The sequence below is a fragment of the Verrucosispora sp. WMMD1129 genome, from assembly GCF_029581255.1.
In the GTDB taxonomy this organism is placed as follows: domain Bacteria; phylum Actinomycetota; class Actinomycetes; order Mycobacteriales; family Micromonosporaceae; genus Micromonospora; species Micromonospora sediminimaris.
In genome coordinates, this window is record NZ_CP120741.1 from 2119650 (window position 1) to 2175217 (window position 55568).

General features: G+C 72.0%; 56 protein-coding genes (2 of these 56 cut by a window edge). 24 read left to right on the plus strand and 32 right to left on the minus strand.

All coding sequences use genetic code 11. The features are described 5' to 3' along the window. The 4 genes from O7624_RS09660 to O7624_RS09675 all read right to left on the minus strand — a co-directional run. A protein-coding gene (locus O7624_RS09660; protein ID WP_282240591.1) for a glycoside hydrolase family 2 protein crosses the window boundary here: on the minus strand, positions 1 to 15 show its 5' portion. 2412 nt of this gene lie to the left of the window's left edge; only the first 15 of its 2427 coding nucleotides appear in the window; the start codon lies at positions 13 to 15; its stop codon lies beyond the left edge, outside the window. A 53-nt stretch (positions 16 to 68) separates the two neighbouring features. After that, the gene (locus O7624_RS09665; protein WP_232511055.1) at positions 69 to 914 is read right to left on the minus strand and encodes a carbohydrate ABC transporter permease; all 846 of its coding nucleotides are present in this window, start codon (positions 912 to 914) and stop codon (positions 69 to 71) included. Positions 915 to 1032: 118 nt separating this feature from the next. Next, the gene (locus O7624_RS09670; RefSeq protein WP_282239741.1) at positions 1033 to 2025 is read right to left on the minus strand and encodes a sugar ABC transporter permease; all 993 of its coding nucleotides are present in this window, start codon (positions 2023 to 2025) and stop codon (positions 1033 to 1035) included. An 85-nt stretch (positions 2026 to 2110) separates the two neighbouring features. Further along, positions 2111 to 3388 (minus strand): ABC transporter substrate-binding protein, encoded by a 1278-nt coding sequence (locus O7624_RS09675; protein ID WP_282239742.1) that lies wholly within the window; start codon positions 3386 to 3388, stop codon positions 2111 to 2113. A 382-nt stretch (positions 3389 to 3770) separates the two neighbouring features. Here O7624_RS09675 and O7624_RS09680 point away from each other — a divergent pair, with 382 nt between their 5' ends. Further along, positions 3771 to 4793, plus strand: coding sequence for a LacI family DNA-binding transcriptional regulator (locus tag O7624_RS09680; RefSeq protein ID WP_093401782.1), 1023 nt, complete (start codon positions 3771 to 3773; stop codon positions 4791 to 4793). 19 nt (positions 4794 to 4812) lie between these two features. Here the strand turns inward: O7624_RS09680 and O7624_RS09685 are convergent, their stop codons facing one another. Continuing rightward, the gene (locus tag O7624_RS09685; RefSeq protein ID WP_282239743.1) at positions 4813 to 7068 is read right to left on the minus strand and encodes a bifunctional diguanylate cyclase/phosphodiesterase; all 2256 of its coding nucleotides are present in this window, start codon (positions 7066 to 7068) and stop codon (positions 4813 to 4815) included. Positions 7069 to 7300: 232 nt separating this feature from the next. On the opposite strand from O7624_RS09685, the gene O7624_RS09690 reads away from it, so the two are divergent. Then, on the plus strand, positions 7301 to 7678 hold the full coding sequence (locus O7624_RS09690) for a PH domain-containing protein (RefSeq protein ID WP_210938819.1): 378 nt from the start codon (positions 7301 to 7303) through the stop codon (positions 7676 to 7678). Here O7624_RS09690 and O7624_RS09695 read toward each other — a convergent pair. After that, complete coding sequence (locus tag O7624_RS09695) at positions 7672 to 8598, minus strand: 2-hydroxyacid dehydrogenase (protein WP_282239744.1); 927 nt, start codon at positions 8596 to 8598, stop codon at positions 7672 to 7674. The genes O7624_RS09690 and O7624_RS09695 overlap by 7 nt on opposite strands. Positions 8599 to 8688: 90 nt before the next feature. On the opposite strand from O7624_RS09695, the gene O7624_RS09700 reads away from it, so the two are divergent. Then, positions 8689 to 9861: a PQQ-dependent sugar dehydrogenase gene (locus O7624_RS09700; RefSeq protein WP_282240593.1), complete on the plus strand. Its 1173-nt coding sequence runs from the start codon at positions 8689 to 8691 to the stop codon at positions 9859 to 9861. A 66-nt stretch (positions 9862 to 9927) separates the two neighbouring features. Next, entirely contained in the window at positions 9928 to 11550 is a 1623-nt protein-coding gene (locus tag O7624_RS09705; protein ID WP_282239745.1) for a metallophosphoesterase, read from the plus strand. Between the two features lie 152 nt (positions 11551 to 11702). Here O7624_RS09705 and O7624_RS09710 read toward each other — a convergent pair whose 3' ends face one another. From O7624_RS09710 to O7624_RS09770, 13 genes are all read right to left on the minus strand, one after another. Further along, positions 11703 to 14060, minus strand: coding sequence for a pyruvate dehydrogenase (locus tag O7624_RS09710; RefSeq protein ID WP_282239746.1), 2358 nt, complete (start codon positions 14058 to 14060; stop codon positions 11703 to 11705). Positions 14061 to 14174: 114 nt separating this feature from the next. After that, on the minus strand, positions 14175 to 15674 hold the full coding sequence (gene gatB, locus O7624_RS09715; protein ID WP_282239747.1) for an Asp-tRNA(Asn)/Glu-tRNA(Gln) amidotransferase subunit GatB: 1500 nt from the start codon (positions 15672 to 15674) through the stop codon (positions 14175 to 14177). 13 nt (positions 15675 to 15687) lie between these two features. Further along, the gene (gene gatA / locus O7624_RS09720) at positions 15688 to 17163 is read right to left on the minus strand and encodes an Asp-tRNA(Asn)/Glu-tRNA(Gln) amidotransferase subunit GatA (protein ID WP_282239748.1); all 1476 of its coding nucleotides are present in this window, start codon (positions 17161 to 17163) and stop codon (positions 15688 to 15690) included. Further along, a complete protein-coding gene (gene gatC, locus O7624_RS09725) occupies positions 17160 to 17465 on the minus strand; it encodes an Asp-tRNA(Asn)/Glu-tRNA(Gln) amidotransferase subunit GatC (protein ID WP_088995614.1) in 306 nt (101 codons plus the stop codon). Before gatC ends, gatA begins: the two co-directional genes overlap by 4 nt. 170 nt (positions 17466 to 17635) lie before the next feature. After that, complete coding sequence (locus O7624_RS09730) at positions 17636 to 20125, minus strand: EAL domain-containing protein (protein ID WP_282239749.1); 2490 nt, start codon at positions 20123 to 20125, stop codon at positions 17636 to 17638. Between the two features lie 145 nt (positions 20126 to 20270). Beyond that, complete coding sequence (gene ligA / locus O7624_RS09735) at positions 20271 to 22403, minus strand: NAD-dependent DNA ligase LigA (protein ID WP_093401790.1); 2133 nt, start codon at positions 22401 to 22403, stop codon at positions 20271 to 20273. Between the two features lie 42 nt (positions 22404 to 22445). Next, positions 22446 to 23471 carry an ADP-ribosylglycohydrolase family protein gene (locus O7624_RS09740; RefSeq protein WP_282239750.1) on the minus strand — a complete coding sequence of 342 codons (1026 nt, stop codon included), beginning with the start codon at positions 23469 to 23471 and terminating at the stop codon, positions 22446 to 22448. Between the two features lie 103 nt (positions 23472 to 23574). Beyond that, positions 23575 to 23943 carry a VOC family protein gene (locus O7624_RS09745; protein WP_282239751.1) on the minus strand — a complete coding sequence of 123 codons (369 nt, stop codon included), beginning with the start codon at positions 23941 to 23943 and terminating at the stop codon, positions 23575 to 23577. Positions 23944 to 23979: 36 nt separating this feature from the next. Continuing rightward, positions 23980 to 24978 carry a methionine synthase gene (locus O7624_RS09750; protein ID WP_282239752.1) on the minus strand — a complete coding sequence of 333 codons (999 nt, stop codon included), beginning with the start codon at positions 24976 to 24978 and terminating at the stop codon, positions 23980 to 23982. A gap of 158 nt (positions 24979 to 25136) precedes the next feature. Further along, on the minus strand, positions 25137 to 26210 hold the full coding sequence (mnmA, locus tag O7624_RS09755) for a tRNA 2-thiouridine(34) synthase MnmA (protein ID WP_282239753.1): 1074 nt from the start codon (positions 26208 to 26210) through the stop codon (positions 25137 to 25139). Positions 26211 to 26259: 49 nt separating this feature from the next. Continuing rightward, positions 26260 to 27435: a cysteine desulfurase family protein gene (locus tag O7624_RS09760; RefSeq protein WP_282239754.1), complete on the minus strand. Its 1176-nt coding sequence runs from the start codon at positions 27433 to 27435 to the stop codon at positions 26260 to 26262. A 60-nt stretch (positions 27436 to 27495) separates the two neighbouring features. Beyond that, positions 27496 to 28146, minus strand: coding sequence for a class F sortase (locus tag O7624_RS09765; protein WP_282239755.1), 651 nt, complete (start codon positions 28144 to 28146; stop codon positions 27496 to 27498). Continuing rightward, positions 28143 to 28973 (minus strand): DUF4397 domain-containing protein, encoded by an 831-nt coding sequence (locus tag O7624_RS09770; protein ID WP_093401795.1) that lies wholly within the window; start codon positions 28971 to 28973, stop codon positions 28143 to 28145. Before O7624_RS09770 ends, O7624_RS09765 begins: the two co-directional genes overlap by 4 nt. A 230-nt stretch (positions 28974 to 29203) precedes the next feature. Here O7624_RS09770 and O7624_RS09775 point away from each other — a divergent pair, with 230 nt between their 5' ends. Together O7624_RS09775 and O7624_RS09780 are read left to right on the plus strand one after the other, a co-directional pair. After that, entirely contained in the window at positions 29204 to 29806 is a 603-nt protein-coding gene (locus tag O7624_RS09775; protein WP_093401796.1) for an RNA polymerase sigma factor, read from the plus strand. Beyond that, the gene (locus O7624_RS09780) at positions 29760 to 30515 is read left to right on the plus strand and encodes an anti-sigma factor (RefSeq protein WP_282239756.1); all 756 of its coding nucleotides are present in this window, start codon (positions 29760 to 29762) and stop codon (positions 30513 to 30515) included. The genes O7624_RS09775 and O7624_RS09780 overlap by 47 nt, the downstream gene beginning before the upstream one ends. Positions 30516 to 30620: 105 nt before the next feature. Here O7624_RS09780 and O7624_RS09785 read toward each other — a convergent pair whose 3' ends face one another. From O7624_RS09785 to O7624_RS09800, 4 genes are all read right to left on the minus strand, one after another. Next, positions 30621 to 31580 carry an electron transfer flavoprotein subunit alpha/FixB family protein gene (locus O7624_RS09785; protein WP_093401798.1) on the minus strand — a complete coding sequence of 320 codons (960 nt, stop codon included), beginning with the start codon at positions 31578 to 31580 and terminating at the stop codon, positions 30621 to 30623. Between the two features lie 12 nt (positions 31581 to 31592). Further along, on the minus strand, positions 31593 to 32372 hold the full coding sequence (locus tag O7624_RS09790) for an electron transfer flavoprotein subunit beta/FixA family protein (protein ID WP_282239757.1): 780 nt from the start codon (positions 32370 to 32372) through the stop codon (positions 31593 to 31595). A 124-nt stretch (positions 32373 to 32496) separates the two neighbouring features. Next, a complete protein-coding gene (locus O7624_RS09795) occupies positions 32497 to 32913 on the minus strand; it encodes a hypothetical protein (RefSeq protein ID WP_093401800.1) in 417 nt (138 codons plus the stop codon). 2 nt (positions 32914 to 32915) lie between these two features. Continuing rightward, entirely contained in the window at positions 32916 to 33713 is a 798-nt protein-coding gene (locus tag O7624_RS09800; RefSeq protein WP_282239758.1) for a GNAT family N-acetyltransferase, read from the minus strand. A gap of 41 nt (positions 33714 to 33754) precedes the next feature. Here O7624_RS09800 and O7624_RS09805 point away from each other — a divergent pair, with 41 nt between their 5' ends. From O7624_RS09805 to O7624_RS09815, 3 genes are read left to right on the plus strand one after another with little or no spacing between them, the layout of a single operon-like run. After that, positions 33755 to 34144, plus strand: a complete 390-nt coding sequence (locus O7624_RS09805; protein ID WP_093401802.1) for a DUF202 domain-containing protein — start codon at positions 33755 to 33757, stop codon at positions 34142 to 34144. After that, positions 34141 to 34443, plus strand: coding sequence for a DUF202 domain-containing protein (locus O7624_RS09810; RefSeq protein ID WP_093401803.1), 303 nt, complete (start codon positions 34141 to 34143; stop codon positions 34441 to 34443). Before O7624_RS09805 ends, O7624_RS09810 begins: the two co-directional genes overlap by 4 nt. A gap of 30 nt (positions 34444 to 34473) precedes the next feature. Beyond that, positions 34474 to 34887, plus strand: a complete 414-nt coding sequence (locus O7624_RS09815) for a PLD nuclease N-terminal domain-containing protein (RefSeq protein ID WP_282239759.1) — start codon at positions 34474 to 34476, stop codon at positions 34885 to 34887. A gap of 24 nt (positions 34888 to 34911) precedes the next feature. On the opposite strand, the gene O7624_RS09820 is transcribed toward O7624_RS09815, so the two are convergent. Together O7624_RS09820 and O7624_RS09825 are read right to left on the minus strand one after the other, a co-directional pair. Beyond that, complete coding sequence (locus O7624_RS09820; RefSeq protein WP_282239760.1) at positions 34912 to 36534, minus strand: acetolactate synthase; 1623 nt, start codon at positions 36532 to 36534, stop codon at positions 34912 to 34914. A gap of 77 nt (positions 36535 to 36611) precedes the next feature. Continuing rightward, entirely contained in the window at positions 36612 to 37385 is a 774-nt protein-coding gene (locus O7624_RS09825) for an enoyl-CoA hydratase-related protein (protein ID WP_282239761.1), read from the minus strand. 100 nt (positions 37386 to 37485) lie between these two features. On the opposite strand from O7624_RS09825, the gene O7624_RS09830 reads away from it, so the two are divergent. The 3 genes from O7624_RS09830 to O7624_RS09840 are packed head-to-tail and all read left to right on the plus strand — an operon-like array spanning position 37486 to position 39302. Then, positions 37486 to 38055 carry a DUF6232 family protein gene (locus O7624_RS09830; protein WP_282239762.1) on the plus strand — a complete coding sequence of 190 codons (570 nt, stop codon included), beginning with the start codon at positions 37486 to 37488 and terminating at the stop codon, positions 38053 to 38055. Between the two features lie 48 nt (positions 38056 to 38103). Continuing rightward, positions 38104 to 38583, plus strand: a complete 480-nt coding sequence (locus O7624_RS09835; RefSeq protein WP_282240594.1) for a DUF6232 family protein — start codon at positions 38104 to 38106, stop codon at positions 38581 to 38583. A gap of 47 nt (positions 38584 to 38630) precedes the next feature. Then, complete coding sequence (locus O7624_RS09840) at positions 38631 to 39302, plus strand: hypothetical protein (protein WP_282239763.1); 672 nt, start codon at positions 38631 to 38633, stop codon at positions 39300 to 39302. 23 nt (positions 39303 to 39325) lie between these two features. Here the strand turns inward: O7624_RS09840 and O7624_RS09845 are convergent, their stop codons facing one another. After that, positions 39326 to 39784, minus strand: a complete 459-nt coding sequence (locus O7624_RS09845) for a rhodanese-like domain-containing protein (protein ID WP_282239764.1) — start codon at positions 39782 to 39784, stop codon at positions 39326 to 39328. Positions 39785 to 39856: 72 nt separating this feature from the next. Between O7624_RS09845 and O7624_RS09850 the strand changes: the two genes are divergently transcribed. Further along, positions 39857 to 40867, plus strand: coding sequence for a helix-turn-helix domain-containing protein (locus O7624_RS09850; RefSeq protein ID WP_282239765.1), 1011 nt, complete (start codon positions 39857 to 39859; stop codon positions 40865 to 40867). Positions 40868 to 40872: 5 nt separating this feature from the next. Here O7624_RS09850 and O7624_RS09855 read toward each other — a convergent pair whose 3' ends face one another. Next, complete coding sequence (locus O7624_RS09855) at positions 40873 to 41772, minus strand: ribokinase (RefSeq protein WP_282239766.1); 900 nt, start codon at positions 41770 to 41772, stop codon at positions 40873 to 40875. Positions 41773 to 41802: 30 nt separating this feature from the next. After that, on the minus strand, positions 41803 to 42645 hold the full coding sequence (locus O7624_RS09860) for an ABC transporter ATP-binding protein (RefSeq protein WP_210941245.1): 843 nt from the start codon (positions 42643 to 42645) through the stop codon (positions 41803 to 41805). Positions 42646 to 42747: 102 nt separating this feature from the next. Here O7624_RS09860 and O7624_RS09865 point away from each other — a divergent pair, with 102 nt between their 5' ends. Both O7624_RS09865 and O7624_RS09870 read left to right on the plus strand, forming a co-directional pair. Continuing rightward, positions 42748 to 43761 carry an ATP-binding cassette domain-containing protein gene (locus O7624_RS09865; protein WP_282239767.1) on the plus strand — a complete coding sequence of 338 codons (1014 nt, stop codon included), beginning with the start codon at positions 42748 to 42750 and terminating at the stop codon, positions 43759 to 43761. After that, the gene (locus O7624_RS09870) at positions 43758 to 44771 is read left to right on the plus strand and encodes an ABC transporter permease subunit (protein WP_282239768.1); all 1014 of its coding nucleotides are present in this window, start codon (positions 43758 to 43760) and stop codon (positions 44769 to 44771) included. The genes O7624_RS09865 and O7624_RS09870 overlap by 4 nt, the downstream gene beginning before the upstream one ends. Before the next feature lie 12 nt (positions 44772 to 44783). Here the strand turns inward: O7624_RS09870 and O7624_RS09875 are convergent, their stop codons facing one another. Further along, positions 44784 to 45956, minus strand: coding sequence for an ROK family transcriptional regulator (locus O7624_RS09875; protein ID WP_282239769.1), 1173 nt, complete (start codon positions 45954 to 45956; stop codon positions 44784 to 44786). A 163-nt stretch (positions 45957 to 46119) separates the two neighbouring features. On the opposite strand from O7624_RS09875, the gene O7624_RS09880 reads away from it, so the two are divergent. The 4 genes from O7624_RS09880 (at position 46120) to O7624_RS09895 (ending at position 49311) form a co-directional block, all read left to right on the plus strand. Beyond that, a complete protein-coding gene (locus O7624_RS09880) occupies positions 46120 to 47571 on the plus strand; it encodes a glycoside hydrolase family 3 N-terminal domain-containing protein (protein WP_093401815.1) in 1452 nt (483 codons plus the stop codon). An 84-nt stretch (positions 47572 to 47655) separates the two neighbouring features. Beyond that, on the plus strand, positions 47656 to 48159 hold the full coding sequence (locus O7624_RS09885; RefSeq protein WP_282239770.1) for a hypothetical protein: 504 nt from the start codon (positions 47656 to 47658) through the stop codon (positions 48157 to 48159). Then, positions 48156 to 48650 carry a DCC1-like thiol-disulfide oxidoreductase family protein gene (locus O7624_RS09890; RefSeq protein WP_282239771.1) on the plus strand — a complete coding sequence of 165 codons (495 nt, stop codon included), beginning with the start codon at positions 48156 to 48158 and terminating at the stop codon, positions 48648 to 48650. Before O7624_RS09885 ends, O7624_RS09890 begins: the two co-directional genes overlap by 4 nt. Continuing rightward, a complete protein-coding gene (locus O7624_RS09895) occupies positions 48613 to 49311 on the plus strand; it encodes a TetR family transcriptional regulator (RefSeq protein ID WP_282239772.1) in 699 nt (232 codons plus the stop codon). Before O7624_RS09890 ends, O7624_RS09895 begins: the two co-directional genes overlap by 38 nt. Before the next feature lie 195 nt (positions 49312 to 49506). Here O7624_RS09895 and O7624_RS09900 read toward each other — a convergent pair whose 3' ends face one another. After that, a complete protein-coding gene (locus tag O7624_RS09900) occupies positions 49507 to 50166 on the minus strand; it encodes a GNAT family N-acetyltransferase (RefSeq protein ID WP_282240595.1) in 660 nt (219 codons plus the stop codon). A gap of 155 nt (positions 50167 to 50321) precedes the next feature. Here O7624_RS09900 and O7624_RS09905 point away from each other — a divergent pair, with 155 nt between their 5' ends. Beyond that, positions 50322 to 50510 carry a hypothetical protein gene (locus O7624_RS09905; RefSeq protein WP_093401819.1) on the plus strand — a complete coding sequence of 63 codons (189 nt, stop codon included), beginning with the start codon at positions 50322 to 50324 and terminating at the stop codon, positions 50508 to 50510. 100 nt (positions 50511 to 50610) lie between these two features. Then, complete coding sequence (locus tag O7624_RS09910; RefSeq protein WP_282239773.1) at positions 50611 to 51129, plus strand: hypothetical protein; 519 nt, start codon at positions 50611 to 50613, stop codon at positions 51127 to 51129. 4 nt (positions 51130 to 51133) lie between these two features. On the opposite strand, the gene O7624_RS09915 is transcribed toward O7624_RS09910, so the two are convergent. Further along, the gene (locus tag O7624_RS09915) at positions 51134 to 51847 is read right to left on the minus strand and encodes a Clp protease N-terminal domain-containing protein (RefSeq protein ID WP_282239774.1); all 714 of its coding nucleotides are present in this window, start codon (positions 51845 to 51847) and stop codon (positions 51134 to 51136) included. Positions 51848 to 52037: 190 nt separating this feature from the next. Here O7624_RS09915 and O7624_RS09920 point away from each other — a divergent pair, with 190 nt between their 5' ends. Beyond that, positions 52038 to 53285 carry a family 16 glycosylhydrolase gene (locus O7624_RS09920; protein ID WP_282239775.1) on the plus strand — a complete coding sequence of 416 codons (1248 nt, stop codon included), beginning with the start codon at positions 52038 to 52040 and terminating at the stop codon, positions 53283 to 53285. 158 nt (positions 53286 to 53443) lie between these two features. After that, entirely contained in the window at positions 53444 to 54187 is a 744-nt protein-coding gene (locus O7624_RS09925) for a hypothetical protein (RefSeq protein ID WP_282239776.1), read from the plus strand. Between the two features lie 41 nt (positions 54188 to 54228). Here O7624_RS09925 and O7624_RS09930 read toward each other — a convergent pair whose 3' ends face one another. Next, on the minus strand, positions 54229 to 54828 hold the full coding sequence (locus tag O7624_RS09930) for a TetR/AcrR family transcriptional regulator (RefSeq protein WP_204026652.1): 600 nt from the start codon (positions 54826 to 54828) through the stop codon (positions 54229 to 54231). A gap of 78 nt (positions 54829 to 54906) precedes the next feature. On the opposite strand from O7624_RS09930, the gene O7624_RS09935 reads away from it, so the two are divergent. After that, positions 54907 to 55568, plus strand: partial view of an alpha/beta fold hydrolase gene (locus O7624_RS09935; RefSeq protein ID WP_282239777.1) — the 5' portion only. 265 nt of this gene lie beyond the right edge of the window; the window shows 662 of its 927 coding nt (coding positions 1–662); it begins with the start codon at positions 54907 to 54909; the stop codon falls past the right edge of the window.

Here is a 55568-nt window from a genome sequence, read left to right on the forward strand (position 1 = left end):
GGGTACCGCCCGCATGGTCCACCCGTCGTGCAGTGTCTGCCGGATCGGACCGGTCCCCCGCGCGTCGCTCAAGACTTCACCGCGCCTTCCATGATTCCCCGAACGATCTGCCGACCGCCGATGACGAGCATGATCAACAATGGGATGGTGGCCACGAACGCGCCGGCCAGCACCCGGCGGTAGATGACGTAGTTGCCGCTGGCCAGGTCGGAGATGGCCACCATTGAGGTGGGATAGTCGGTGCCGTTGAGGGTGATCAGTGGCCACTGGAAGTCGTTCCAGGTGGCCACGAAGGTGAGCAGGCCGAGCACCGCAAGCGCCGGCCGCACCGCCGGCAACACGATGTTCCAGTAGACCCGCATGGTGGTGGCGCCGTCCACCCGGGCCGACTCGACCAGTTCGTCCGGCACCGTGTTGACGATGAACTGTCGCATGTAGAACACCCCGAAGGCGGTGACCAGGCCGGGCACTATCACCGCCAGCAGGGTGCCGTTCCAGCCCAGCTTGCCCATCACGATGTAGAGCGCGACCACGCCGAGTTGGTTGGGCACGGTCAGGGTGAGGATCACGAACAGCATCAGCGGCCTGCTGCCCCGGAACCGCAGCTTGGCGAAGGCGAATCCGGCCAACGAGCAGAAGAACAGCACCGACGCGGTGACCACGGTCGAGACGATCACACTGTTCACCAGGGAGGCGGCGAAGTAGACATCCTGGAGGGAGAAGACCTCGTCCAGGTTGACCAGGAACTGGTCGCCCGGGACCACCACCGGCGGCAGTTGGGAGGTCGCCTCGTCGGTGCTGGTGGAGATGACGAACATCCAGTACAGCGGGAACGCCGCGAACAGCGTGCTCAGGGCCAGGAGCAGGTAGGTCCAGAAGCCGGCCGGGGTGTCCTGCGGCGCCCGGCCCAGCAGCGCGGCCCGCTTTCGTCCGCCGCGCGTCGCCGACGGTGTCGGCCGGGGTCGCTCCAGAAGGCTCACCGCGCCACCTCGCTTCGCTCGCTCAACGCGCTGAGCCGATCGATTCGCTCGCTCATTTGCGTCCCCCCGAGATGCGGTTGGTCAGCAGGGTGTTCAGGGCCGCGACCACGAGGATGATCAAGAACAGTGCCCAGGACATCGCGGCGGCGTACCCGAGGTTGAGGTCCTTCCAGCCGACCTTGTAGATCAGCTGCGCCACGGTCTGCCACTCGCCGCCGGCACCGCCGGTGGCGGCCTGCGCGTTGAGGTCGAACAGCATCGGCTCGGTGAACAGTTGCAGCCCGCCGATGGTGGACAGCACCACGGTGAAGATGACCACCGGCCGGATCATCGGCACGGTGATCCGCCAGAGCTGCCGCCACGGGCCGGCGCCGTCGAGCGCCGACGCCTCGTACACGTCGCGTGGAATGGACTGCATCGCCGCCAGGTAGAGCAGGGCGTTGTAGCCGATCCACTTCCAGTTGACCATCGTGGCGATGGCGATCCAGGAGTGGAGTTTGTCGGCCCGCCAGTCGATCGGGTTCTCGGTGCCGATCCCGATCAGGCCCAGTGCCCAGTTCGCCATGCCGAGGTCGCGGGAGAAGAAGACGTTGAAGACAAGCGTCGAGGCGGTGATCGGGGTGATGTAGGGCAGCAGCGCGCCGACCCGCCACCAGGTCTGGGCCCGGAGCCGGCGGTTGAGCAGCGCCGCGATGATCAGCGCGAGCAGCAGTTGCGGCACTGTGGAGAGCAGAAAGATGCCGAAGGTGTTGTAGAGGGCGTTGCCGAAGTCGCCGTCGGTGAACAGCCGGCTGAAGTTCGCGAAGCCGGCCCAGCCGGTCAGCTCCGGGTCGTCCAGGCGCCAGTGGCGTAACGCCACCACACCGTTGAAGATCATCGGGAAGAGCCCGAAGACGAAGAAGAGCAGGAAGAACGGCGCGATCATCAGGTACGGCACGTACCGCATGTCGAAGCGGTGCAGCCGGTCACGCCAGGTCATCGACCGGCCGGGGGACGGCCGGGGGCGGCGGGTGGCCGGTTCGGGGGCGGCGCGCGTGGTGGGCATGGGCGCTCCAGGGGCGACGGGGGGACTTCAGACCGGAATCGAGGTGGGCGCGGGCGCCCACGCGCCCGCGCCAGTCTCGATGGCGTTACCTGCTGGCCTTCTCGGCTTCCTTGATCGCCTCGGCCCAGGCGGCGTCCGACGTGAGCGTGCCGTTCTGCACCCGGTTGATGACGTTCTCCACGGCGACCCGGGTGGGGCCGTTCTTCTTGCCCAGGTACTGCGGGGTCAGGCCCTCGGCCATCTTCGGGAAGATCTGGCCGACCGGCGCGGAGTTGAAGAACTCGTTCTTGAAGTCGGCGATCGCGGGGTCGGCGTAGAGCGCCGGCTGCGAGGGCAGGTTCCCGACCGTCTTGAAGACCTCGATCTGCTGCGCCGGCTGGATCAGCCACTCCAGGAACTTGTACGCCTCGTCGACGTTCCTGCCCTGCTTGGGAATGGTGAGGAAGGAACCGCCCCAGTTGCCGCCACCACCAGGCACAGCGGCGATGTCCCACTTGCCCTTGGTGCCGGGGGCGGTGTTCTGGATGTGCCCGAGCATCCACGCTGGGCAGGCCAGCACCGCGAACGACCCGCTGGTGAAGCCCTTGTCCCAGTCGGCCTGGAAGCTTGTGAGGTTGGCCGACAGGCCGGCGTCGGCGGCCCGGACCGCGTAGTCGAACGCGACCCTGGGACCGCCCTCCATCCGCAGTTGCTCGTTCTCGTCGTAGAAACCGACAGGCTGCTGACCGAGGATCGGGTTGAACAGGTTCGTCGCGTTGTCGACGAACTTTTTCTTGGTCTTGGCGGTGTACTGCTGGCCGATGGTGAGGAACGCGTCCCAGGTGGGCCAGAGCGCGGAGACCTGGTCCCGCTCGGTGGGCAGGCCGGCAGCCTCGAACAGGTCGGTGCGGTAGCACATGGCCAGGCCGCCGACGTCGGTGCCGAGGCCGATCTGGGTACGGCCGTCGGCCGACAGGGACTGCTTCCACTTCCACGGCAGGTAGCTGGTCTCGTACTTGCCGGCACCGGAGTCGAGCAGGTTGACGAACTTGTCGGCCTGGCTGCGGAACTGGACCATGAAGCCCTCGTCGATGGCCGCGATGTCGGGTGCGCCCGAGCCGGCGATCAACTTCTTCTGCAGGTCCTCGTGCTGGGCGTTGTACTCGCCGGAGTTGAGGGCGATCTTGACGTTCTGGTTCTCCGCCTCGTACTTCGCCTTCAGGTCCTGGAGCCCGAAGTCGCCCCAGAAATTGATCGTCAGCGCCACCGCGCCGCCGCTGTCGCCACCGCCCTGGGTGCTGCGTCCGCTGCACGCGACGACCAGGGAGCCGACCGTCAGACCTACGGCTGCGACCCGCAGCCACCGAGGCGTAGACCGTCTCATGACCCATCCTCCGAGACCATTGGACACGTTCCAGAGATCGAGGAACGTTGACTGAACCGGATAAGTGACGTCACCGTACGGGGGTGGTCTCGGCGTGTCAACGACGGGTTAACACCGAGCCCAACCCGAAACCTCGTGCCCGTTCGGTTGCGCAGGATCGCCTTCTGGCAGGCGGTTTCACGCATCCGGGCAACGGATTCCCGAACGCGACGAGGGGAACCGGCCAGCCGATCCCGTAGACTGAACCGCACAAGTTCGCCTGCCTGCCGGTGTCGAGCCGCCCCGTACCGCCCTAGAGGCAGGCAGCCGGGTAGCGTGTCCCACGCCGCCCGCGCCATCGACACGGCCGGCAGGACGAACTGGTTCAGGAGGACGTACGCCGGTGAAGCGGCCCACGATCGCGGACGTCGCCCGCCGGGCGGGAGTCTCCAAGGGCGCGGTCTCGTACGCGCTGAACGGCCAGCCGGGCGTCTCCGAGGCGACCCGGCAGCGCATTCTCGCCATCGCCGCCGAGATCGGGTTCAGCCCGAGCAGCGCCGCCCGCGCGCTGTCCGGCGCGACCGCCCGCGCCATCGGCCTGATCCTCGCCCGACCGGCCCGCACCCTCGGCATCGAGCCCTTCTTCATGGAGCTGATCAGCGGCGTCGAGGCGGAGCTGTCCGCCCGGTCGTACGCGCTGACGCTCCAGGTGGTGGCCGACCAGAGCGCCGAGATCGCGGTCTACCGGCGCTGGTGGGGTGAGCGACGGGTCGACGGCGTACTCGTCTGCGACCTGCGAACCGACGACGGCCGGGTGCCGGTGCTTGAGGAACTGGGCCTGCCGGCCGTGGTGATCGGCGGGCCAACGGGCACCGGCGGGCTCCCGAGTGTCTGGTCGAACGACGCGGCGGCGCTGGTGGAGACCGTGGAGTATCTCTACGCGCTCGGCCACCGGCGGATCGCCCGGGTCGGCGGCCTACCCGAGCTGCTGCACACCGCGATCCGCACCCAGGCGTTCACCGACGCGTGCCGGCGGCTCGGCCTGGCCGACGCGGTCACCGCCCCCTCCGACTACACCGGCGAGGAGGGCGCACGAGCCACCCGGCGGCTGCTCAGTTCCCGGGTCCGCCCGACCGCGGTGATCTACGACAACGACGTGATGGCGATCGCCGGGCTGTCGGTCGCCCAGGAGATGGGGCTCGCAGTCCCCGCCGACCTGTCCATCGTGGCCTGGGACGACTCCCCGCTGTGCCGGCTGGTGCATCCGCCGCTCACCGCGCTGGGCCGGGACATCCCGGCGTACGGGGCGCATGCCGCGCGCCAGCTGCTACAGCTGATCGAGGGCGCCCCGACGGTCGGGCTGGAGGACGAGGCCCCACACCTGACCCCACGCGGCAGCACCGGTCCCGCCCCCACCAGCAAGTGAAACGGTTAAGCAGCTGCTCTCAGCGCGACGTCGACGGAAACTCCTCGAAGTACGCCTCGACCCGCTCGGCGGTAGCCGGCCGGGCCAGCTCGAAGCCCTGGCCGTACCGGCATCCGGCCCGGTGCGCCCCCTCGACCTGGTGAGCCGATTCCAGCTCTTCGGCCACCACCTCAAGGCCCAACCGTTCGGCCACGGTGACCACCACGTCCAGCAGGGGGCGGTGCGGGTCGCCGCCCGCCGTGGCCACCTCCGGCCCGACCTTGAGCAGGTCGATCGGTAGTCGCCGGAGCTGAGCGAGGGAGGCGTGCTCGGCCCGGAAGTCGTCAAGCGCGGTGCGGATGCCCATCGAGCGCAGTCCGGCCAGCCGGGCGACCACAGTCGGCAGCTCGGCGGCGACCTTCGGCTCGGCGACCTCGATCACCAGCTGGTCCGGTCCCACCCCGTACGCCTCCAACACCGCTGCCGTCCGGGGCACGAAGTCCGGTGAGGTGAGCTCACGGGTGGTCACGTTCACCGCCATCCACAGCCGTCGGCCACCCACCGTCCAGTCGGCCAGCTGTCGACAGGCCCGGTCCAGCACCCAGACCCCCAGCTCACCCATGATGTCGAGATCCTCGGCCACCGGAAGCAGCTCCGCCGGAAACACGGTGCCCAGCACCGGGTTGCGCCACCGCAGCAGCGCCTCCGTGCCGACCGGCGCCCGATCGACCAGGCCGAGGACGGGCTGGTAGACCAGGTCCAACTCGCCCCGGGCCACCGCGCCGGGCAGTTCCCGCTCCAGGTCCAGCCGGCGGACCAGTTGCTCCTCCAGATAGGCGTCGTACCACTCGACCCGGTCCCGGCCGAGCTGGGCCGCGCGTCGACGGGCCAGATCCGCCTGGCGGAACAGATCCTCCGGCCGACCCCGGCCCAGCTCGGCCAGTCCGACGCTGGGTCGCGACCGCAGCACCGCCCCGGAAACCTCGTAGGGTCGGCTCAGCGCGCTGAGCAGCCGGGTACCCAGCGCGTACGCCAGCACCGGACCGGACCCGCTGACCACCGCGAGTCCACTGCCGGCCAGGTCGAACACCTCGTCCTCGTCGGCCGCCACGGCTCGGGCCCGACGGACGGCCTCGGCCGCCACGTCGTCGCGCACCAGCCGGCCGGGCAGCTCGGTGAGGTGCAGATCGATCACGAGCAGAGCGCCGGAGACCGGCTCGGGACGGGCCGCCAGCGCCCCCAGCAGGGCGACGCGACCGGTCGAGCCGCTCGACTCGGCGGGGGCCGGTGTCGGGGCGGTGGCCGCCGGCGCCTCCGACCCGGTCAGGGTGGCGGCACCGAACAACTCACGCGCCACCAGCGGCGGGATCACGGCGAGCGCGAGCAGCACCGCCGTACGGTCGGGTAGCAGGCCGACCTGCAACTGGTGGACGACGGCGAGCACCACTGCGACCGGTGGCAGCACCGCCCGTGGCCAGACCAGCGCGGTCTGCCGGGTGGGCGCGGCCTGCGCCACCTGCCGAACCCCGGCGGCGACCAGCAGCACGCCGACCACCAGGGGCGGCACGGCCAGCAGCGCCGCGCGCCCGGCGGCGGGACCGGCCGGCAACGCGGCCAGCAGCACCAGGGCGAGAAGGGTCAACCCGGCGCCTGCGCGGCAGCGGGCGGAGCCGCCGTCGCGACCGGGCCCGGTCAGCATGGCCAACGCGTCGACGGCGAGCAGTCCCAGGACCACCGCGACCGCCAGCCGCAGCGGGGCCGGCACACCGGCGTACGGCAGCAGCAGCCAGGCGGTGAGGATCAGGCAGACACCGGGCGCGGCCTGGTCGAGTAGGCGGTGCAGGCGTCCCCGGATCGACGGCCGCGACCGATACAGGCTGAACAGGCCGCCGCCGAGCAGCGCGGTGGTGCCGGCGAGCCCGGCCGCAGCGGCCGCCGAACGGTATCCGGCGGAGGCCAGCGGTAGCACCGCCGCGGTCAGGCCAGCGGTCACCACCGCGGCATGCAGCAGGGCGGCGGCCCGACGCGGACGCGCCGCCCGACGGCGGGCCACCCGTCCGGCAGGTGGGCTGCCGTCGGGCGAGTCGGGGCCGAGGGTCAGCCGGGACAGCCGCACCCCGGCCAGTGTGGACGCGGCCGCACCGGCGAGTGCCACCACGGCGAGGGCGGGAACCGGACCGGCGGTGCCGAGGGCGATCAGCACGGCGGCGACCGCGAGCACGCAGATCTCGGGCAGGAGCGGACGGTGTGCGCTGGCCCGCAACGGGGCGGCACGGAACACAGACGCGACGGGCACGACGGTCGCCTTCGTGAGGGGGCACGGGGGCGGTGCGCGGACGACAGACATGGTCCACCGCCCACCATCGATGAACGAGTCACTCGGCGGGAAGTGACGGCCAGTCGACAGTGAGTCAGGTCACGACAACCGAGTGTCAAGATGGGCCGTGCCCGGTTCCACCCGCCGCTCGATGCCGCGCGCGACCTCGGCCCACCGCCGGCCGTCCCGGCCCGGGTGGGATCATCTGGTCATGCCTCGCACCGACACCGCACGATTCCGGCACAACCAGGCCATCCTGGTCGGGGCGATCGTCGCCACCATCGGCGCCCTGCCGCTGGCCAGTTCCCGCCCCTATCTGCTGCCGGTGCTGCTGGTGCCGCTGGCGGTGGCCGTCTGGGCCTGGCGGGCCGGCACCGACGCCGACGCCCGTGGACTACGGGTACGGGCGCTCGCCGGAGAGCGCCGATTCTCCTGGGAGCAGGTGGTCGAGCTGGCGGCCGATCCGCGCGGGCGGGCGGTGGCCCAGCTCGACGACGGCCGATGGTTCGTGCTCCCGGCCGTGCGTGGGGCAGACCTGCCGAGGCTGGTGGCGGCGGCCGGACGCGACGTCACCGAAGCGGATCAGTAGCCGTCCACCACCACGTTGCGCGGCGGCTCACCGGCCACGAACCGTCGGATCTGCTGGCCCACCAGGCGGTACGCCCTGGGCAACAGCCCCCGCACCGAGCCGGCCACGTGCGGAGTGATCAGCACGTTCGGCAGCTCCCAGAGCGGATGGTCGGCGGGCAGCGGCTCGGGATCGGTGACGTCCAGCGCGGCGGAGATCCGTCCGGTGGCCAGCTCGGCCACCAGGGCGTCGGTCCGGGCCACCGGGCCCCGGGCGGCGTTCACCAGCAGGGCACCGTCCCGCATCGCGGCGAGGAACGTCTCGTCGACCAGCCCCCGGGTCTGCTCGGTCAACGGCACCAGCAGCACCACGACGTCGGCCTGCGGCAGTAGTCGCGGCAGCTCGTCGACACCGTGCACCCCCTGCTCGGGCCGGGCGGTCCGGGCCACCATCACGAACTCCACCTCGAACGGCGTCAGCCGCTGCCGCAACGCGGTACCGATCGACCCGGCCCCGACGATCAACACCCGTTTGCCGGCCAGCTCGTCGGTCGGGGCCACCTCGTCGTACGCCCACCGTCGCCGGGCCTGCGCCCGGGCCATCGTCGGGAAGGCACGCAACTGGGAGAGAATCGCGGCGACCACCCATTCGGCGGTGGACGGATCGTGCACCCCACGGGCGTCGCAGAGCGTGACGCCGGCCGGTATCCGACCCACCCAGGCGTCCGCCCCGGCCGAGAGCAGCTGCACCACCGCCAGGTCCGGCAGCTCGTGCAGCACGGCCACCGCGTCCTCGCCCGCCAGGAAGGGCGGTACCCAGAATCGGACGCCGGCCATCGGCGAGGGCAGCTTCGCCGGATCCGCCATCGTCTCGACGGTGACCTCCGGCGGCAACTCGCCGAGCAGGGCGTGGCCGGCCTCGTGCGGGATCCATACCTTCACCCGGCCGACGATAGGCGTCGGCGCAGCCCGACCAGCCGATGGGGGGCAGCACGGCGTCGCCTTCCACGGGCCCGGCCCCGGCGGGCTACTCTGGGGCGGGTGAGCGCTCCCCCGTACCTCCGCGCCCGTCAGATTCGTGCCGCCCTCGTGGCGTCCTGCGCGACGCTGCTGCTCGTTGCCAGCGGTTGCAGCCTCGGTGACCCGGAACCCGACCCGGCCGGCGCGCCACCGAACCTGCCCAGCCCGACGATCACCGCGGACAACGGCGACCAGGAGGTTGTCGCCACCGTGCTCGCCCAGGGGCTGCGGGTGCCGTGGGGGATCGCCTTCCTACCCGACGGCGGCGCCCTGGTCACCGAACGCGACAGTGGCCGCATCGTCCAGGTCGGCCCGGAGTCGACCGCGGACGGCCTGAAGATCACCGAGGTGCAGACCATCGACGACGTGGTCGCCTCGGGTGAAGGCGGCCTGCTGGGCATCGCGGTCTCCCCGGAGTTCGCCCAGGACCGCACGGTGTTCGTCTACTACACCGCCGAACGGGACAACCGCGTGGCCCGGCTGCGACTCGGTGAGGAGCCGAAGCCGATCCTCACCGGCATCCCCAAGGCGGGCATCCACAACGGGGGCGGCCTGGCGTTCGGTCCCGACGGGCAGCTCTACGCCAGCACCGGCGACGCGGGGGACACCGACCAGTCGCAGGACGTCAAGCAGCTCGGCGGCAAGATCCTGCGGATCACGCCGGATGGGAAGCCGGCTCCCGGAAATCCCTTCCCGGACTCCCCGGTCTGGTCCCTGGGTCACCGCAACGTGCAGGGCATCGCCTGGTCCGGCGACCGGATGTACGCCGTCGAGTTCGGCCAGAACACCTGGGACGAGATCAACCAGATCACCAAGGGCAAGAACTACGGCTGGCCCGAGGTCGAGGGACGCGGCGACGACGAGCGGTACGTCGACCCGATCGTGCAGTGGTCGACCGACGAGGCGTCCTGCTCCGGCCTGGCCGCGGTGGAACGGATGCTCGCCACCGCCTGCCTGCGCGGTCAGCGGCTCTGGCTGGTCGAGCTGACCGAGACCGGCACGGTCCTCGGCCAGCCGCAGGCACTGCTGACCGAGCGGTACGGTCGGCTGCGCGGGATCGCCGCCGCGCCGGACGGTTCGCTCTGGGTCGGCACCTCCAACCACGACGGGCGGGGCCGGCCGACGCCCGAGGACGACCGGCTGCTGCGTCTGGTCTTCGCCGGTGGCGGTGCCGGGCGCAGCTGAGTCGGTCGCCCGACGCGACATTCCAGGTTTGCCAAGATCCTTCGGCGGGCAGGTCAGAATCTCAGCATGGACGGTCAGCAGAACGACGAGCCGCGCCGCGATCGGGACGGGAAGACGCCCCCTGGTCGGCCGCGCCGTTTCCCACTGACGCGACGCTCGGCATCGCATCCCGACGGCGGGTGGCGGCTGGGCCTGCGCCGCTTCGCCGTGGCCGTGGCCATCCTGGTCGTGACGCTTGTCGGTGTGCTCGCCGGTGTGGTGGCGGGCGGGAACGTGGGCACCGACATCGGGCCGTTCCACGCTCGGCTCTCCGTGTCGCCGACGACCGACGGCGGTACCACCGTCAACATCCCGCCGCTGGGCTCGCTGCTGCTGGACAGTCACGGCGGGCCGACCCAGCTGACCGTGGAGCTGGGCGCGTTGGAGCAGAGCCGGGTCGAGGCGCTGATCGACGATCCGGCGAGCCTCAACCGGGCCACCCAGTCGGCGGTCGACGAGGTCCGGGAGGGGGTGATGCGGCTCGGGCTGCGCACTGTCGGTTCCGCCGTACTGGCCACCCTGGTGCTGGCGCTGCTGGTGTTCCGGGACACCCGACGGGCGGCCTGGGCCGGCGGGCTGGCGCTGCTGATCACGGCCGGCAGCCTGGGCACCGCCGCGGCGACCATCCGGCCCCAGTCGATCGAGGAGCCCCGGTACGAGGGACTGCTGGTCAACGCCCCGGCGATCGTCGGCGACGTGCGTAAGATCGCCGACGACTACACCCGGTACGCCGAGCAGCTCCAGCGGCTCATCGGCAACGTCACCCAGCTGTACACGACGGTGTCGGCGCTGCCGGTGTACGAGCCGGACCCGGGCACCACCCGGGTGCTGCACATCTCCGACCTGCATCTGAACCCGAGCGCCTGGCAGATCATCCGGACCGTGACCGAGCAGTTCGGCATCGACGTGGTGATCGACACCGGCGACATCACCGACTGGGGCAGCGAGCCGGAGGCGTCGTACGTCGGCTCGATCAGCCTGCTGGAGAAGCCGTACGTCTACATCCGGGGCAACCACGACTCGGGGCGTACGGCGGCGGCGGTGGCCCGCCAACCCAACGCGGTCGTGCTGGACAACACCACGACCACCGTCGCCGGGCTGACCATCGCCGGCATCGGTGACCCCCGCTTCACCCCGGACAAGAGCACCTCGCCGGCCAGCGGTGGGCTGAGCCAACCCACCGCCGACGAGTTGATCACGACGGGCGAGAAGCTCGCCACCACGATTCGCAGCTCTCCCCGACCGGTCGACATCGCGCTGGTGCACGACCCGGCCGCCGCCGGCCCGCTCTCCGGCGCCTGCCCGCTGGTGCTCGCCGGGCACACCCACGACCGGCAGATCAACACGCTGCCGGAGGTGCCCGGCCAGCAGCCCACCACGCTCATGGTGCAGGGTTCCACCGGCGGTGCCGGGTTGCGCGGGCTGGAAGGCGAGGAGCCGACCCCGCTGGCGATGACGGTGCTCTACTTCGATCAGGAGAAGCGACTCCAGGCGTACGACGACATCACCGTGGGCGGCACCGGCCAGGCCCAGGTCAACCTCGAACGCACCGTCATCGCCCCTCCCCCCACCACCCCCCTGGGCGCCACCCCAACCCCCACCCCCACCACCACCATCTCCCCCACCCCCACCCCCACCCCCACCCGCTAACCCCCACCCACCCCCCACCCAGCCCCCCGCCCCACCCCCATTCACCCCGTTGATCAAGAAGTTTTCGCCAGGGAGAGCGCTCCACCGTGACGAAAACTTCTTGATCAACGGAGCAGGGGGGAGCGGGGCAGGGTGGGGTGGGGGGTGGGTGGTTAGCGGAGGGAGAGGGCGGCTAGGGCGGCGTTGACGATGCTGCCGGGGAGGAGGTCGTGCAGGTCGTAGAGGTCGTGGACGCTGCCGGACTGGCCGAACTCGTCGACACCGAGCGGCACCGCGGGGGCACCGACCGCCGAGCCGAGCCAGGCCATGGCGTGCGAGGCGGCGTCGTGCACGGTCACCACCGGCACCCGGTCGGCGAAGGCGGACCGCAGCGCGCCCGGCACGCTCGGCACGGTCGCCGTGCGTACGCCCTGACGCAGGGTGCGCTGCCACGCCCGGTAGAGGCGATCCAGGCTGGTCACGTCCACCACATGGGCCGCGACCCCCTCGTCGGCCAGTTCCGCCGCGGCGGCCAGCACCTCGGGCAGCACCGCCCCGGAGGCGGCCAGTTGCACAGTCGGCGCGTCGGCCAGGTGCGGGTACGCCTGGTGAGCGTCGACCAACCGGTACGCCCCGGCGAGCACCTGCCGGCGGAGTACCGCGTCACCGAGCCGGGCCCGGGCCGCCTCGAACGGCGCCTGGTCCACCGGCCGGGTGCTGAGCCGGAAGTAGTACGCCCCGTCCTCGGCCGGCACCGCAGTCGTCGTCGGCCGAACCGTACCGGCGATGTGCCCGAACGCGTCGCAGAGCAGCCAGTCGAGGCTTGCCGCGTACGCGGGCTCGACGAATGTCACCCCGGGCAGTTCCAGGCCCACGCTCGCGGTGATGGTCGACTGGTGGGCGCCGCCCTCCGGCGCGAGAGTGACCCCGGACGGGGTGCCCGCGACGACGAAGCGGGCACCCGAGTAGGTGCCGTAGAGGAACGCGTCCAGCCCGCGCAGCACGAACGGGTCGTAGACGGTGCCGACCGGCAGCAGCGGCTGCCCGGAGAGGTCCCACGCCAGGCCGAGCTGGCCGAGCAGCAGGAACAGGTTCATCTCGGAGATGCCCAGCTCGATGTGCTGCCCCTCGGGGCTCTCCGTCCAGCGCAGCATCCGGTCCTCCGACCAGGAACGCTGGGCGGTCGGTGCGAACACGCCGGTCTTGTTGATGAACCCGGCCAGGTTTGTGGAGGTGGCCACGTCCGGCGCGGTGGTGACGAGGTACCGGCCCACCTGTGGATCACGGGCCAGGTCCACAAGCACCCGACCGAAGACCTCCTGGCTGGAGATCGGCTTGTTGGCGCGTACGTTCGTGGCCTGGGGCACGGTGACCCCGAGCGCACGCTCGCGGGGCGCGCGGGACAGCGCCTCCCGGCGCTGCCCGGCCCGGATCCCGGCCGGCGAGGCCGGGTCGAGACGGTCCCACTCGGTGTCCCGGGTCAACCCCTGCGCGGCGCGCAACGCGTCGACCTGTTCGCTGGTCAGCAGGGCGGAGTGGTTGCGCGGATTGCCGGCGATCGGCAACCCCCAACCCTTGACGGTGTACGCGAACACCACGCTCGGGCGGTCGGTCACCGCGTCGCACTGGGCGTACGCGTCGAGCAGCGCCGCCAGGTCGTGCCCGCCCAGGTCGGTGACGAGCGGGCCGAGATCGGCGTCCGAGACGTCGGCGATCAACTCCGCGATGCCCTCGGGGGCACCGTCCAGGAACTGCTTGCGCAGCGCCGGGCCGGTCAGCCCGAACAGCGACTGGTACTGCTCGTTCGGCATCGCGTCGATCCAGTCGCGCAGCGCCGCCCCGCCCGGTCGGTCGTACGCCTCGGCGAGCCGGCGGCCGTACTTCACCTCGACGACGTGCCAGCCGGCGGCCTCGAACTGGCCGCGCCACTGGTCGATCCGCACCCCGGGGACGACCCGGTCCAGCGACTGCCGGTTGAAGTCGACCACCCACATCACGTTGCCGAGCCCGGTGGTGGCCGGGTCGGCGACGGCCTCCCAGATGTTGCCCTCGTCCAGTTCGGCGTCACCGATCAGGGCGACGAACCGGGAGTGCGGCCGCGCCCCGAAGTGGGCGTCGACGTAGCGCCGAGTCACCGCCGCGAACAGCGGCGCGGCGGCGCCGAGCCCCACCGAGCCGGTGGAGAAGTCCACCTCGTCCGGGTCCTTCGTCCGCGACGGGTACGACTGGAGGCCGCCCCGTGCCCGCAGCCGGGGCAGGTACGACCGGTCCAGGTTGCCCAGCAGGTACTGGATGGCGTGGAAGACCGGGGAGGCGTGCGGCTTGACCGCTACCCGGTCCTCGGCGTCCAGATGGGCGAACCACAGCGCGGTCATCGCGGTGACAAGCGAGGCGCTGGACGCCTGGTGCCCACCGACCTTCACCCCGTCGCCGGTACCGCGATCATGGTTCGCCGCGTCCACGATCCGAGTGGCGAGCCACAACACCCGCCGCTGGATCTCGTCGAGAACATCGAGATCACGCTGGTCCACGCTGGAACTCCATCCGGGCATCCCCATTGACGCCCATCGAGGTGACGCTGGTTGATCATCGGTTGGCGGCAAATGTTGATCTTCAAGCTGCCGCCAACCTCATGCTCAACGAGATCAGGCTGAGACGCCGAGACGCTCCAGGATCAGAGTGCGGACGGTCTGGGCGTCGGCCTGGCCCCGGGTGGTCTTCATGACCGCGCCGACCAGGGCACCGGCCGCGGCCACCTTGCCGCTGCGGACCTTGTCGGCGATGGCCGGGTTGGCGGCGATCGCCTCGTCCACCGCCGCGGTCAGCGCGCCGGTGTCGGAGACGACCTCCAGCCTGCGATTGGTCATGATCTCGGTCGGTGAACCCTCACCGGCGACCACGCCCTCCAGCACGGTGCGGGCCAGCTTGTCGTTGAGCTTGCCGGCGTCCACCAGGCCCTGAAGCTCGGCGACCTGGGCCGGGGTGGCCCCGATGTCGGCCAGCTCCACGCCCGTCTCGTTGGCCCGCCGGGACAGCTCACCCAGCCACCACTTGCGGGCCGCGGCCGGTGTCGCACCAGCCGCCACGGTGGCCTCGATCAGCTCGACCGCGCCGGCGTTGAGCACCGACTGCATGTCGAGATCGGAGAGCCCCCACGCCTGCTGGAGCCGGCGGCGGTGCAGCCGGGGCAGCTCCGGCAGGGCGGCCTTCAGCTCCGCCACCCAGGCCGGGTCCGGGGCGAGGGGCACCAGGTCCGGCTCCGGGAAGTACCGGTAGTCGGTGGCGGTCTCCTTGGACCGACCCGGGGTGGTGTCCCCGGTGTCCTCGTGGAAGTGCCGGGTCTCCTGGGTGATCCGGCCACCGGCGTCGAGTACGGCGGCCTGGCGCAGCATCTCCGAGCGGACCGCCCGCTCGACCGACCGCAGCGAGTTGACGTTCTTGGTCTCGGTACGCGTGCCCCACTCCTGACCGGGCAGGTTGAGTGAGGTGTTCACGTCACACCGCAGCGAGCCCTCCTCCATGCGCACGTCGGAGACGCCCAGGCTGCGGATCACGTCCCGCAGTTCGGTGACGTACGCGCGCGCCACCTCGGGCGCCAGCGCAGCGGTGCCCGGGATCGGCTTGGTGACGATCTCCACGAGCGGAATGCCGGCCCGGTTGTAGTCGACGAGCGACTCGGTCGCGCCGTGGATCCGGCCGGTGGCACCGCCGACGTGCAGCGTCTTGCCGGTGTCCTCCTCCAGGTGCACCCGCTCGATGCCGATCCGCACCGTCTCGCCGTTGACCTCGACGTCCAGGTAACCGTCGACGCAGAGTGGCTCGTCGTACTGGCTGATCTGGAAGTTCTTCGGCATGTCCGGGTAGAAGTAGTTCTTCCGGGCGAACCGGCACCAGGTCGCGATGGAGCAGTTCAGCGCCAGGCCGATCCGGATGGTCGCCTCGATCGCCGCCTTGTTCGCCACCGGCAGCGAGCCGGGCAGCCCCAGGCAGACCGGGCAGACGCGGGTGTTCGGCTCGCCGCCGAAGTCGGTCGGGCAGCCACAGAACATCTTGGTGTTCGTGCCCAGCTCGACGTGGGTCTCCAGGCCGATCACCGGCTCGTAGCGCGCGACGACCTCGTCGTACGCGGGCAGTGTCGTGGTCATCTGTGCTCCTGCCTCACAGTGCCGGTGGGGTGAACGTGCCGACGGCGCTCTCCAACGCGGCGGCGACCCGGTACATCCGGTCGTCGGCAAGCGTCGGGGCCATCACCTGAAGTCCGACCGGCAGCCCGTCGGAGAGCCCGCACGGCACCGAGATGCCCGGCCCGCCGTACAGGTTGCTCGGAATGGTGAACAGGTCGGCCAGGTACATCTGGTACGGGTCGGAGGTGCGTGCGCCGAGCGGGAAGGCGACGAACGGGGTGGTCGGCGAGATCAGCGCGTCGACCCGCTCGAACGCCGCGGTGAAGTCGCGGGTGATCAGCGTACGCACCTTCTGCGCCTGCCCGTAGTAGGCGTCGTAGTAGCCCGAGGAGAGCGCGTACGTGCCGAGCATGATGCGCCGCTTGACCTCGGGGCCGAAGCCGGCCTCCCGGGTCAGCGACATGACCTCCTCCAGCGACCGGTTGCCGTCGTCGCCGGTCCGCAACCCGAACCGGACACCGTCGAAGCGGGCCAGGTTCGAGGAGCACTCGCTGGGCGCGATCAGGTAGTACGCCGGGAGCGCGTACCGGAAGTGCGGGCAGGAGATCTCGACGATCTCCGCGCCGAGTTTGGTAAGCGTGGCGACGGCCTCGTTGAAGGCGGCCGTCACGCCCGGCTCCGCGCCCTCGCCGCCGAACTCGGTGACGATGCCCAGCCGTACGCCGCTCAGGTCGCCGGTCGCGCCGAGCTTGGCCGCGGCCACCACGTCCGGCACCGGTGCCGGGATGGAGGTGGAGTCACGCGGGTCATGCCCGCCGATCGCCGCGTGCAGCAACGCCGCGTCGAGCACGGTACGGGCGCACGGGCCGGGAGTGTCCAGCGAGGAGGAGAAGGCCACCAGCCCGTACCGGGAGGTGCCGCCGTAGGTGGGTTTCGCGCCGACGGTGCCGGTCACCGCCCCGGGCTGACGGATCGAGCCACCGGTGTCCGAACCGATCGCCAGCGGCGCCTCGTACGCGGCGAGCGCCGCCGCGCTCCCCCCACCGGATCCACCCGGAATGCGGTCGGTGTCCCACGGGTTGCGGCTCGGCCCGTACGCCGAGTATTCCGTCGAGGAGCCCATGGCGAACTCGTCCATGTTGGTCTTGCCGAGCATCACCGTGCCGGCGGCGCGCAGCCGTTCCACGATCGTCGAGTCGTACGGCGGACGCCAGCCCTCAAGGATCTTCGACCCGACGGTGGTCGGCACGCCCTTGGTGGTGAGGACGTCCTTGACCGCGACCGGCACACCGGCCAGCGGCCCCAGTTCCTCGCCGGCCGCCCGGCGGGCGTCGATGTCGCGGGCGGCAGCGAGCGCGCCCTCGGTGTCGACGTGCAGGAAGGCGTTGACCCGGCCGTCGACCGCGGCGATCCGGTCCAGGTGGGCCTGGGTGACCTCGACGGCGGAAGCCGCGCCGGTGGCGACGAGCCCCGCGATCTGCGTCGCGGTCATTGCGGTGACGTCGGTCATGAGGCCACATCCTCGTCCAGAATCCGCGGTACGCGGAACCGCTGCTCCTCCGCGTCGGGGGCACCCGACAACGCTTCCTCAGGAGTCAGGCACGGCGTCACGACGTCCTCGCGGAGCACGTTCGTCAGTGGCACCGAGTGGGAGGTCGGCGGGATGTCCGCGGCGGCGACCTCGCCCACCTGCGCGACCGCTTGGAGGATCACGTCGAGCTGACCGGCGAAGGTGTCCAACTCCTCCTCTGTCACGGCGAGCCGCGACAGTCGCGCCAGGTGCGCGACCTCCTCGCGGGAGATGGCGGCCATCGGTGCCCCCTTCGTGGCTATGCTGCGTCTGCCTGACCTGCGCCCACCGCTGCCGGGTACGCGACGCGCGGTGACCGCAGCGAGTCTATTGTTTCCCGCTCGGCGGGCCGTTGCCGCCTCCCCGAGCGCCGGCCCGACCGGCTGGTCCCGGCCCGACCGGCGCCGTGGGATCAGCGGGCGTGCCGGCGGGGGATCTCCGCCTCGTCGTGGCCGCCGAGCGGCCGCAGCGGACGGTACCGGGCCAGCCAGGCGACCAGTTCCTCCGCCGGCATCGGCCGGGCGTAGAACCAGCCCTGGGCGGCGTCGCAGCCGGCCGCGTGCAGCATCCGCCAGGTCCGCTCGTCCTCCACGCCCTCGGCCACCACCCGCAGCCCCAACGCCTTGGCCAGCTCGATCGTGGAGCGGACGATCGCCGCGTCGTCGGTGTCCTCGGTCATGCCGAGGACGAACGAGCGGTCGACCTTCACCTCCGACAGCGGCAGCCGGCGCAGGTGCTGAAGGCTGGAGTAGCCGGTGCCGAAGTCGTCCAGCGCGATGCCCACCCCGATCCGGTGCAGCCGGGTGATGGTGGTCAACACCCGACGCGGGTCGGCCATCAGCGCGCCCTCGGTGATCTCCAGTTGCAGTCGATCCGGCGCCACGCCGTAGCGGGCGAGCCGGTCGGCGATCTGGTCGGCGATCTCGCCGGTGTGCAGGTCCCGCACGCTGACGTTCAACGCCGCCCGCAGCCCGAGGCCGGCCGCCGACCACTTGGCGAGCTGCTCCACCACGTCGTCGACGACCCGGCGGGTGAGCAGCCGCATCACCGCGCTCTGCTCGGCGACCCGGATCAGTTCCTCCGGGTCGACCATCCCCCGGCGTGGGTGCCGCCAGCGCAGCAGGGCCTCGACCCCGACCACCTCGCCGGTGGCGATGGCGACCTGCGGCTGGTAATACATCATGATCTCGCCCGCGTCCGTTGCCGGCTCGGCACCGGAGCGGTCGTCGGCGGTCGGGACTGCGGGATCCGCTCCGTCGCCGAGCTGCGGCTGGCCACCGTCATGCGCCCCGGGCCAACCCGTGCCGTCTGCCGTCACAGCATTCGATCCCACGTCGCGGGCCGCCCGGCGCAGGGTCGGGTCCGCGCCGGTGATGATCCGGGCGATCAGCTCGTCGTCGTGGTGCAGCACCCGGGGACGACGTCGCCGCCGGCTCCACCATCGGATGCCGACCGGCTCCTCCGACGGCCCGGAGGTGGGCAGCACCGCGCCGTCCCCGCCGCGGACGGTGGGTCGCGGGTTGCCGGTCGCCTGGTCGACGGGGCGGCCGGCGGTCGCCTCGGCCGGCGCGGACCCGTCGGCTCGACCCGAGGCACCGACCTCCAGCACCCGGCGCAGGTCGGCCAGGAGCGCCAACCGCTCGGCGGAGTTGTGGTCGGACTCGGCGGTGTAGACGGCGACGGTGTCGTTGCGGTGCTTCGCGTCGTACATGGCGACGTCCGCGTGCCGCATCAGGGTGGCGAAGTCCTCGCCGTGATCCGGAAACAGGGCGATGCCGATGGAGCCGCCGACATCCAGCGGCAGCCCGTCCAGCGGCACCGGCTCGGCGAGGGTCTGGACGACCTGGTCGGCCAGCGAACGGGCCTCACTGACATCGGTGAGCCCGGTCATCACGATCGCGAACTCGTCGCCGCCGAGCCGGGCGACCATCTGCGGCGGCGCGACCACGTCGGTCAACCGGGCGCTCACCTCCACCAGCAGCCGGTCGCCGACCGCGTGGCCGAGCGCGTCGTTGACGTTCTTGAACCGGTCCAGGTCGATCAGGAGGAGGGCGAGGCGTGTTTCGGGCTCTCCTCGGGCGGCCCGCTCGGCGTGCCGGTGCACCTGCTCGTTGACCTCAGCCAGCAACGCCTTGCGGTTGGGTAGCCCGGTGAGCGGGTCGAGCGCGGCCAACTGGTGCTGCTCCACGGTGAGCCGGGCCATCCGGTAGACCGCGAACAGCGGCACCAGCACCAGCGGCACCAGGGCGGCGCTTGCCCTGGCGGCGGTGACCAGCACCGGCGCGAGCAGCAGCAACGACCCGGTGGAGAGCAGTTCGAAGGGCAGGCCGTGCCAGGCGTTGGGCCACCACCGCTCACCGAAGCGCAGCCGCACCGCGGTGGTGACCAACCCGTAGTTGACCGCGAACCAGGCGACCCCGGCGCCGCCGATCGCGGCGATGTCGGTCCAGCCCAGCGCCGCACCATCGTAGATCCCGCCGGGGCCGAGCCGGGTGATCGTGTACGCCGCTGCCAGCGAGCAGGCGTACTGCCCGGCGTTGAAGGCCGTCCGCCAGGGCGCGTGCCGCATCCGGACCCCGGACACCACGACGGCGACCGCCTGCACCGCGACCGCAGGGCCGAGTCCCCAACCGAGCAGGATCGCGAACGTGAAGCAGGTCGAGGGAAAGACGGCCGAGGAGGACTGCCCCCGGCCGGGCGGCAGGAAGGGCCGGGCGTCGCAGGCCACGGCGAGCACCGCCATCGTCCAGAACGCCGCCGGCAGGTCGGGCAGGGCCGAAGCGAACGACACCAGCCCGTTCGCCGAGACGAGCAGGGCCACCACGAGTACGGCCGCGACAAACGTCGAGAACTGCGCCGTCCGCCCGGGCGGGACGAGGTTGCGCGGATCGGGCGACTCCATCACACCTCCCGGCACGAGACCGGCCCGTGGTTCCACGCGCCGTGCCCCAATGAAACGCCCCCACCCCCCACTTTCCCGTCGCGACAGTCACGAATCGGTCGTAGTCGTAATTAAGTTGGTATCCGGCAGAGTGCCGTAAAGATCATCACTCCTCGACGCGGGCGACCTGCCGGGCCGCCTCGGGGCCGGCGTCAAGGAGCACCTGGAAACCCTCCTCATCGAGCACGGGCACCTTCAGACTGGCCGCCTTGTCCGCTTTGGAGCCGGGGTTGTCGCCCACCACGACGAAGCCCGTCTTCTTCGACACCGATCCGCTGACCTTGCCACCCCGGGACTGGATCGCCTCGGCCGCCTGGTCCCGGGAGAAACCGCCGAGCGTGCCGGTGACCACCACCGTCACCCCTTCCAGCGGGCGCGGCCCCTCCTGCACCGCCGCCTCCGCCATGCGGACGCCCGCCTCGGCCCATTTCCGAACCACCTCGCGGTGCCAGTCGACGGCGAACCACTCGCGGATGCTGGCGGCGATGGTCGGACCGACACCGTCGACTGAGGAGAGTTCCTCCTCGGTCGCCTGGTCGATCGCCTCGACCGAGCGGAAGTGTCGGGCCAGCGCCTGGGCGGCGGTCGGGCCGACGTGCCGGATGGAGAGGGCCACCAGCACCCGCCACAGGTCACGTTCCCGGGCGGTGGCGAGGTTGTCGAGCAGCTTGGCGGCGTTGCTGCCGAGGCTGCCGTCCTTGTTGACGAAGAACGGCGCGCGGGCCAGCTGCTCGGCGTCCAGCGAGAACAGGTCACCCTCGTCGGTGATGATCTGCGCATCGAGCAGCGCGGCGCCGCTCTTGTAGCCGAGCGCCTCGATGTCGAACGCGCCGCGCCCGGCCAGGTGGAACACCCGCTCCCGCAACTGTGCCGGACAGCTGCGCGAGTTGGGGCACCGGATGTCGACGTCGCCCTCTTTCGCGGGGGCGAGCGGGGTGCCGCAGGCCGGGCAGGTGGTCGGCATGACGAACGGCCGGGCGTCCGGCGGACGCAGGTCGACCACCGGGCCGAGCACCTCGGGGATCACGTCACCAGCCTTGCGGATCACCACCGTGTCGCCGATCAGCACCCCTTTGCGCTCGACCTCGCGGGCGTTGTGCAGGGTGGCGTACTCGACGGTGGAGCCGGCCACCCGGACCGGCTGGAGCACCGCCCGGGGCGTGACCCGACCGGTCCGCCCGACCTCGACCTCGATGTCGAGCAGGGTGGTGTTGACCTCCTCCGGCGGATACTTGAAGGCGATCGCCCAGCGTGGTGCCCGGCTGGTCGAACCCAGCCGCCCCTGGATGGGCACCGGGTCGACCTTCACCACCACGCCGTCGATCTCGTGCTCGACGTCGTGCCGGTGCGCCGCGTAGTGCGCGATGTAGTCCCGGACGCCGGCCAGGTCGGGCACCACCCGCCAGCGGTCGCTGGTGGGCAGCCCCCACGCCGTCAACGCCGCGTACGACTCGGACTGGGTGGCCGGCTGGAAACCGCGACGGGCGCCGATGCCGTGCACCACCAGGCGCAGCGGGCGGGAGGCGGTGATCCGTGGATCCTTCTGCCGCAGGCTGCCGGCCGCCGCGTTGCGGGGGTTGGCGAAGGGTGCCTTGCCCTGCTCGACCAGGCCGGCGTTGAGATCGGCGAAGGCGGCCACCGGGAAGTAGATCTCGCCCCGCACCTCGATGAAATCGGGGGCCGGGCCGAACTCCGCCGAGTCGGTCAGCCGACCGGGCACGTCCCGGATGCTGCGCACGTTGGCGGTGACGTCCTCGCCGGTGCGGCCGTCGCCGCGGGTGGCCGCCCGAACCAGCCGGCCGCCTTCGTAGGTGAGGTTGATCGCCAGCCCGTCGACCTTCAGCTCGCACAGGTAGGGCGCCGGACCACCCGCGTCCCGCTCGACCCGCTCCGCCCAGGCGGCCAACTCCTCGTCGGCGAAGGCATTGTCCAGCGACATCATCCGTTCGGCGTGGGCGACCGGAGTGAAGTCGGTGGAGAACGTGCCGCCGACCCGTTGGGTCGGTGAATCCGGGGTGCGCAACGCCGGGAACTCCGCCTCCAGCGCCTCCAGCTCGCGCAGTTGGCGGTCGAAGTCGGCGTCGGAGATCGTCGGCGCGTCGAGCACGTAGTAGCGGTACTGGTGCTCGGTCAGCTCCTGACTGAGCGTGGTGTGCCGCTCCCGCGCCTGCGGCGTCGGCTCGGGGCCGGCGGCCTCCTGCGCCGCATCAACCTGCTGGGGAACCGCTTCCTCCGACACCCTGCCGCCTCCGGACACCGCTGTCGACCTCCCGTGATCGTGCTACCCCCGCACGGTAGTCCCCGGGTGGGACAACCGTGCGGCCAGCGCGGCGAGTTGATCGGCGTACTCGATCCGGCCGGCCCAGTCCACCGGCCAGCCGGCCATCCCGTTGGCCGCGCCGACGAAGGCTCCGGCGAGGGCGGCGATCGAGTCGGAGTCACCGGCGCTCCGCGCACCTCGGGCCAGCGCGTCGACCGGGGCGTCCGGGTGCCGGAGTGCGCAGTACAGGGCCGCCGTGAGAGCCTCCTCCGCGATCCAGCCCGCGCCGGTGACGCGACACGGGTCGTCGCCGTCGTCCGGGGCGGCCAGGGCCACGTCGAGTCGGCCCAACGCCAGTAGGCACTCGTCCCAGCCACGGGCGATGAACTCCGCAGGCGTCCGCTCGCCCGGCCGTTGCCACAGGTCGCCCAGCCAGTCGGCCCGGTAGACCGTGCGCTGCTGCCGGGCCCGGGCGGAGAGCAGGCCGGGAAGGTCGGCCAGCGGAGCACCGTCGACCAGCAGCCGCACGGCGTACGCGGTCAGCTCGCTCGCCGCCAGTCCGGTGGGGTGTCCATGGGTCAGGCCCGCCTGGAGCTGGGCCAGCCCGGCGAGGGTGTCCAGGTCGACGTCGAGCAACCCGACCGGGGTGACCCGCATGTTCGCACCGCACCCCTTCGAGCCGGCCTCGGTCGCCTGCTGCCAGGGCAGGCCCCGGGACAGTTCGGCGCAGGCCCGCAGGCAGGTCATCCCCGGCGCGCGGTTGTTGTCCGGGCTGGCCGCCCAGTCCAGGAAGCGGCGGCGCAGCAGCGGCTCCACCGCCTCGGCGGTGTACGTCGGCGCGTCGTGCAGCGCCCAGCCCACCGCCAACGCCATCTGGGTGTCGTCGGTGACCAGCACCGGATCACCGATCAGCTCACGCGGGCCGGTCGGTCCGTACCGGCTGTCGATCTCGGCGACGGTGAGGAACTCGGTGGGTTTGCCGAGGGCGTCACCGAAGGCGAGCCCGAAGAGCGAGCCGGCGGCGCGCTGAGGCGCAGGGCTGATCATGACCGTGATGATGCCTGTCGGCCGCAAGTCCGTGGAGCGGCCGGTCGGACCACCACGGTCGGCCTGCCGGCCCGGCTGAGGTCGGCACCGGCAGGCCGGGCGGTCAGTCCCAGCAGAGGCAGAACGGGTGCCCAGCCGGGTCGGCGTAGACCCGGAAGCCCTCGCCCTCGCCGGGTAGCCGGCGGGCGCCCAGGGCCAGAGCCGCCTGCTCCGCCGCCTCGATGTCGTCCACCGTCACGTCGAGGTGGAACTGCTGGGGCCGTTCCGGGTCGGGCCAGGCCGGCGGGCGCAGCTCGGGGGCCCGTTGGAAGGCCAGCCGGGGCAGGTGGCCGGGCGGGCCGCCGAGCACCACCCAGTCGTTGCCGTCGGAGTTGTCCTCGATCAGCGGCAGGCCGAGCAGCTCCGAGTAGAAGCCGGCCAGCGCATGCGGGTCGGGACAGTCGATCACCGTCGAACGCAGCTGTCCAATCATGGCGAGCATGGTGCCCGACGGGTACGACGAGAAACCTCACTCCTCGGACAGCCGACGCCCGGCGTCCCGGCAGGCCGCGAGCACCGCCCGGGCGTAGGCCGCGTCCGCCCCGGCCAGGCCGCAGGCGGGGGTCACCACCACCTGCTCGGCGAGCCGGCGGCGGGGAAACCCGAGGCGGTCCCAGAGGGTGCGTACCCGGTCGGCGAGGTCGGCGGAGGTCGGCGGGCGACCGGTCGGCGTCGTCGGCGCGGCACCGGCCAGCAGCCCGAACCCGGCGTCAAGCGCCTCGCCGAGCGGGTCGAGGTCGGTCAGCAGGCTCAGGTCGAGCGCGACACCGACCGCTCCGGTGGTGCGGAGCAGGTCCAGCGGCACGTGCGGGGCGCAACAGTGCACCACGGTCGGCACCCCGACCGCCTCGATCACCGTGCTCAGCAACGCACGGGCGTCGCCCGACTCCACCGCCCGGTAGGCACCGAGGCCGCTCTCGGTGGGGATCCGGCCGGCCAGCACCGCCGGCAGGGACGGTTCGTCCAGTTGGAGCAGCACCGAAGCGCGCGGCAGCCGGCGGGTGACCGCCTGCACGTGGCCGCGCAGCCCCTCGGCGAGCGAACCGGCGAGATCCCGCAGCGCGCCGGGGTCGCGCAGCATCCGACCGCCGATCGGCAGCTCGATCGAGGCGGCCAGGGTCAACGGGCCGGCAGCCTGGATCTTGAGTGGGCCGGCGTACTCCTCGGCCTGCTCGGCGAGCTGGTCCAGGTCGCGCTCCATCAGGTCGCGGGCCCGACGCAGGTCACGGCCGGGACGCGGGGCCACCCGCCACCGCGCCGCGTACAGCTCGATCGGCAACTCCACCAGCAGACCGCCGGTACGCCCGATCACGTCGGCGCCTGGCCCACGGGCCGGTAGCTCCGGCAGATGGGGCAGGTCGGGCAGCTCACCGAGAACGATCCGCTGGGCCTCGGCGATGTCGGCCCCCGGCAACGATCCCAGCCCCGTCGCCGCACCCGCTCCCCATGGCAGCCCCTGATCACTCACCGCCGCAGGGTACCTCCCGCGACCCTGGCATCGCCGAGGTCACGGCTTGCGGTATGTCGGGCGATCACGGCGACGGGAAGGCCCGACATGCCGCAAGTCGTGACCGATCCTCCACCGACGGGGCGACGGGGCGACGGAGCGAGGGGGCGTTGGCGCGGTCAGTCAGTGATGGTGGCGGAGCCGAGGACGATGTCACCGGCGGGGTCGGGGCGGTAGGCGACGATGGCCTGGCCAGCGGCGACGCCGCGCACCGGGTGGCGCAGGTCGGCGTGGAGGGTGTCGCCGGCCACCGTGACGGCGGCGGGCACCACCACGCCGTGGGCGCGTAGCTGGACCTCGCACTCGATCGGGCCGTCGGGTCGCGGCCCACCGGTCCAGACCGGGCGGGTGGCCCGGACCGTCGAGACCTCCAGCGCCTCGGCGGGGCCGACGGTGACGGTGTTCGTCTTGGGCGTGATGGAAAGCACGTAGCGGGGCCGGCCGTCCGGGGCCGGCCGGTCCAGGTGCAGACCGCGCCGCTGGCCGACGGTGTACGCGTACGCACCGGCGTGCTGCCCCACCACCGCACCGGTGGTGACGTCGACCACGTCACCGGGCGTCTCGCCGAGGCGCCCGGCCAGGAAGCCGCGGGTGTCACCGTCGGCGATGAAGCAGATGTCGTGCGAGTCCGGCTTGTCGGCGACGGCGAGCCCACGCTCGGCGGCCTCCTGCCGGACCTGCGCCTTGGTCGAGTCCCCCAGCGGGAAGATCGAGCGGTCCAGCTGCTCGCGGGTGAGCACCGCCAGCACGTACGACTGGTCCTTGGCCACGTCGACGCTGCGGCGCAGCAGGCCGTCGGGGCCGAGCCGGGCGTGATGCCCGGTGACCACCGCGTCGAACCCCAGGGCCACCGCCCGGTCCAGCACCGCGGCGAACTTGATCTTCTCGTTGCAGCGCAGGCACGGGTTGGGGGTACGCCCCGCGGCGTACTCGGCGACGAAGTCGTCCACCACGTCGGCGTGGAAGCGGTCGGCCATGTCCCAGACGTAGAACGGGATGCCGAGCACGTCGGCGGCCCGCCGGGCGTCCCGCGAGTCTTCCAGGGTGCAGCAGCCCCGGGCACCGGTGCGGTAGGTCTGCGGGTTGCGCGCCAACGCCAGGTGCACGCCGGTCACGTCATGCCCGGCCTGCACCGCCCGCGCCGCCGCCACGGCGGAATCCACGCCGCCGGACATCGCCGCCAACACCCTCACCCGGACCACTCTCCCTTCCCACCGAGCCTATCTCCGCCCGCCACCGGGATCAGCGGGGCGTACGCGGGGCCGCCGCCCGCCGGGCCCGTTCCACGGCCCCCGGGAGAGCGGCGATGAGCGCGTCGATGTCCTCGGTCGTGCTGGTGTGGCCGAGGGAGAACCGCAGCGACGAGCGGGCCCGGTCGTCGTCCGCACCCATCGCCAGCAGCACGTGGGAGGGCTGTGCCACCCCGGCCGAGCAGGCCGAGCCGGTCGAGCAGGCGATGCCCTGGGCGTCCAGCAGGAGCAGCAGCGCGTCCCCCTCGCAACCGGGGAAGGAGAAATGCGCGTTGCCGGGCAGCCGGTCGGTCGGATCGCCGTTGAAGACCACCTCGGGGACCGCCTGGCGGACCCGCCCCACCAGGTCGTCGCGGAGCGCGGCCAGCCCGGCCGCGTACTCCTGCTGGCCCTTGACGGCCGCTTCGACGGCGACCGCGAAGGCGACGATGCCGGCCGCGTCGAGGGTGCCGGAACGCACGTCCCGCTCCTGCCCCCCGCCGTGCAGCAGGGGTACCGCCGGCACGTCCCGGCCCAGCAGCAACGCGCCGACCCCGACCGGGCCGCCGAGCTTGTGACCGGTCACGGTGAGCGCGGCGACGCCACTGGCGGCGAAGTCGACAGGCACCTGACCGACCGCCTGGATGGCGTCGGTGTGGAACGGCACGCCGTACTCGGCGGCCACGGCGGCCAACTCGCCGATCCGCTGGACGGTGCCGACCTCGTTGTTGGCCCACATGGCGGTGACCAGCGCCGCCCGGTCGCCGTGTTCGGCCAGCTCGGCGCGGAGCGCGTCCGGGTGCAGCCGCCCGGCCCCGTCGACGGGCAGCCAGCCCACCTCGGCGCCCTCGTGCCGGTCCAGCCACTCCACCGCGTCGAGGACAGCGTGGTGTTCGACGGCGCTGGAGATCACCCGGCGCCGCCCGGCGTCGGCGGCCCGGCGCGCCCAGAAGATGCCCTTCACCGCGAGGTTGTCACTCTCGGTGCCCCCACCAGTGAAGATCACCTCGGACGGCCGGGCACCCAGCGCGGCGGCCACCCGCTCCCGCGACTCCTCCACCCGGCGACGGGCCCGCCGGCCGGACGCGTGCAGAGAAGACGCGTTGCCGACCTCGCGGGCGGTCGCGACGTACGCCTCCAATGCCTCGTCGAGCATCGGAGTGGTCGCGGCATGATCCAGGTAAGCCATCACAGTTCAGCCTAACGACCACTCCGATGCCGACCGCAGACCGGATTACCTGGCGGGACGTCAGACCGGTGCGGCGGTCACCACGATGTTGTCCCGGTAGCGGCGGGCGTCGGCGTCGAAGGGCCCACCACAGGTGATCAGCGTCAGCCGGGGACGCCCGTCGCGGGCGAAGTACCGCTCCAGCGGAATCTTCGTCTTGTCGTACTCCTCCCGGGCCACCACCCGGTAGGTCCGCTCGGTCCCGTCTTCACCGGTGGCCGTCACGGTGTCGCCCGGTGCCAGTTCCCGTAGCCGGTAGAAGGCGCCCTTGCCCTGTTCGGCGCTGTCGACGTGTCCAGCGATCACCACCGAGCCGGACTCGGCCTCCAGTCCGGGGCCGTAGCGGTACCAGCCGATCTCATCGATGCTGGGCGGCACGTCGAACTCCCGGGTGCGCTCGTCGACCCCGACCGGGTCGACCCGCGCGGTGACCCCGATCGCGGGAATGCGCAGCCGGACCGGACGCACCGGTTCGGCGTCGTCGGGCAGCGCGCCCGGGACCACCGCCACGGCTGGTCCGGTGCTCGACGGCGTGGGGCTGGCCAGGGCGGCGACCTGCTCGGCACCGACGTCCCCCGCCGGCCTGGACACCACCGCCACCACCGCCGCCACGGCGAGCGCGGCGGCGCCGGCGGCAACCGCCGCCAGCGCCCCGCGGTTGACGACGGTCACCGGCGACCCGACCGGACGACAGCCGCCCGCGCCCCGCCCGCGACCAGCAGCAGGATCCCGGTGCCCGCCAGGGCGTACCACCAGGTGCCGAGGCCGGTGTCGGCCTGCCCGCCGGTGCCGCTCGGCACCCCGGACGGCGCCGAGTGCAGGCCGTCGATGGTCTGCGCCACGACGGAGAGGTTCTCCGCCTCGGCGGAACCGATGGCGTAGACGATCGTCGCCGTACCCTCCCGCAGGTTGAGGTCGGCCGGCCCGATCACCACCGTGTCGGTGCCGGCGAGCACCACGTCCGCCGAGACACTGCCGGCGTCCACGTCGCCCTTGGCCTCGTTCGGGTTGGTCAGGCCCTCGAAGACCGGGCTGCCGCCGGCCCGCACGTCCACGGCCGGCGCGGCGGCGGTGTGCCGGACGATCAGCCGGGCCTTGCCGGCGTCGACCTTCGCGGTGTCGTTGACGAACGGGGTGATCGTGGGCTCGCCGTCGGCGTTGAGGTGGGCGGCGATGCTGATGTTCGCCCCACCGGGCACCTCGGCGTCGTCGGCGGTGAGGATGGCCTGCTCGATCGGCTCGCCCGGCTTGGTCAGGGCGAGGTCGTACTGCCCCTCGGGCAGGTCCAGCGGCCCGGCCACGTCACCGGGCTCGAAGTTCTCCAGGGTCTTCTCACCGTTGACGTAGACGTCGACCGGGGTGTCCGGGATGCCGTGCACGACGGAGACCTTCGAGTCGGCGGCGTACGCCGGGGTCGCCGTCGCGATGCCGGCGCCGACGAAGGTCAGCGCGGCGACCGCGCCACCCGCGGCGGCGCGGCGAAGGTACGCGAACTGCATGTCTGCCTCCTGGTGTTTCGTGGCACTTCGTCATGCTTGCTGTGCACCCCGAGTTACGCCGGCTCCGCGCCGCCCGGATGCGGGCCGCGGCGACTTTCTTTTCCCGGCCGCCAGCGCATCCGTCAGGCACCGCCCGGACGAAGAGAGGCCGAGGAGACGCTGGGCTGACAGAGGGGACGGCACCGGTGCGAGCTACAGTCGGGCATGCCCCCAACCAGGCGAACCGTCCCGTGACCGGGATCCGGCAGCAGCCGGGCACACCCGAGGACGAGCTGGCCCGCCGCTTCCGGGCCGGCGACGAACTGGCGCTGCGTGAGGCGTACGACCGTTACGGTCGGGCGGTTCTCCACCTGGCCACCAGCACGCTTGTGAACCGCAGCGACGCGGAGGACGCGACGCAGGCCACGTTCGTCGCCGCCTGGCTCGGCCGGGAGACCTTCGATCCCGCGAAGGGCTCACTTGTCGGCTGGCTGCTGGGCATCGGCCGGCGCAAGGTGATCGACCGGCTCCGGTCCGCCGCCCGCGAGAACCGGGTGGTCGAGACCGTACGCCAACTGCCCGAGCCGGCACCCGCCGGCAGTGACCCGGACACCGTGGTCGACCGGCTGGTGGTGGCCGACGAACTGGCGCGGCTGCCGGACGAACAGCGGCGCATGCTGGAATTGGCCTTCTTCGACGACCTGACCCACCAGCAGATCGCGACAGTGACCGGGGTGCCGCTCGGCACGGTCAAGAGTCACATCCGGCGGGGCATGGCGAGTCTGAAACGCAGATGGGAGGTGGACGGTGCAACACCTGGAGCACGACCGGCTGGTATTTCTGGCGCTCGGTGAAAGTGAGGTGGACACCTCCGACCGCACCCACCTCGACGCCTGCCCGCACTGCCAGGCGGAGTTGGAGAGCCTGCGCCATGTCGCCGGCCTCGGCGCCGCCAGTCAGGAGCTGCGCGAGCTGCCCGACCCGCCGGAACATGTCTGGCAGGGCATCATGGCCGAGATCACGGCGGCGAAGGAACTGCCCCGGCTCGCCGCCGACCGGCCACGGCCGGACCCGGCCGACCCGGTCACCACCGACACTCCGCCCGGCCCGCGCCGGTCGCGGCGCGGGCGCTGGTCACGGCTCGCCACCACGGCGATCACGGCGGTCGCCGCCGCCACCGTCGGTGTGGTCGGCACCGCCGCCCTGCTGCGTGACGGTACGCCCGCCGAGCCGACCGTGGTGGCCAGCGCTCCGCTGGCGGCGTACGGGTCGACTCCACCGGCGGCCCGGGGCGACGCCCGGGTGCTGGGCACCGGCGAGTTGCACCTGCACGTGGCGAATCTCCCGGCCGTACCGGGGTACTACGAGGTCTGGCTCATCAACCCGCAGAACATGGAGATGTTCTCGGTCGGTGTGCTCGGCGACGGCGCTGACGTGCTGCTGCCGCTGCCGCCGAACGTCGACCTGGGGCAGTACTCGGTCGTCGACGTCTCGGCCGAGCAGTTCGACAACAACACCGCCCACTCCGGCGACAGCCTGTTGCGGGGCTCCCTGACGGGCTGATCGGCGGGCCGGTTCAGCTCCCCGGCCCGCCGATCAGCTCCCTCGTACCACCGACGCGACACAGCCGCCGCCCGGGAATCCGGACGGCGGCTGCTCGCGTACGACTCACTTGCGCTTGCGGATCTCCTCGGCGGCCTGCGGGACGATCTTGAACAGGTCGCCGACCACGCCGAAGTCGGCCAGCTCGAAGATCGGCGCCTCGCCGTCCTTGTTGACCGCGACGATGGTCTTCGAGGTCTGCATACCGGCCCGGTGCTGGATCGCACCGGAGATGCCAAGCGCGATGTAGAGCTGCGGGGAGACGGTCTTGCCGGTCTGACCCACCTGGAACTGGTGCGGGTAGAAGCCGGAGTCGACCGCGGCCCGGGAGGCGCCGACGGCGCCGCCGAGCAGGTCGGCCAGTTCCTCGACCAGCTTGAAGTTGTCCGCGTTACCGACACCGCGACCGCCGGAGACGACCACGCCGGCCTCGGTCAGCTCGGGACGGGAACCCTTCTGCTCGGCCACCCGGTCGACGACCTTGGCCAGCTTGTCGCTGTCGGTGACGGCGACGGTGAGCTGCTCGACCGCGGCAGTGGCCGCGGCCGGCGTCGGGTTCACCGAGTTCGGCCGGACGGTGACCAGCGGCAGACCCCGGGTGACCTTGGACTTCACGATCGTCGACCCGGCGAAGGCCACCTGGGTGGCGGTGCCGTCGGCGGCCAGACCCACCACGTCGGTCAGGATGCCGTTGTCCAGCTTGACCGCCAGCCGGGCGGCGATCTCCTTGCCTTCCTGCGAGGAGGCGAGCAGCACGGCGGCCGGCTGCACCCGCTTGACCAGATCGGCGACCACTGTGGCCTTCGGCGCCACCAGGTAGCCGTCGATCTCGTCACCCTCGGCCGCGTAGATCTTCTCCGCGCCGTACTCGCCCAGCTTGCCCGCGAGCGCCTCGGCGGCACCGGCGCCGCCGAGCACCACCGCCGACGGTGAGCCCAGCTCACGGGCGAGGGTGAGCATCTCCAGGGTGACCTTCTTGACGCCGAACTCCGCGGTGGCTTCGACGACGACGAGAACCTCAGACATGTCCCACACCCCTCACACGAACTTCTCGGTGGCGAGGAACTCGACGAGCTGCGTGCCGCCGGAGCCCTCATCGGTGACCTTGACGCCACCCGAACGCGGCGGACGCTTGCTGTGCTCGACCACGGCGCTTGTCGCCCCGTCGAAGCCGACCTCGTTCGCGGCCACGCCCAGTTCGGCCAGGGAGAGCGTCTGCACCGGCTTCTTCTTCGCGGCCATGATGCCCTTGAAGGAGGGGTACCGGGGCTCGTTGATCGTGTCCCACACGGAGACGATGGCCGGGGTCGAGGCGGTGACCACCTCGTAGCCCTCCTCCGTCTGCCGCTCCACCGTCAGCGTGGCCCCGTCGACCGTGAGCTTGCGGGCACCGGTCAGCGCCGCGATGCCCAGCCGCTCGGCGAGCATGTGCGGCATCACCTGCACCCGCCCGTCGGTCGACTCCGAGCCGCAGAGCACCAGGTCGGCGTTGAGCTGCCCCAGCGCGGCGGCCAGCACCTTCGACGTGGCGACGGCGCAGGAGCCGTGCAGGGCGTCGTCCACCACGTGCACCGCCTTGTCCGGGCCCATCGAGAGCGCCTTGCGGATCGACTCGGTCGCCCGGTCCGGCCCCATGGTCAGGATCGTCACCTCGCCGCCGTGCGCCTCCTTGATCTTCAACGCCTCCTCGATGGCGTACTCGTCCATCTCGTTGATGACGTTGTTCGCCGAACCGCGGTCGACAGTGTTGTCGTCAGTACGCAGGTTGCGGTCCGCGCCCGAATCAGGCACCTGCTTGACGAGTACGACGATGTTCATCGCGCTTCGACGACCCTCCTGCTGTGGTTATGTGATCTTTTCGCCCCAGATCTGGGCGCAGCCTCGCGCGTGCGGTGCCGTCCGGTCAACCATGGGCTGTTGTGCGGTTGCCCACGGCGTCATGTTACCTGTCAGTAGCATCTGCGCCCAGCACGCCCCTGATGCGTTCGATCACCTCGGCCTCGGCCGGACTCACGCCGTCGTGGGCGCGGGCCGTGCGATCGGCCGCGGCCAGCACCACCGCGCGGTAGACCGGGACGTCCTGCGGGACCTTCTCGGCCAGGATCTCGACGCCCCGGCGCAGCGCCGGCAGCACCACCGACTCCACCTCCAGCGCCGAATCGCGCGGCAGTTTCGGCAGCGGCCCGCTGGTCAACGCCTCCTTCACCACGCCACTGGCGTCGGCCATCGCCCCGGAGGCCGCGAAGCTCTCCCGGAACAGCGCGATCACTCCCGGGTCGGCGTTCGAGACCATGAGCACCGCACCGAAGGCACCCGTCTTCAGGGTCATCTTCTCGTCGTCCGTCAGCCGCTGGCTCATGATCACGGAGTGTAGACGTAGGGCGTGGTGGTGGTGACCGGGACAAGCCCGAGCCGCTCCAACACCGGGCGACTCTCGTCCGACGCGTCGACCTGCACCAACGTCCGGCCACGCGCCCCGGCCAGCCGCGCCCGGTAGGTGACCAACGCACGGTAGATGCCCTTGCGTCGCCACTGCGGCAGCGTCGAGCCGCCCCAGAGTGTGGCGAACGTGCTGTCGGCCGGGTACCGCACCCAACCGGCGCTGACCATCGTCTCGCCCGCCTCGGCCACCACGACCGTGACCGCCTGCGGATCGGTGCCGATCTCCCGCGCCAGCGCGTCGGCCAGTCCGGACAGGTCACGCCCCCACACCTGCGACTTCAGCTCCGCGATCCGGTCCAGGTCCGCGCGCCCGGTCACCTCCCGCAGGCGTACGCCCTCGGGCGTCACCGGCAGCGCGGAGGCCAGCGGAGCGACCGGGCCGACCACCACGGTCTCCTGCTCCTCCGGCACAAAGCCGGCGGCGCGCAACCGCTGCGGCAGGTCGGCCGGCTCGTCATGACCGTGCAGCTTCCACTCGACCGGCTCACCCCGCTCGCGGAACACCGCAACCTGCCGGGCGATCAGCTCGTCGAGCGCGACGCCGGCCAGCCCACCGAGGTCGCGGTAGGTCACCATGCCCCGCTGGTCCAGGCCCCGCACCCGGAACAACGGACCGTCGGTCTCCACCACGACGCCGTCGGGCACCGGGTCGGGTAGATCCGGCCGCAGCTGGGTGTCGTACGCCGCCCGCAGGGTGGTCGCGTCAAGATCCGTCATGCCCCCAACCTATTCCCGCAGGAAACCGGATAATCACCACCGTGTGGCAGATGATCAGGAACTGGTTCGATCCGCAGGAGATGCGGTCGGTGGGTAGCACCCCCGACTACCGCTTCTCCCTGGCCAACGAACGCACGTTCCTGGCCTGGCTACGTACCGGACTGGCGTTGATCGCCGGCGGACTCGCCGCCGCGCAGTTCCTGCCGACCCTGTCCCTGGTCCACCTGCGCGAGGCGATCGCCGTGGCGTTGCTGCTGCTCGGCGGCGTGGTCGCGATCCGGGCCGTCGACCACTGGGCCCGCACCGAACGGGCCATCCGGCTCGGCGAGGAGTTGCCCGCGTCCCGCTTCCCGGCCGTCCTCGCCCTCACCGTCGGCCTCGGCGCGCTGTCGCTGGTGGTGGCGGTGCTGGCCGGCGCGATCAGCGGATGAGCACGGTTCGCGACCCGGGGCTGCAACCCGAACGCACCCGGCTCGCCTGGCGGCGCACCCTGCTCACGCTGACCGTGGTGGCGCTGCTGACGGTCCGGCTCGCGCTCACCGGCGGCCCGGGCGGGGCCGGGGCGGCGGCGCTGACCATCGTCGGCTGGGGTGTGATCGTCACGCTCTGTTGGCGGCGGGCCACCGGCAGCGGCGTACCCCGTACCGACGGTCGACCGCTCGCCCTGGTGGGGCTGGCCGCCGCCGGATTTGCGCTCCTCGGAGCGCTGCTGGTGCTGCGCGGGCTGTGACCGCTGCGCGCGGTAGGTAATGATGGTTACATGGCCCGGCTGTACATCCTCCTCTTCCTGGTGCAGGTCGTCCTCGCCGTCTGTGCCCTGATCAGCTGCCTCTCCGCCGAGGAGGACGGCATCCGCCACCTCCCGCGGATCGCCTGGCTGCTGATCATCCTCTTCTTTCCGCTGGTCGGCTCGATCGCCTGGTTCGTCGCCGGGCGGGAGCGCAAGGCCGTCGGCGGGTCGATGTCCTGGGCTCCGGGCGCGCGCCCGGCCGAGCGTCCCCGGCCGCTCGCCCCGGACGACGACCCGGAGTTCCTCCGCACCATCGAGGAGCGCTCGCGCCGGGAGGACCAGGAACTCTTCCGCCGTTGGGAGGAGGACCTCCGCAAACGCGAGGACGACCTGCGCAAACGCGAGGGCGAGCCACCGCGCGAGGAACCCCGCCCCGAGGTGTGACGGCCGGGGCGGGATCCTGCGGGTTCAGGCCAGGTTCGAGGAGCGGGGGTACGCGTCGGCCGGATCGGTGAGCACGTTGACCAGGTACGGCACCCCGGCGTCGAAGGCCCGCTGCAGGGCCGGCCCCAGCTCGGCGGCCTTGGCGACCGTCTCGCCCGCCCCGCCCAGCGCGCCGACCACCTGGTCGTAGCGCAGCTCCGGCTGGAGGTCGGCGGCCACGTCGTAGCCGTACATGGCCCGCATCGGGTGCTTCTCCAGGCCCCAGATGCCGTTGTTGCCGACCACGATGACCACCGGCAGTTTCTGCCGGGCCAGCGACTCCACGTCCATCAGCGAGAAGCCGGCCGCCCCGTCGCCCATCAGCACGCAGACCTGCCGGTCCGGGTGGGTGACCCGGGCGCCCATCGCGTAGCCCATGCCGGTGCCGAGGCAGCCGTACGGGCCGGGGTCGAGCCAGGTGCCGGGCTGGGCCGGCTCCAGGTACCGCCCCGCGTACGAGACGAAGTCGCCGCCGTCGCCGATGGTGACCGCGTCGCGGGCGAGCACCTTGCGCAGCTCGCCGTAGATCCGGGCCGGACGGATCGGGTCGGTCTCGGCCGCCATCTCCTCGGCGTCACGGGCCTTGGCGGCGTCTTCCGCCGTCCGCAACTGGGCGACCCAGTCGTCGTGATCGACGCGGTCGCCGGGGTGCTCGGCCAGGGCGGTGAGGATGCCGCGCAGGTCACCGGCGGGGGCGACGGCGGGCTGTACGTGACCGGCGCGCTGGCTGGGCGCGTCGACGATGTGCACCACCTGAGCCTCGCCGAAGTCGCCGAAGGAGAGCCGGAAGTCCAACGGGGTGCCGATCACCACGACCACGTCGGCGTTGGACAGGGCAACCCGACGGGCCTTGGCGAAGGCCAGCGGGTGCTCCGGCGGCAGGGCGCCCCGACCCATGCCGTTGGTGAAGACCGGCACGGTGAGCGCCTCGGCCGCGGCACGCAGCTCGTCGACGGCGTCACCGGTCCAGACGTCCGACCCGGCGATGATCACCGGACGGGCCGCGCCGGCGATCAGCGCGGCGGCGCGGGCCACCTCGTCGGGGTCGGCTTCGAGCGGGCTGAGCTGCGGCCCGGCCGGCAGCTCCGCGTCGCCGACCGAGAAGACCGCCTCCAGCGGGAAGTCGAGGAACACCGGCCCCCGGTGCGGGGTGAGGGCGGTGGTCAGCGCGGCGGCCACCGCCCGGGGGATGTCGTCCGCGCTGAACACCGTCTCCGCGTGCTTGGTGACCGGAGCGACCAACGGAAGGTGGTCCATCTCCTGGAGGCTGCCCGAGCCCCAGCGGAACTGGGGTGCCCGGCCGCCCAGCACGAGCACCGGCGAGGCATTGAAGAAAGCACTGGTCAGACCAGAGATGCCATTTGTCACACCGGGGCCGGCGGTGAGCACGGCCAGCCCGGGGCGGCGCTGGAGCTTCGCCACCGCCTCGGCGGCGAAGACGGCGGACTGCTCGTGCCGCACGTCGTAGATCGGGAAATCGGTCTTGTGCGCGGCATCGTAGAGCGGGAACACGTGCCCGCCGGAGAGGGTGAACATCTCCCGCACCCCGTACGCGCGCAGCGCCGCGAGGGCGAGTTCCCCGCCGTGGCCTTCGATCCGCTCCGTCATTCCCGCTCCTTCTCGTCGCCTGACCGGAGTCACACGCTACTGGCCGGTAGAAGGAATGTGAACCATTCTCGACGCGCTCAGCGTCCGGTGAAGTCCGGCTTCCGCTTCGCCACGAAGGCCGCCATCCCCTCGCGCCGGTCGTCGGTGGCGAACAGCCCCGCGAAAAGCTGGCTCTCCCAGGCCAGACCCGAGTTCAGATCCATGTCCAGGCCGCCGTCGACGGCAAGCTTCGCCGCCCGCAGCGCCTGCACCGGACCGGTGAGGTACGGCCGCACCATCGCCACCGCGGTGTCGTACACCTCGGCCGCCGGGGCGACCCGGTCGGCCAGGCCGATCCGCAGCGCCTCCTGCGCGTCCACCATCCGACCCGACATGATCAGATCCTTGGCGCGGGCCGGTCCGACCAGCCGGGCGAGCCGCTGGGTGCCCCCCGCGCCGGGGATGATGCCGAGCTTGATCTCGGGCTGCCCGAGCTTGGCGTCCTCGGCCACCACCCGCCAGTCACAGGCCAGCGCCAGTTCGCAGCCGCCGCCGAGGGCGTAGCCGGTGATCGCGGCGACGACGGGCTTGGGGATCCGGGCGATCGCGCCGAGCGCGCTCGACAGGTCGGCGGCCCGCGCGGCCATGTCCACGTAGGACATGTCCGCCATCTCCTTGATGTCCGCGCCGGCGGCGAAGACCTTCTCCCCGCCGTACACGATGACCGCTCGGACGTCGTGGTCGGCGGTCGCGGCGGTGGCGGCGGCGCGCAACTCCTCCTGCACCTGGGTGTTGAGGGCGTTCATCGGCGGCCGCTCCAGCCGGATGGTGCCGATGCCGTCCCGGGTCTCCAGCCGCACGAACTCGCCCACGCTGAGCCTCACTTCCTCGTCGAAGTCGCGTGCCAACCTTACGACCCGCCTCGTTGGGGTAAGTAGTCTGGTGCCAGCCCCGTCAGTCGGGAGTCGCACGATGAACCCTCGCCAACCCGAGCCGCGCGCTGGCCGAGCCGCGCCGCCGTCGCCGCACCCGGGCCGGACGCGCGGCCAGGACGCGAGGCGTCCCGCCGTCACCTACTACGACGATCGGTCGGTGCGGGTCACCTCCGCCGCCGTCACCGTCGAGGACCGGGTCTACCCACTGGCCGAGATCAGCGAGATCTGGCACCAGCACGGCACCCGCTCCTGGCGAGTGCTGGCCGGACGGGGCGCCATCGGTGCCGCCCTGGTCGCCCCACTGGTGGCCGCCGCCGCCGGAGTCGCGCTGGCCATCCGGCTGGACCGGTCGGCGACCGTCACGATCGCGATCGTCGGGGCCTCCGTGCTGGTCGGGCTGGCGGTCGGGCCGGTCGCCGACTTTCTCTTCGAGCACCTCGACCGTTCCTACGCCCGGGGCAGCCGGCAGCGGGAGGTCTGGATCCGCTGGCGGGGCCGCCCGGTGCAGTTGCTCCGCACCCCGGACGCGCTGCGCTTCGGGCAGATCTACCGCGCCGTGCAACGCGCCATGGAGGTCGGCCGACCGATACCACCCCGTCGACGCTGAGCGACCGCACGACAGCACCAGGTTGCCCAACGGTGCTTAAGCTTAATGATGGCGCTCTATTACCGGGACGACGCGGTGCAGGTGACCTCCGAGGCGATCCGGGCCGGTGGGCACGTCATACCGATCACCGAGGTCACCTACGTCTGGCACGCCAAGGGGCGCACCACCCTCGCCGTACGCGGGCGGGTCATCGGTAGGGGCGTCCTGGTCCTGCTGCTGTCGCTGCCTCCACTGGTGGGGCTGATCTGTGTGCTCTCGCTCGCCTGGTCCGCGCAGGACCGGGGCGAGTGGCTGCCGGCGCTGATCGTGCTCGCCGCGTGCGTCATTGTTCCGCTCGCTTTCGTCCCGTTCCTGGAGATTCCCCTCGGCTGGCTGGACCGCTCCTACGAGCGCGGCAACCGGGTGCTGGAGTTGTGGGTGCAGTACCGGCGGCAGGAGGTGCTGGTGCTGCGCACCCCGGACGCGCTGCGGTTCGGCCAGATCTACCGCGCGGTGCAGCGCGCCGTCGAGCAGCAGAGCGACAGTTGACAGCCGTCGTCGGGCGGTGGTGGCCCGCCCGACGCACACTTGATTCCATGGCACTCCCCCTTCCCCGGCCGACCGCGGTCCTCGGGCTCACCCGTTCCGCCCTCGACCAGGCCGCTTCCTTCGCCGCCATCCCGGCCCGCGCGTTCGCGGTGCTCGACGAGGTGGAGGCGCTGCTGGCCCGAATCAACGGCGTGGTGGACCGGGTCGAGCAGACCCTGGACCGGACCGACCAGATGGTCACCGACGCCGAGGTGGCGGTCCGCGAGGTCGCGGTGATCAGTGCCGCCGCCACCGCCGCCGTGGACACCGCGACCGAGGTGGCCGCGGCAGCGGCCGTCGTCGTGGAGTCGGCGGGGTCGGTGGCCGGGCGAGCCGCCGAGACCGTGGGTACGGCGGCCGAGGCCGCCGCCACCGCGGCCGAACTGCTGAAGGCGTACGAACCTGCGCTGCGGCGGGCTGCGCCGATGGCCAACCACTTCGTCGAGCAGCTCAGCCACGAGGAGGTGACCGCGGCGGTCCGGCTGGTCGACGAGTTGCCGAAGCTGCGGCAGCACCTCACCGCCGACGTCCTGCCCATCCTGGCCACCCTGGACCGGGTCGGCCCGGACCTGCACGACCTGCTCGACGTGACCCGGGACCTCAAGCTCGCGGTGGCGGGCATCCCCGGCCTGTCGATGCTGCGCAGACGGGGCGAGAAGCTCAACGACGACGCCGACTGATCAGGCCGGATGTCGGCCGGCGGTCAACAGTCGCAGGCGACGGCGGTTCGTGGGGCGGTCAGGTCGTCCACCGGCCGGCGGGTGGGTCCCGTGGCGGTCACCACGGGCAGGCCCTCCCGGACCCAGTACTCGTAGCCGCCGCGCATCTCCTTGACCGGGTAGCCGAGTCGGGCGAACTCCAGCGCGGCCCGGGTGGCACCGTCGCAGCCGGGCCCCCAGCAGTAGGTGACCACGCGCGCGCCGGGCGGCACCGCCTCGGCGGCCCGCTCGGCGATCAGTTCGGTGGGCAGGTGCACGGCACCGGGCAGGTGGCCCTGCGTCCAGGCCGCGTCGCCGCGCGAGTCGACCACGACCAGGTCGGGCACGACCGCGGTGAGGTCGGCGTGCACGTCGGCGACGTCGGTCTCGAAGCGCAGTCGGGCGAGGAAGTGGGCGACAGCGTTGGACGGATCGGCAGCCGGTACGGCGAAAGCTCGGGTCATGCCCTGAATCATCGACCGATGCCGGCCGGTGGAGCGAGTGGCGACAACGCCGTACTCCGCTAACATCCGGCCATGGGACCGGGTGACCGTAGCGTGGCTGTGCTCGCGTACCCGGGGATGTCGGGTTTCGAGACCGGGATCGTCACGGAGGTCTTCGGGCTGCCCCGGCCGGAGCTCGACGTGCCCTGGTACGACCTGCGGCTCTGCGCCGAGCGACCGGGCCCCGTGCCGTTGCTCGGCGGCGCCAGCCTGCACAGCCCGTACGGCCTCGACGTGCTGGCCGCCGCCGCGACCGTCATCGTTCCCGGCGTGCCCGATGTGCACGGCACACCGTCGCCGGAACTGGTCGCGGCGCTACGCCTGGCCCACCGGGCCGACGCCCGGCTGCTGTCCATCTGTTCAGGCGCCTTCGCGCTGGCCGGTGCCGGGCTGCTCGACGGTCGACGGGCCGCCACCCACTGGCGGTACGCCGACCTGCTGGCCCGCCGGTACCCGCGGGTCACGGTCGACGCCGACGTGCTGTATCTCGACGACGGGGACATCCTCACCAGCGCCGGCAGCGCCGCCGGCCTCGACCTGTGCGTGCACGTGGTGCGACGGGACCACGGCTCGGTCGTGGCCAACGCGGTCGCCCGCCGGCTGGTGATTCCGCCGCACCGTGACGGCGGCCAGGCCCAGTTCATCGAGGCGCCGGTGGCGACGGACCCGGACGACGACCGGATCGCCAGCAGCATCGACTGGGCGCTGGCCCACCTGACAGAGCCGCTCACGGTGGCCCGGCTGGCCCGGCAGGCGCACATGTCGACCCGCACCTACCTGCGACATTTCGCGAGAGCCACCGGCACCAGCCCCATCCGCTGGCTGATCGAGCAACGGGTGCGGGCCAGCCTGGCGCTGCTCGAAACGACCGACACACCGGTCGGGCAGATCGCCACGGCCGTCGGCTTCGACGCCCCGGTGACCTACCGTCACCACTTCACCCGGGCGATGCGGACCTCACCGTCGGCGTACCGTCGCGCGTTCCGTACCGGCGTACCGGACGGGCGGCGGATGGGCCGGCCCGACCCGGCAGAGCGGCGCTGACCCGGTCAGGGCGCGGGTACGTAGAGCTGGTCGATCTCGACCCGGTGCGGCAACGAGACGCTGGCACCGAGCCGGCGTACGCAGGCGGCGCCGGCAGCCGAGGCCCAGCACACCGCGTCCACCAGGTCGCGTCCCTCACCCCAGGCCACCGCGAGCGCACCGGTGAAGGCGTCGCCGGCGGCCGTCGAATCGACAGTGTCCACAGTGACCGCCGGCACGTGCACCGCCGCGCCGTCCCGGTCGCCGTACCAGGCGCCCTGAGCGCCGAGGGTCAGCACCGCCCGGGGCACCAGGTCGAGCAGCGCTTGCGGATCCTCCCGACCCCGTCCGGTGTACGCCTGCGCCTCGTTCTCGTTGACGACCAGCACGTCCACGGCGGCGAGCAACTCCGGCGGAAGCCCCACGGCCGGTGCCGCGTTGAGCACCACCCGGGTCCCGGCGGCGCGGGCCGCAACCGCCGCCTGGGTCACCGTCTCCACCGGGATCTCCAGCTGCGCGACCAGCACATCGGCGTCGCGGACGGCGTCGAGTTCGGTCTCCGTCAGGTCGGTCAGCGACGTGTTGGCCCCCGGGGTCACCAGGATCGCGTTCTCGCCCTCGGCGTTGACCATGACCAGGGCCACCCCGGATGCGCCGTAAGTGGTGCGCAGCTGACTGGTGTCGACCCCGGCGGCGGTGATCCGGGCGCGCAGGGTCACCCCGAAGGCGTCCGAGCCGATCGCGCCCAGGAAGACGCTTGCGGCACCCGCTCTCGCGGCGGCGATGGCCTGGTTGGCGCCCTTGCCGCCGGGCACGGTGACGAAGTCGGTGCCGAGCCGGGTCTCCCCCGGACGGGGCAGCGCCTCGGCGGTGGCGACCAGGTCCATGTTGGCGCTGCCCACCACCACGACGCGGGTCTGTGGCACGGGCACCTCCCGGAGATGGCGGGCGTCGCCTCAGGCGGCGCGGGCGGTGTAGCGGTCGCCGTTGCGCTCGACGAGCAGCGGCAGCCCGAAGGTCTTTGTGAGATTGTCGGCGGTGAGGGTGTCGTCCAGCAGCCCCTGCGCCATCACGGCCCCGTCACGCAACAGCAGCGCGTGGGTGAAACCGGGGGGAATCTCCTCGACGTGGTGGGTGACCAGCACCAACGCCGGAGCGTCCGGATCGTGCGCCAGGTCGGCCAGGCGGGCGACCAGGTCCTCCCGGCCGCCCAGGTCCAGCCCGGCCGCCGGCTCGTCGAGCAGCAGCAGCTCCGGATCGGTCATCAGCGCCCGGGCGATCTGGGTCCGCTTGCGCTCCCCCTCCGACAGGGTGCCGTACGCCCGGTCGGCCAACCCGCTGACGCCCAGTTGGTCGAGCAACGCCCGGGCGCGGGCCTCGTCGGCCGGGTCGTAGCTCTCCCGCCACCGGCCGACCACCGACCAGGCGGCGGTCATCACCACGTCGACGACCCGCTCCTGAGCGGGCAACCGCTCGGCCAGCGCGGCGGTGGACAGGCCGATCCGGGTCCGCAACTCCATGACGTCGGTGCGGCCGATCCGCTCACCCAGCACGTGCGCGGTGCCGGTGGTCGGGTGCAGGCGTCCGGAGGCGATGTTGAGCAGGGTGGTCTTGCCGGCACCGTTTGGCCCCAGCACCACCCAGCGTTCGTCCAGTTCCACCCGCCAGTCGACGTCGTGCAGCAGGGCGGTGCCGGACCGGCGTACGGCGACGCCGTCGAGGCTGACCACCAGATCCGCGTCCACGGGTGAGGGGGCGGGTGCGGCGCCGGCGGCGCCAGGGATCAGGTCACCAGTCACCAGCCCATCCAACCACGCACCGCCGAGGTGCCCCCACGGGCGGGCGTCGCCGCCGTAGGGTGAGGCGCCGTGTCGTTGCTCACCCCACCCGGAGGACCGCCCATGACCAGTGGGGTCATCGAGATCGAAGGTCTCCGGAAGACCTTCCACAGCCTGCGTCGCGGGCGGCGGGTCGCGGTCGACGGCTTCGATCTGCTGGTCGAGGCCGGCCAGGTGCACGGCTTCCTCGGGCCCAACGGGTCGGGAAAGACGACCACCCTGCGCGCGCTGCTCGGGCTGGTACGCGCCGACGACGGGCGGATGCGGGTGCTCGGCGCCAACGCGCCGGAGCAGTTGCCGCAGGTCGCCGGCCGGGTCGGGGCGATCGTGGAGAGCCCCCAGTTCTACGGCAACTTCACCGGCTACCGGACGCTGCGGCTGCTCGCCCTCGCCGGCGGCGTGCCGGTCGCCCGGGTCGACGAGGTGCTGGAGCAGGTCGGGCTGGCCGACCGGGGCGACGAGCGGGTCAAGGGCTACTCGCTGGGCATGAAGCAGCGACTGGCGGTGGCCTCGGCCCTGCTCAAGCGACCCGAGCTGCTGATACTTGACGAGCCGGCGAACGGGCTCGACCCGGCGGGCATCCGCGAGATGCGGGATCTCGTACGCGCGCTGGCCGCCAACGGCGTGACGGTGCTGCTCTCCAGCCACATCCTGGCCGAGATCCAGCTGATCTGCGACCACGTCACGATCATCTCGCAGGGCCGGCGGGTGGCGGCGGGCCCGGTGGCGGAGGTGCTCGCCGGCTTCGACCACAACGAGCACCTGGTCCGCGCCGACGACCTGGCCCGGGCCGAGGAGCTGTTGCTGGCCGCCGGGCTGACCGTCACCGGGCACCCCGACCATCTGGTGGTCAGTGGGGTGCCGGATCCGACCGCGGTCAGCCGGACGCTGGGCGAGCAGGGGGTCTGGGTACGCGAGCTGACGCCGCTGCGGCCGGATCTGGAGAGCGTCTTCCTGGAGCTGACCGGTACCCCGGCGCACCCGGGGGTGCCCCGGCGGGTGGACGGCTCGGCACCGCCCGGCGATCCGGCCGCCGACCAGGAGATCGATCTCGGGATGCGGGGAGTGGACGCGTGAACCTGATCCGTGCCGAGGTGGAGCGGCTCGGCTCCCGCCGCTTCGTCCAGCTGATGATCGTGCTGCTGATGCTGGCGTTCGGGGTGACCGCGGCGACCACGCTGGCCGGGTCGCACCAACCCTCCGCCGTCGAGCTGGCCGAGGCGCAGCGGCAGGCCGCCGCCAACCTGCGCGGCCTGGAGTTGCAGCACGAGCGGTGTCTGGCCCGGGATCGGGGCGAGCCGCTCCCCGACGACGAAGGTTTCTACCTGCCGCCGGACTGCTCCGAGCTGGATCCGGCGCTGCGGGACCGGTTGCCGGTGGCCGCCGACTACCTGACCGGGGTGTTCACCTTCACCCGGCAGGCCGAGCCGCTGCTCTACTTCCTGGTGGCGTACCTGGTGCTCTTCGGGTTCCTGGTCGGCGCCTCGTACATCGGCGCCGACCTGAACTCCGGCGGAGTGGTCAACCTGCTGCTGTGGCGACCCCGCCGGCTGACCGTGCTCGGGGCCAAGCTCGGCACGCTGCTCGGCGCGGTGCTGACGGTGTCGGTGCTCGCCACCCTCGCCTATCTCGTCACCTTCTGGGTCATCGCGCAGGTCGCCGGCTATCCCGGGCCGACAAACGTGGCCTTCTGGGCCGAGTTGGGCGCGATCTGGGGTCGTGGCTTGACGCTGGTGCTGCTCGCGGCGGCGACCGGCTTCGCCATCGCGACGATGGGGCGGCACACCGCGGCGGCGCTCGGCGCGGTGGCCGCGTACCTGGTGGTGTGGGAGCTGGGTGGGCGGATCGTGTTGCAGATCCTCGAGGTGGCCCGACCCGACCAGCTCATGCTCGCCAGCTACGTCGGCGCGTGGCTGGCCGGCGAGGTCAGATTCTGGGACAGCACCGCCTGCCGGACCGTCACCGACGGCTACTGCGACGGCAGCTACACGCTGACCTGGCAGCCGGCGCTGGCGGTGCTGCTGCTGCTCACCGCCGGCCTCAGCGCCGCCGCCTTCGCCCTCTTCCGACGCCGCGACCTGATCTGACCCCGCGTGGGGTCAGCCGACTGTCGAGCCGAAGACCTCGTCGCGGACGGCGTCCAGGGCGGTGCGGAGGGCACCGTGCAGGATCGGCTCCTCGGTCAGACCGGTGGGTACCACCCGGGGGCGCACCAGGGTGATCGCGGCGACCTCGCGCTGCACCCGCTCGGCCAGGGCCGCCCCGCCGGCCTGCCCCACCTCCCCGGCGAGCACCACGAGCGGCGGGTCGAGCACCACGCAGGTGCTCGCCACGCCGAGGGCGAGCCGGCGGGCCACCTCGTCGAGCATCGGCTCACCCGAGGTGCCGGCCGCGATCGCGGCCCGGACCGCGTCGGCGGCGACGTCGGGGTAGCCGTGTTCCCGGGCCAGGGCGCGGATCGCGTCGGCGCCGGCCAACTGCTGGAAGGCCGGCTTCGCCCGGCGCGAAACGTCGCGCGGGATGGGTGCGCCGGGTACCGGCAGGTAGCCGATCTCACCGGCCGCACCGCTGCTGCCGTGGTGCAGCCGCCCGCCCAACATGATCGCCAGACCGACGCCGGCACCGACCCAGACCAGGACGAAGTCCGCCAGGCCCTGCGCCGCACCGGACTGCGCTTCGGCCACCGCGGCCAGGTTGACGTCGTTCTCGAAGACGACCGGGGTGTCCAGGTCGTCCCGCAACGCGGCGAGCAGACCACGATGCCAGCGGGGCAGGTTGTACGCGAAGGTGATGTCGCCGGTGCCCGGGTCGACCAGGCCGGGGGTGCCGAGCACGATCCGGCGTACGCTCGACAGCTGTGCCCCGGCGCTGCCGGCCACCCGGACCACCGCGTTGTGCACCACGCCTACCGGGTCGTCGGTGTCCTGGGTGGACTGCTCGACCCGGCCGATGACCGCACCGGTGATGTCGGCGCAGGCGGCCACCACCCGCTCCGGACCGACGTCGACGCCGATCACGTGTGCGCTGCCGGGGCGTACGGCGTAGAGCTGCGCGTTCGGGCCTCGCCCGCCGGCCTGCTCGCCGACGCGGGCGACCAGTCCGCGTTCCTCCAGCCGCTCCACCAGTTGCGAGGCGGTGACCTTGGAGAGGCCGGTCAGCTCGCCGATCCGGGCCCGGGTCAGTGGCCCCTGCTCCAGCAGCAGTTCCAGCGCCGCGCGGTCGTTGAGGGCCCGCAACAGACGTGGGGTGCCGGGCAGCCGGGTCGCACTCATGCCATCTGTCCTCAAGTATTAGTTAACTTTGCTAACTGTACGATCTGTAGAACTGTGAACCGACAGGCGAACGGGTAAGCCGTAGCGTATCGGCCACGCGGGAACCCGACCCTCCGCCGACCCGGTACGAGATCCGCGCCGGCCGGCATCGAGAGGAGAGCACGTGGGGCAGGATCCAGGACTGCGCCGGCTGGCGTTGGGCACCCTGCTGGCCGCGTACCCGGGGCCGGTTCCGCCCGAGTGGGCCGTCGACCTGGTCGCCGACGGGCTCGCCGGACACACCCTGTTCGGCAGCAACGTCCACGGCCCGGCCCAGGTGTCGGCGAGTACCGCGGCGTTGCGGAGCGGCCGGTCCGATGTACTGATCGCCATCGACGAGGAGGGCGGCGACGTCACCCGACTGGCACACGCCACCGGCAGCCCGTACCCGGGCAACGCCGCGCTCGGCGCGGTGGGCGACGTGGCGCTGACCCGGCAGGTCTACCAGGCCATCGGCGCCGAGCTGGCCGGCCTGGGCATCACCCTCGACCTGGCGCCCACGGTCGACGTGAACACCGTCGACGACAACCCGATCATCGGCACCCGGTCCTTCGGCGCCGACCCGGTCAGCGTCGCCGCGCACGCCGCCGCCGCGACCGCCGGGCTCCAGGCCGCCGGGGTGGCGGCCTGCGCCAAGCACTTCCCCGGCCACGGGGCGACCGTGGCGGACTCCCACCACGAACTGCCCACCGTGGACGCCGCACCCGACCTGCTGCGCCAGCGGGATCTGCCGCCGTTCGCCGCGGTGGTCACCGCCGGGACGAAGGCGGTGATGACCGCGCACATCCGGGTACCCGCGCTGACCGGGGACGGGCCCGCCACGTTCAGCCGGGCCGCGCTTGTGGACCTGCTGCGCCACGAGTACGGCTTCGACGGCGTCATCGTCACCGACGCGCTGGAGATGAAGGGCGCAGCCCTGGCCGCCGGCGGCATCGCCCCCGGCGCGGTACGCGCCCTCGCCGCCGGCGCCGATCTGCTCTGCATCGGGGCCAAGGTCGACGCCGACCTGGTCGAGCGGGTCGCCGCCGAGATCGTGGCCGCGCTCGGCGACGGTCGGCTGGAGCGAACCCGCGTCGAACAGGCCGCCGGTCGCAGCGCGGACCTCGCCGCCTGGACCCGGACCGCCGACCGCACCACCGCCACCCCCACCGACCTCGGGTACGCGGCAGCCCGCCGAGCCGTGCGGGTGGAGGGCGTGCCGACCGGACTGGACCGGTCGCTCGTGGTGCAGCTGCACGCCGACTCCACCATCGCCGAGGGCCGGGTGCCGTGGGGGCTCGGCCCGCACCTGGGCGGCACCGAGCAGATCCGGGTGGTGGCCGCCGAGACGGACCCCGCCGACCTGCGCCAGCGCGCCGGTGACCGGCCGGTCGTCCTGGTTGCCCGCCACCTGCACCGGCTGCCCGGCGGCCCGGAGCTGGCCAACGCGCTGGCCGCCACGCATCCGGTGGCAGTGGTCGAGATGGGCTGGCCGGCCACCTGGCGGCCCGACGCGGTGCGGGCCTTCGTCACCACGTACGGCGCGAGCCACGCCAACGGCCGCGCCGCCGCCGAGGTGCTCGGCCTGGCCCGCTGAGCCGACGCTCCATCTTGAACGCGTTCAACTTATGTCGTACGCTGACGTCCATCAAGTTGAACGCGTTCAAGATTGGGTCGACGCATGGACATCAAGGTCTGGATGTACCTGGTCTACCTGACGATCAGCATCGGTCTGACCGTCTGGGTGGCGCGGGCGCTCACTCGCAACGGCATGGTCTTCCTCGACGAGGTGTTCGCCGACGAACGCCTGGCGCGGGCGGTGAACAATCTCCTCGTGGTCGGCTTCTATCTCCTCAACCTCGGCTACGTCACGGTGGCGATGCGGCACTCCGAGCCCGTCGGCTCCACCAGCGTCGCCATGGAGGAACTCTCGCTGAAGGTCGGTCTGGTGCTGCTGGTCCTCGGCGCGCTGCACTTCTTCAACGTCTTCGCCCTGGGCCGCTACCGGCGGAACCGGCTGCGCCAGCTCGCCACCCACCCACCACTGGCCCCGGTCGGCCGACTGCCGGTTCAGCACGCCTACCCACAGGTGTCGCCCGGGCCGGGCGCACCTGGACAGGGTGCCCCGCCGGCCGGGCAGGGCCAGGCCGACCCACCGACCCCGGCCGCGCCGCCGGCCCGATGACCACACCGGGCCGGGGCGGGATGGAGGGACTGCCGGATGCCACCGCGCACGGGGGTGGTGGCCTCCGCAGCCTCACCGTCCTCTACGACGCGCACTGCCCACTGTGCCGGGCCGCGCGCGGCTGGCTGTCGTCGCGCCCGCAGCTCGTACCGCTGGAGTTCGTGCCGGCCGGGTCGGCGGCTGCCCGGCTGCGCTTTCCGAGCCTGGACCACGACGCCACGCTGCGCGACCTCACGGTGATCGCCGACACCGGCGAGGTGTACGCGGGCGACGGTGCCTGGTTCGCGTGCCTGTGGGCGCTGGCCGACCACCGGGAGACGGCCCAGCGCCTCGCCCGCCCCCACCTGCTGCCGCTGGCCCGACGGGTGGTGGCCGCCGCGTCGGCGGTACGCGAACGGGTCCGGGAACCGTCGCCGGAGCCGACCGACGGTGCGGCGGGATACGGTGACCGGAATGACCGACCAGACTGTGCCGACGACCGCTGCGGGTGAGGCGGCGACCGCCCGGGGCGAGCAGACACGGCAGCTGATCCTGGAGACCGCGATGCGGTTGTTCCGCGAACGCGGTTACGCCCGCACCACCATGCGCGCCATCGCGACGGAGGCCGGCGTCGCGGTCGGCAACGCCTACTACTACTTCCAGTCGAAGGAACACCTGATCCAGGAGTTCTACGCCCGGACGCAGACGGAGCATCGAACGGCGGCCCAGCCGGTGCTCGAACGCGAATCCGACTTCGCCGCCCGGCTGGCCGGGGTGCTGCACGCGGGTATCGACGTGCTGACCCCGTCACACGAGTTCGCCGCGAGCTTCTTCAAGACCGCTGCGGAACCGACCTCCCCGCTGAGCCCCTTCTCCGCGGAGTCCTCCGGTCCCCGCGAGGCGTCCATCGGCCTCTACGCCGACGTGCTCGCCGGCTCCACCGCCAAGGTCGACGCGGAGCTGCGTCCCCAGCTGCCCGAGCTGCTCTGGCTCGCCTACATGGGCGTGGTGCTCTTCTGGGTCTACGACCGCTCGCCGGGACAGGCCCGGACCCGGCAACTGATCGACGGCGCGGTGCCGCTCGTCGACCGACTGGTGAGGCTGTCACGACTGCGCGTGCTGCGGCCGGTGACGCAACAGGTCGTCAGCCTGATTCACACCCTGCGTCACTGAGCGGGCTGAGCGGGAGAACACGCTTCTGACCAGGTCAAGTCCGCAATTGGACAGCAACGAGACGGCGGCGACAACTTGCCGAGCGGGTTCTGCATACGTAGCGTGATCGGCATTGAGCCTCACGCGGACCTGGGGGGAGGCTGCGGACCGTGGATCCGGCCCGGGATCCACGGTCCGCGCTCTGCCGGTCGGTGTTCAGTTCGGGTAGACGCCGTAGGACCGCCAGCCGCGGTCGGGGAATCCAGCGGCCTCCGCCACCCGCGCCGACGCGCCGTTGCGCCGGTCGTGCAGGTAGGTGGGGACAGCGCCGTCGTCGAGCACTCGGCGGGCAGCCTGGGCCACCAGCCGCCGGGCCAGCCCGCGTCCGCGAGCCGCCGGGACGGTGCCCACCGCCAACTCGTGTCCGTGCCGGTCATGCCGTTTGATGCCGACGCCGGCCAGGTAGCGGCCCCGCTGGTCGCGCACGATGAGCACCGACCGGTCGAACAGCCGCAGCCAGGAGGGCAGGCCGGCGGTGGTGGGCGGCACCCACTCACCGACGTCCGGCAGTGCCGTCGGCGCCACACTCCACCGGAACACGTCGTCGTGCACCGCCCAACCCGGATAGCCGACCGCCGCCGGCAACGCGCTCAGCAGACCGTCCGGGCGCCGCGCCAGCTCACGAACGGCCGCGATCCGATCGGGCGCCACGGAGAGCACGCCGCTGGCCCCGGCGTGGACCGCGATGGCGGGGCGCGGCCGACCGTCCCACGCGGGTCGGGTGCGCCGCCCGGACCCGACCACGTGCAGACCCGGGCCGGCCGGCCACTGTCCCAGCCAGGTCGCCAGGTGCAGGTGCAGCCGCCGATCGAGCATCAACGCCTCCCGGTCCGTCACCGCCGACGCCGCTCACCGTACGACGACGCGGTCGATTCGGGGCGTAGGTGGGTCCGATCCGGGGAACCTTAACGATCTATCGACCGTCATATCCATTTCCATACATGGACAACATTATTTGGAACGGTGGGGGCATGCAGAAACAGCCGCAGGACCGTGATCAGCAGGACCCCGAGCGCGCCTGGCGCAACCACCGGCTCACCGGCCGCTTTCCGGCCCAGGCGGCGTACCGCGGTCACCGGACCCGCCCCGGCACGCTCTCCTGGTGCGAGCTGAACAGCCTGCCCGCCGGCCCCGTTCGGCACCACCTGAACCCGCACTGACACACCAGGCTGTAGGGCGGCGAGCCACCGCGCGCTTTCGCACACCTGTCGGGTAACGTCTGCTGGTCCTTCGACGGTCACGACGGGAGCTGGCACATCCATGGGCAAGAAGACGATCCACGTCTCCGACTTCAGCGGCACGGTGCTGGGTGCCGACGACGAGGCCGTTCGCATCGTCGTTCTCGAGCACCCTGACCTGGTGGCCGGGCCCGTGCAACTGGACGCCACTCCGGTGGAGGTGGAGAGCATCGACGACGCGGCGCTGGACGTGGCGGTGGTCGAGATCCACGACCGGCACGGCCACGGCGAGCCACGTCGGGTGGTGCTGACCGCGAGCGAGTTCGACGCGATGGCCACCGACGTGCCGATGGCGCAGTTGCTGAAGACCGCCGAGCGGGTACGCCCGCCAAAGGCACGACGCAGCGCCGAGAAGGTCGACTACGGCACGATCGAGCACGCGGGCCGGCCGCACCGGGGGCGGGTCACCGAGGAGGAGTCCCGGTTGGTGCGCGAGCGGCTCGACGAGGTGAACAAGCGCCTCGCCGACGCCGGGTTGCGCCAGATCGATCCGGCCGACCCGGAGCACGCCGCCCGGTACGGCTTCCCCGTCGAGCCCTGATCGGCTATTCGAACGTCCGCAGTTTGGCCAGGGCCGCCGCGATGTTCGCCTCGACGGCGACCTTGTCCACACCGAGGCCGGTGAGCACACCCTCGCCGTTCTCCTGCTCCAGCAGGGCCAGCAGGATGTGCTCGGTGCCGATGTAGTTGTGCCCGAGCCGCAGCGCCTCACGGAAGGTCAACTCCAACGCCTTCTTGCCGGCGGTGTCGTATGGAATCAGGTCCGGGACCTCGTCCGAGGATGGCGGCAGCGCCGCCGTGGCGGCCTCGCGCACGGCGTCGACCGACACACCACTGGCGGCCAACGCCTTGGCGGCCAGCGCCTCCGGTTCGGCCAGCAGGCCGAGCACCAGGTGCGCCGGGGTGATCTCGGCGTTACCTGCGGCCTTCGCCTCATTCTGAGAGGCCATCACCACGTTGCGGGCGCGCGGGGTGAACCGCTGGAAGCCCTCCTGAGGGTCCATCGCCGCGCCGACGAAGCGCTTCTGGGCGGCCTGCTTGCTCACCCCCATGCTGCGGCCGATCTCGGTCCAGGACGCTCCGGAGCGCCGGGCCTGGTCCACGAAGTGGCCGATCAGATGGTCGGCCACGTCACCGATGTGATCGGCCACCATCACCGCGTCGGTCAGTTGATCAAGGGCGTCGGAGTGGGCCCGCTTGATGGCCTGGATCAGGTCGTCGAGCCGGACCGGGTTGTTCATCTGCACGGGTTCAGTCATGCGTCAACCTTAGGTTGACGATTGGCCTGCGTCAACCGCGGGTTGACGAACACGCGCAGCGCCACTATGCCGATGATCGTTGTTAACAACCTTGACTAATTCTTCCAAAATCGACAGACTCGGATTTGGAGAGCGCTCTCCACCCGCCTCGCCAGCGCATCCGTCCCTCCACCCCCGAGGAGATCCGATCGTGTACGCCATCTCCCGCAGCCTCCGGCGGGCAGCCGCCGCCCTGGGCGCGGCCCTCGTCACCAGCGCGCTCCTGCTACCCGTGCAGTCCGCACCAGCCGCCGCCGCGATCGGCGGGATCACCTGGCAGGACGAGTTCAACTCGCCGGCCGGCACCCCGGTCGACCAGTCCAAGTGGCGCTTCGACATCGGCGGCCACGGCTGGGGCAACAACGAACGGCAGTACTACACCAACAGCACCAGCAACGCGGTGCACGACGGTCAGGGCAACCTGGTCATCACCGCCCGCCGGGAGAATCCGGCCAACTACCAGTGCCACTACGGCCGGTGTGAGTACACCTCGGCCCGGCTGCTGACCGCGGCCACCTTCAGCCAGGCGTACGGCCGGTTCGAGGCGCGCATCAAGATCCCGCGTGGGCAGGGCATCTGGCCGGCGTTCTGGATGCTCGGGCGGGACTTCGGCGACGTCGGCTGGCCGGCCTCCGGCGAGATCGACATCATGGAGAACGTCGGGCGGGAGCCGAACACCGTGCACGGCACCATCCACGGGCCCGGCTACTCCGGCGGCGGCGGGATCACCGGCAGCCGCACCATCGGGCAGCCGCTTGCCGACACCTTCCACACCTACCGGGTGGACTGGGAGCCGAACATCATCCGCTGGTACCTCGACGGGTCGGAGTTCTTCCGGGTCGACCCGAGCCGGCTCGGCGGTAACCGCTGGGTCTTCGACCACCCCTTCTTCATGATCCTCAACGTGGCCGTCGGCGGTAACTGGCCCGGCTACCCCGACGGCAGCACCCAGTTCCCGCAGCAGATGCTCGTCGACTACGTCCGGGTCTACGGTCACGTGCCGGACGGCAACACCGGCACCACCCGGATCCGGGGGCAGCAAAGTGGCCGATGCATCGACATCCCCGGCGCCAACCCGGTCGACGGAGCGCCGCTGCAGGTCTGGGACTGCAACACCACCGCCGCCCAGGCGTGGACCTTCGCCGCCGACGGCACCATCCGCGCGATGGGCAAGTGCATGGACCCGGCCTGGGCCGGGACGGCCAACGGCACCGAGGTCAACCTCGTCACCTGCAACGGCAACCCGGCGCAACGATTCACCCTCAACGCCGCGGGCGACCTGGTCAACCTCAACGCGAACCGCTGCGTCGACGTACGCGACAACAACCCGAACAACGGCGGCCGGCTGCAACTGTGGGACTGCGCCGGCACCCCCAACCAGAAGTGGTCCCGCGCCTGACGTCACCCCCGCCACGAGACCCGGGTCGCCGCGGGGACCGGGCAGCGCCCGCAAGCACGTCGGGCGCTGCCCGCGGTGAGCCCGCCGGGCGTCCCGCGCGTAAGAGTCGGTGACAGGCGGGTAGTAACCCCTGCGGTCATCGATGTGCGGGAGGCGACGTGGAGAACACTCAGTCCGCCGGCGGGCGGCGATTGTGGTGGTGGCTCGGGGCGATCCTGCTGGTCGTGGTGGTCGTGGTGGTGGCCACCTGGACCTGGGTGACGGTCCGCGGCGACGGCCGCAACGGGCACGTCGTCACCGGAGCCGCCGGCGACCTGCGGGAGGCCACCTTCGTGCTGCTCGACGGCGCCGATGTGGTCCGGATAGGCACCGCCGACCTCGGCGAGGACGCGTACCGGGTCTCCACCCCTCGCGACGCGAGCGTCCGGCCTGCGGTCTCGCTCACCGACGGGAGCCTGCTGACCAGCCTGCGCGGCACCGACCGGGACGGCCCGGCGGTGGTGGAGGTGGTGCTTGCCGAGTCGGTCCGCTGGCACGTCCGGATCAACGGCGGGGCCAAGGAACAGCACCTCGACCTGCGCGGCGCGCGGGTCGGCGACGTCGAGTTCACCGCCGGAGCGAACCGGATCGAACTGACGCTGCCCGCACCGGAGGGGACGCAGCGGACAGTGCTCGGCGGCGGGGCGAGCCAGGTCGTCGTCCACCTGGCCGGGGACGCTCCCGTGCAGGTACGCGCCGGTGGCGGCGCCGGTTCGGTCACCGTCGACGGCACCACCCACTCGGGGGTGGCTGGCGGAACGATTTTCACCCCGCCGGAGTGGAACTCCACGACGGACCGTTACGACATCGACGCCACCGGCGGCGTCTCCTCCGTCACCGTCGACCGCACCGCCGCCGGCTGAGCCTCCGCAGACGCGCTTGCTTGTCGCCGCCGACCGGAGAGTCAGGCGTCGAACAACTGGTCCAGCTGATAGTGCAACAGGGCGATCGCGGCCTCCGCCCCGCGCATGTTCGCCATCACGCTGTCGGCCAGGCCGGTCGCCAGCGCCAGCAGGTTGCCCGCCTCGGCACCGACGTCCCGGGCCGAGGAAAGCTCACCGGCCTGCTGCCCGTCGGCCAGCAGCGCACGGAGCACGTTCTCCAGCTCCCCGGAACCTCGGGTGTAGGAGAGCTCGGCCAACGCCGGATCGGTCAGGGCCAGGGCGTGGTAGGCGGCGAAGACGGTGTACGAGGCGCGTTGCTGCTCGTCGACGGGGATGAGCTGCACCAACCAGGCGTACAGGCGGTCGCGGACACCGGCTGTCGCGCTGGCCTCCAGCCCGGCCTCGATCCGCCGGCCGACCGCCTCGGCCTGGTGTTGCAGCCCCGCGAAGAGCAGTTGCTCCTTGGTGTGGAAGTAGTACTGCACGGTGCTGACCGAGACGCCCGCCTCGGCCGCGACCGTCCGCATGCTCGCGGCGTGCAGACCTCGACTCGCCGCGATGCGCAGGAGCGCGGCGACGATCAGGGCCCGCCGTTCCTCGTGGTCGGCCAGCTTCGGCATGCGCCACATCACCCTTCCCGCTTTGGTAGTACGACTGTACTGTACGATCGTACTACCAAAACGCAGAGGGGAGGCCCGGTGACAGCCACCAGAGATCCCGGCGTCGGACGGTTCGTCAACGACCAGGCGCGAGAGAGATTCCTCCAGGCGTACGACGTGGCGATGCGGTCCTGGCCGCAGCCCCGACAGGAGTTCGACGTCGAGACGGGCTTCGGCACCGTCCACGTGCATCGCCACGGTGCCGGGCCTGGCGCACCTGTGGTGCTGCTGCACGGCGCCCAGGGCAACTCCTCGAACTGGTATCCGCAGGTCGCCGCGCTCGGCAAGCACCACCCGGTCTACGCACTGGACACCATCGACGACCCGGGACGCAGCGTGCAACGGCGTCCGGTGGTGGGCTCGACCGAGAGCGCCGCCTGGCTCGACGAGACGCTCGCCGCCCTCGACCTGAGCGGCGTCCACCTGGTCGGGATGTCGTACGGCGGCTTCCTGGCGCTGGCCGCGGCCGTGCACCGACCGGAAAGGTTGGCGTCGGTCACCCTGCTCGACCCGGGCGGCCTCCAGAAGGTCCCGGTCAAGTTCTACGCCAACGTCCTCGCGGGTGCCCTGGCCACGTTGGCGCCGCGCCGCACCCGGGCCTGGTTCGCCCACCGGCTGGCCAACCACGCGCTCATCGAGTCTGCCGAGCAGCTGGCCCCCGTCATGATCGCCGCGCGGCACTGGCGGACCCGGCGTCCCGC

Excerpts from the sequence above, each read along its gene's own strand:
- O7624_RS09670 (WP_282239741.1), bottom strand. The coding sequence starts at position 2,025 with ATGCCCACCACGCGCGCCGCCCCCGAACCGGCCACCCGCCGCCCCCGG.
- O7624_RS09675 (WP_282239742.1), bottom strand. The coding sequence starts at position 3,388 with ATGAGACGGTCTACGCCTCGGTGGCTGCGGGTCGCAGCCGTAGGTCTG.
- O7624_RS09690 (WP_210938819.1), top strand. The coding sequence starts at position 7,301 with ATGCCTCGCACCGACACCGCACGATTCCGGCACAACCAGGCCATCCTG.
- O7624_RS09705 (WP_282239745.1), top strand. The coding sequence starts at position 9,928 with ATGGACGGTCAGCAGAACGACGAGCCGCGCCGCGATCGGGACGGGAAG.
- gatB (WP_282239747.1), bottom strand. The coding sequence starts at position 15,674 with ATGACCACGACACTGCCCGCGTACGACGAGGTCGTCGCGCGCTACGAG.
- gatA (WP_282239748.1), bottom strand. The coding sequence starts at position 17,163 with ATGACCGACGTCACCGCAATGACCGCGACGCAGATCGCGGGGCTCGTC.
- gatC (WP_088995614.1), bottom strand. The coding sequence starts at position 17,465 with ATGGCCGCCATCTCCCGCGAGGAGGTCGCGCACCTGGCGCGACTGTCG.
- O7624_RS09730 (WP_282239749.1), bottom strand. The coding sequence starts at position 20,125 with ATGGAGTCGCCCGATCCGCGCAACCTCGTCCCGCCCGGGCGGACGGCG.
- O7624_RS09740 (WP_282239750.1), bottom strand. The coding sequence starts at position 23,471 with ATGATCAGCCCTGCGCCTCAGCGCGCCGCCGGCTCGCTCTTCGGGCTC.
- O7624_RS09745 (WP_282239751.1), bottom strand. The coding sequence starts at position 23,943 with ATGATTGGACAGCTGCGTTCGACGGTGATCGACTGTCCCGACCCGCAT.
- O7624_RS09760 (WP_282239754.1), bottom strand. The coding sequence starts at position 27,435 with ATGGCTTACCTGGATCATGCCGCGACCACTCCGATGCTCGACGAGGCA.
- O7624_RS09770 (WP_093401795.1), bottom strand. The coding sequence starts at position 28,973 with ATGCAGTTCGCGTACCTTCGCCGCGCCGCCGCGGGTGGCGCGGTCGCC.
- O7624_RS09785 (WP_093401798.1), bottom strand. The coding sequence starts at position 31,580 with ATGTCTGAGGTTCTCGTCGTCGTCGAAGCCACCGCGGAGTTCGGCGTC.
- O7624_RS09790 (WP_282239757.1), bottom strand. The coding sequence starts at position 32,372 with ATGAACATCGTCGTACTCGTCAAGCAGGTGCCTGATTCGGGCGCGGAC.
- O7624_RS09795 (WP_093401800.1), bottom strand. The coding sequence starts at position 32,913 with ATGAGCCAGCGGCTGACGGACGACGAGAAGATGACCCTGAAGACGGGT.
- O7624_RS09800 (WP_282239758.1), bottom strand. The coding sequence starts at position 33,713 with ATGACGGATCTTGACGCGACCACCCTGCGGGCGGCGTACGACACCCAG.
- O7624_RS09810 (WP_093401803.1), top strand. The coding sequence starts at position 34,141 with ATGAGCACGGTTCGCGACCCGGGGCTGCAACCCGAACGCACCCGGCTC.
- O7624_RS09815 (WP_282239759.1), top strand. The coding sequence starts at position 34,474 with ATGGCCCGGCTGTACATCCTCCTCTTCCTGGTGCAGGTCGTCCTCGCC.
- O7624_RS09820 (WP_282239760.1), bottom strand. The coding sequence starts at position 36,534 with ATGACGGAGCGGATCGAAGGCCACGGCGGGGAACTCGCCCTCGCGGCG.
- O7624_RS09830 (WP_282239762.1), top strand. The coding sequence starts at position 37,486 with ATGAACCCTCGCCAACCCGAGCCGCGCGCTGGCCGAGCCGCGCCGCCG.
- O7624_RS09835 (WP_282240594.1), top strand. The coding sequence starts at position 38,104 with ATGGCGCTCTATTACCGGGACGACGCGGTGCAGGTGACCTCCGAGGCG.
- O7624_RS09840 (WP_282239763.1), top strand. The coding sequence starts at position 38,631 with ATGGCACTCCCCCTTCCCCGGCCGACCGCGGTCCTCGGGCTCACCCGT.
- O7624_RS09845 (WP_282239764.1), bottom strand. The coding sequence starts at position 39,784 with ATGACCCGAGCTTTCGCCGTACCGGCTGCCGATCCGTCCAACGCTGTC.
- O7624_RS09850 (WP_282239765.1), top strand. The coding sequence starts at position 39,857 with ATGGGACCGGGTGACCGTAGCGTGGCTGTGCTCGCGTACCCGGGGATG.
- O7624_RS09865 (WP_282239767.1), top strand. The coding sequence starts at position 42,748 with ATGACCAGTGGGGTCATCGAGATCGAAGGTCTCCGGAAGACCTTCCAC.
- O7624_RS09875 (WP_282239769.1), bottom strand. The coding sequence starts at position 45,956 with ATGAGTGCGACCCGGCTGCCCGGCACCCCACGTCTGTTGCGGGCCCTC.
- O7624_RS09885 (WP_282239770.1), top strand. The coding sequence starts at position 47,656 with ATGGACATCAAGGTCTGGATGTACCTGGTCTACCTGACGATCAGCATC.
- O7624_RS09890 (WP_282239771.1), top strand. The coding sequence starts at position 48,156 with ATGACCACACCGGGCCGGGGCGGGATGGAGGGACTGCCGGATGCCACC.
- O7624_RS09895 (WP_282239772.1), top strand. The coding sequence starts at position 48,613 with ATGACCGACCAGACTGTGCCGACGACCGCTGCGGGTGAGGCGGCGACC.
- O7624_RS09900 (WP_282240595.1), bottom strand. The coding sequence starts at position 50,166 with ATGCTCGATCGGCGGCTGCACCTGCACCTGGCGACCTGGCTGGGACAG.
- O7624_RS09905 (WP_093401819.1), top strand. The coding sequence starts at position 50,322 with ATGCAGAAACAGCCGCAGGACCGTGATCAGCAGGACCCCGAGCGCGCC.
- O7624_RS09910 (WP_282239773.1), top strand. The coding sequence starts at position 50,611 with ATGGGCAAGAAGACGATCCACGTCTCCGACTTCAGCGGCACGGTGCTG.
- O7624_RS09915 (WP_282239774.1), bottom strand. The coding sequence starts at position 51,847 with ATGACTGAACCCGTGCAGATGAACAACCCGGTCCGGCTCGACGACCTG.
- O7624_RS09930 (WP_204026652.1), bottom strand. The coding sequence starts at position 54,828 with ATGCCGAAGCTGGCCGACCACGAGGAACGGCGGGCCCTGATCGTCGCC.